The following is a 48038-nucleotide window of genomic DNA, read 5'->3' as shown; positions in this document are numbered from 1 at the left end:
ATCATATATACCGTTTAACGTTGAAATTTCATTTTGTACATGCGCTTATCCGCTATGCTGATAAGAAAGTCAACATTGTCACTGTCTTTAGGGTATTGCGCTAAGCCCATGCTTGTTGAAAGTGTTGAGACTTTATCGGAGTTTAATATTTGTGCATCAAAGACGGTATTTATCTGCTCACGTACGTTCTCTTCATTGAGATATTCACCTTCAAGGATAACCGCGAACTCATCTCCTCCCATGCGATAAACAGTAAAATCATTGAGTGCCATAGAATTAAGCCGCCTAGCGATTTCCCGCAGTACAGTGTCGCCAACTTGGTGTCCGTGTGTGTCGTTGACTTCTTTAAAACCATTTAAATCTAGAATCCAGAGAGAAAAGGGCCTTTTTTCTTGAGTAAATTTGTTTAGGGTTATGAATAGTGCATTGCGGTTCCCTAGGTTCGTCAAAGGGTCGCTTAGCGCCAATTTTCTATGAAAATGGGATTCACGATAAAAGAAATAAGTTAGAGAGATAATCGACAAAACGAACGTCGCAAACAACATATATTGTGCTTGCATTAAGCGCTGGGTTTGACCTTTTTGTGCTTCATAAGCTTTACTGCTTAGACGGAAGTTTTGATTAACGAAGTCTATTAAGCCTAAATATAGTGTTTGAGTTGAACGATAAAATGCAGCAGCAGCTTGGCTGTCACCTGTTCTAGCTTCTACTAGTTGTTTTTCTAGCTCTTTGAACTCTTCAAAAAGATTAATGAAGTAAAGGTGCATGTTGTTCCGAGAAAAGAACTTATTGGCTTTCGTGCTACTGGTCAATAAGTCAAAGCGACTCCACGCTAACTCGTATTGAAGCTCTGCACCATCAATATTCAATACGTTTTCATCTAACCGTCTGGCCTCGCCGACAAGTTCTGATAGTTCTTTGGAGAGTTGGAATAAAAACCAAGTCGCTTGTTTTTGTTCGTTATTAAAATTTTGTGAGAGTGAACGTGTTTGCTGTAAAAGCACGACATTCGCGAGGAGCAAAGAAACGGCAAACACCACCAGCAGCATTTTGCTGGTGGTAGAATATTGCAATATTCTTTGTTTCTTAGAATAGGGTTCTGATAACTTCATTCTTATTATTTTTCTTTTATTTCATTTACTTGCCATACCATTTGCGCATGATATTTATTGTAGTTTAGCTCTGGATAGAGATTGATTGGATATATCACCCAGAAAGGGCCTTTATTCCTGACTTTTATGTAATTCTGATCTTGTTGATAAGCCAGTATTGGTTGATATCGAAGAATATCTTGTCGGGACAATGTCGAGTGATAGTCGTTTAAGCTGCTGATATCAACCTGCTCTGGTACCTTTCCGTAGACGTGTGTAAGAAGCGTGCTGAGTTTAACGCCTAAAAACTCTGACGAAGCAGGAAGCCAAGGCAATGTCATCGTGTAGCTAGTGGTAGGTAAAGCTTGGATCTCTTCCAGTTCCAGTATGACACTAGGCTGCTGGCTACTACTAAATACGATCGTATTTGCAGACAAGAATGGCGCAACAAAAAACAGACCTAGCGCGACTATCTTTTTCATCATATGCCCTTTTGAGTTTTATTCTTTTTTCTTAGCTAGGACAAAGGTGCTAGCGGTAATTTATTTATAATTATAGAGCCAACCGGATGAGATTTTATAATACGTTATGTTTCAAAAATAACTGTCGGTTTACGTCACGTCAAGGTTATTAAGTTGCTTCTTAATTAAAAGCTCAGAGTATTGGGATGATGGTAGAGTTTCGTAATGATTTCGCGGTATTTAATTGGTTTTTAGTGCAACTTTGTGTCATTTTTAATAAAGATACTGTGTCGGAAATGAGAATTTAATAAGGCGAGAAATGGATGTCGAATTTGCTCTTAAGTTACATTATTTTACATATTTAAATCATAGATATTCAGATATGTATTTGTTAGTACGTAAAGAAAATAAAGTCACCTAGTTTTGGTGACTTTATTTTTTATTTCATGAGCTTACTTAAATTAACTATGCAAACAAATATTTTGCATGGAAGTTGAGGTGCTCTTCAATAAAGCTTGAGATGAAGTAATAGCTATGGTCATAGCCAGGTTGCATTCTCAAGGTTAGGTTTGAATCGTGTATTTTTGCCGCAGCAATCAGCGCTTCCGGTCTAAGCTGCTCATTTAAGAAGCCATCAGCATCACCTTGATCAACCAAAATTGGTAATGGTGATTGTTGTTGTTTTAGAAGTTCACTTGCATCGTATTGCTTCCAGCTTTCAAGCTCCTTGCCTAAGTAAGCAGTAAAGGCTTTTTGTCCCCAAGGGCATTGCATTGGGTTACTGATTGGACTGAACGCTGAAATAGAACGGTACTGTTCTGAATTTTTCAGACCAATGGTGAGCGCTCCGTGGCCGCCCATACTGTGACCGGAAATTGACTTCACGTCAGAGACTGGGAAGTTACTTTCGATGATCGCAGGCAACTCCTCAGTCACATAGTCGTACATACAGTAATGCAGTGACCAAGGTGCTTGCGTCGCATTAAGGTAAAAGCCAGCTCCTTTTCCTAGGTCATAGCTTTCGTCGTCAGCGATACCTTCGCCTCTCGGACTTGTGTCTGGTGCAATGATCGCAATGCCAAGCTCGGCCGCCATACGAAATGCGCCCGCTTTCTGCATAAAGTTCTCATCGGTACACGTTAAACCAGAGAGCCAGTATAGCGCGGGTACGGGATTTGATTTCGTTGCGTTAGGTGGCAAGAATATCGCGAAGCGCATGGTGCAGTTTAGGGCATTGGATTCGTGTGTATATTGCTTGTGCCAACCGCCAAACACTTTGGCTTGGCTTACATTTTCAATGGTCATGAATAAACTCTCTAATTAGCAGAAGGAATTCAGGCTCCCCAAAAGGAGAGCCTGAGGCAGCATTATTGATCCATATGGATAACTGTTCGGATGCTCTTACCTTCATGCATCAGATCAAACGCTTTGTTGACGTCTGCTAATCCCATTGTGTGGGTAATGAACTCCTGTAAGCCGAATTCACCAGCCATGTAACGGTTTACGATTTCTGGAAGCTCAGAGCGACCTTTAACGCCACCGAAAGCGCTGCCACGCCATACACGACCAGTTACCAGTTGGAATGGACGAGTTGAGATCTCTTGACCTGCACCAGCAACACCAATGATGACTGACTCACCCCAACCTTTGTGACAGCACTCAAGTGCTTGGCGCATCACGTTTACGTTACCGATACATTCGAATGAGTAGTCAACACCACCGTCTGTCATTTCAACAATCACTTCTTGAATTGGCTTGTCGAATTTTTGTGGGTTGATGCAATCAGTTGCACCAAGTTGTTTCGCTAGGTCGAATTTGCTTTCGTTGATGTCTACACCGATGATGCGGCTGGCACCAGCCATGCGAGCACCGATGATTGCAGAAAGACCGATACCGCCTAGACCAAAGATTGCCACTGTGTCGCCTTTTTCAACTTTAGCTGTGTTTAATACCGCACCCATACCAGTGGTTACGCCACAACCTAGAAGACAAACTTCTTCAAGTGGTGCTTCTTTGTTTACTTTCGCTAGTGAGATTTCTGGAAGAACCGTGTACTCAGAGAAAGTAGAACAACCCATGTAGTGGAAGATAGTTTCGCCGTTGATAGAGAATCGGCTTGTGCCATCTGGCATTAGGCCTTTACCTTGCGTTTCACGAACGGCCTGACATAGGTTCGTTTTGCCAGATTTACAGAACTTACACTCACCACATTCAGCAGTGTAAAGTGGGATAACGTGGTCGCCAACTTCAACGCTTGTTACGCCTTCGCCAACCATTTCAACGATGCCGCCACCTTCGTGACCAAGGATTGAAGGGAAGATACCTTCTGGATCGTCACCTGATAGTGTGAATGCGTCAGTGTGACAAACACCAGTTGCTACGATGCGTACTAGCACTTCGCCGGCTTTTGGAAGTTGTACATCAACTTCTTCCATTTTAAGCGGCTCACCTGCAGCCCAAGCGACCATTGCTTTTGATTTTATGTGAGTTTGACCAGGTTTGATTTCAAGCGACATTGGATGTTTCCTTTATATTTTCAGTATATGGAGTGACGTAATAAGCGTAGTTAAGGTTTGCTTACCGCGCTGCGTCGTTTTGTTGGTGCTCATTTTAGGTGTTTCAGTAAAAATGATAATCCGTCCATTTTGAAAATGATTTTTACATATGCGTAATAATGATAAGGTGAGCATGTAAAAAGAGTGCTATGCCTCCTTAAAGCGGAAGGGAAATGGAAAAGGTGATTGACCTGAAGTTAGATAGAGGGGCTAAAGTAGAAAACAGTCAAACCATCAGCTAAGTAAGAGTCATTATGAATAAGACGGATCTGAGTGCCTATTTAACCAAGCTAGGCTTGCCTAGTGAATTGCCCGCCGATTTGGAGTCATTGCACAGAGTTCACGTGGCGCAGCATCGTTGCCTGCCGTTTGAGAATTTTGACATCGCATTGCAGCGAGGCGTTTCTGTTGAGATTGAAGATATTATTCAAAAAACCGTGTACCACTCTCGCGGTGGTTACTGCTTTGAATTAAATGGTTTAATGCTTGATGTGCTCAACACTCTTGGGTTTGAAGCGCGAAGTTTGCTAGGGCGTGTACATGTGTCTGGTACACCAACAGGTCGTAGTCATCAAATCACGTTAGTGACGTTAGAGGAACAAACATGGATTGTCGATGTGGGTTTTGGCTCCAATACCCCTCGAGCGCCATTGCCATTTATCCTTGACCAAGTGATTCAGACGGATTTACAAACCTTCCGTTTTGTCAAAGATGCTCAGTTTGGTTATTTCCTCCAAGTGCTTTCAACCGATGGAACGGACGTGTGGAACAATCTATACAGCTTTGACCTAGAGTTCGTGTGTGCTGGTGACATTGCATGTAGCAACTTCTTTACCTCGACTTCGCCTAATTCGCGTTTTACTAGCGCAAGAGTCGCTGCTAGAGCGACAGAAAGTGGGTTGGTGACGCTGCTTAACTACACACTCAGATGCACCAATCATGAAGAGCTAACAGAAATAGAGCTAGAGCCAGGTCAAACCTACCTGGATGCGTTGAAAGAATATTTTGGCATTGAGCTTGATGCGCAATACGACGATCTTCGTCCGTTACCTGACGCGTAAAGTTTTCCAGTTTTCAAAGCGTAGCGCGACGAGAACAATGTAATCACTATTTGTCTAGAAGAGGTCGACAGGAATACAGCATGGCGAATTGGGAAGGAGTCAGCGAGTTTGTTGCCGTAGCGGAAACTAACAGCTTTACAGCTGCCGCGGCTAAACTGAAAACGTCAGTGGCACAAATCAGTCGCCGCGTATCGGCACTTGAAGAGCGTCTTGCGGTCAAGTTACTGCATCGCACGACGCGAAAAGTTTCTCTGTCTGAAGCTGGACAGCTTTATTATCAGCAGTGCAAACATTTGGTCGAAGGGCTAGAACTGGCCGAGCTTGCCGTAACGCAAATGCAGACCGAACCGCGAGGTTTGCTGCGTGTGACAGCGCCTGTGACCTATGGGGAAATGAACCTCGCGCCGCTCTTGCATCAGTTTTTGGAGAAGTACCCGCGTGTGGACCTCGATTTAGTTCTGACCAATCAAAAACTGGATTTGATAGAGCAAGGGGTAGACGTGGCGATTCGTCTTGGCCGCCTGCAAGATTCCAGCATGATCGCAAAGCGTCTTTCGTCGCGTCAAAATTACGTGTGTGCTAGCCCTATGTATTTGGAGCGATTTGGCGAGCCTCACACATTATCCGAACTGGCTCGACATCAGTGCCTAGTTGGTTCGGTCGATTATTGGCATTTTAAGGAAAATAAACGCGATAAGTCTTTGCGCGTATCGGGGAGAATTAAATGCAATAGTGGTTTTGCGCTAATGGGCGCCGCCAAACGTGGTTTGGGTTTAGTGCAGTTGCCGGACTATTACGTTCAAGAAGCTCTAGATAACGGTGAGCTAGTCGAGGTACTGACCGATTACCGAGACGACCGTGAAGGCATTTGGGCACTGTATCCACAAAGCCGAAATTTATCGCCCAAAGTGAGGTTGTTGATCGACTTTTTAGCGCAGGAACTAGCGGATTAGAGTTTTCATGAACTTTAATACAACTGAAGTTGCTAAAACACCCGGTGATGCCGGGCGTTTTTATTAGGATGAGAGCTGGAATCGAAAAGACATGAATCACTATTGGTTGGATTCCGCGTCTTCACGTTTAATCACTTTGTGCCCATCTTCAGACACGCCTTGCTTCCAATAGCTGCTGATGTAGATATTCTCGCGATCGACTTCTTTTTCGTTGCGGAAATATTGGCGCAGCGCACGCATTGAATCGAACTCACACGCACACCATACCGAAGCGTTACCATCTAACCACTCGAGTTCGCGAACGCTATCAGCCAAGGTTTGCTGTTCGGTTAGCCAAATCAACTCCATACCGGCTGGCGTGTTTAGGGGTTGAATGTCGGCTGGAGACATCACGCTGATCACAGCGTAGCCTTTGGCCTCTTCTGGCAGCGTACGAATTTTCGCAGAAAGTGCTGGAAGTGCTGTCATATCGGCAGCCATGAAGAACCAATCCGCCTCAGTATTTAAGTTGGAGATGCTACCTGGCCCAACAATGCTGATCGTGTCGCCTTTTTGCGCGGCCATTGCCCAACGCGCTGCAAATCCGCATTGCAGATTTTGCGTTACGTGTCGGACGAAATCCACTTCGATTGAACTGGTTTCTGGATGAAAGCGTCGAATAGTGTAGGTGCGCATGATTGGTCGGTCGTCTTCTGACAGGATGCTCAGATCCGCGCCGCCCATATCGTTAAACAGTAATTTGATGTAACTGCCTTCGCAGTCACGAGGAAAGTGGCTCAGCGCCTCACCTTGCAAGGTAATGCGCTGCATGTTTGGAGTGATGGTTTCTGTGTCTGTGACAACAAGCGTTTTAGGTTGAGGCTTCTTTTTCATTGTTACTTTACTCGATAATTATTCTCTTTCTCATTTAAAGATTATCAAGTTCCCTAACAAGAGGGTAGCGTCTTTAAACAAATTTACACTGTGAATTAACGCCAAAGCCTCAAGAAAAATATTACCTCTATCCTTTCTCTAACCACGTAAAGTGAGTCGTTTTTTAACCATAAATGGACTTATATCATTGGAATCGTAGACAAAAGCAACAGCGCAGCCATACTGTAGTTGAACCCCTTAACGCGTTTATCGGTGGTCAACCAACGCTGCAATTGCATACCTGCCGCCGTCCAAAATGTCACCGATGGCAAGTTAGCTAAACAGAAGATACCGGCAATAAAAGTCAGTTCGAGCCAAGAACCGCCACTGGTGTATACCGTAATGGCCGTCAACGCCATCGACCAACCTTTTGGGTTCACCCATTGGAATGCAACAGCCCCTAAAAAAGACATCGGGCGAAAATCGTGTTTTGCTTCTGTTTTGTCGCTGGTGGCGATTTTGTACGTCAAGTACAGCAAATAACTCAAGCTCAATACTTTTAAAATCGAGTGGGTTAGCGGGTAGGCATGGAACAGGCTCATCAAGCCAATACCCACCAAAATTAGCATGGCACCAAAGCCGAAGGTAATGCCCAACATGTGTGGGATAGTGCGTTTAAAGCCGACATTTGCCCCTGAGGTCATCAACATAATGTTATTGGGACCCGGCGTAAAAGTGGAGACAAAAGCGAACAACGCCAAAGCGCCCAGTTGATGATATTCCATAGATTGTTCCTTGAATCAGTTCTCGATAAGTTGAGAACAACTATAAGTAGAACTGAGGTCAATATTGTGCTTTTATTTGATGATTAGAAACTAAATAAGCAATGAAACATCATCATGGATAGATTTGACGAAAGAATATTGCAAGTGCTCAAACGAGACGGAAGAATCTCCAATGTGGAGCTGTCGGAACGCGTTGGTTTATCTCCGTCTGCAACCTTACGCCGAGTGCAAGATTTAGAGCGTAAAGGCGTTATCAAAGGCTACCGAGCAGTACTGGATAATCAGCAACTTGGCGTGGGTTTTGTTGCTTATGTGTCGATTGGTTTGGCCTCGCACTCTAAGCAGGCGCAGTTGGGTTTCGAAGAGCATGTGCGTTTTGTAAACGAGGTGGTGGAATGTCACAACATCACTGGCGCGAACGAATATTTGCTGCGTGTGGAAACGCAAGATCTCGCCGCTTATAAAGCGTTTCACGCTGATGTGTTGGGTGAGTGCGAACACGTCAAGTCGATCACAACCATGGTGGTGATGGACACACCAAAAGACGAGCGCTAGCCAAACGAGAGTGACAGTTTTTGTGGCACACGAATTTGAAGTGACTCGAAAGAGTCAGTCGAGTATGAGAATGGTTCACAACAAATGCTGGAAAGCAGATGGCACTCTTACAATTTCCATATTTATTCTCACCTTCTAAATAATCCCATCCTGCTAGTTTTGCTTAAACCGCTTGTGTTTCAGAGCGGCGAGTCAGCAAAATTAAGGATGAACGATGAAATCACATGTAACACTTCCTCTTTTGAGCTTAAGCGCTGTTGCCGCATTGAGCTCATTTAACGTCAACGCCCACGGCTGGGTAGAATTTCCAAGTGCGCGTCAAAATACGTGTTATTTAGACGGTGGCTTTTGGACCAACGAGATCCCTAACCAAGCGTGTAAAGCGGCTTTTGATGAATCTGGCGCGTATCCGTTTGTGCAGCGTAGCGAAATTGCAGCAAACGTACCAAATTACCGAGATATGGAGCATGTGAAAGCCGTGGTTCGCGACGGTGAGCTATGTTCTGCTGGCGATACAGCTAAGAAAGGCTTGAACATTCCTTCTCCAAACTGGCAGCGCACCAATGTTACGCCAGATGCAAATAACCAGATTGAATTGGTGTTTTACGGCAAAGCGCCGCACAACCCATCGTACTGGGAATTCTATCTCACCAAGCCAACTTATGATGATTCAAAACCTCTTACTTGGAGTGATTTAGAGCTGATCGACACCGCAGGTGATGTGTATGTTGATGCGGAAAAACGCTACCGTATTCAGGTGACTTTCCCTGCTGATCGTTCGGGCGATGCGGTACTTTACACTCGTTGGCAGCGTATTGATGTCGCTGGGGAAGGTTTCTACAACTGTAGTGACATTACGTTAAACGGAACAGGCACGACGCCACCGACTGACCCTGTTGATCCAACCGAACCGGGCAATAATCTGACATCTCTAGGCTACTTTGTTCAGCAAGGTTTCGGACCAGTAGAAGCGGGTGACACCATCCGTTTCCGTACGTTTAATGCGACAGGCAATGAAATTGTCGATATTTCACTACCAATCAGTGCGAACAATACGGCGACTTGGGCGGCAGAAATAGCAGATCAATTTAACGCGCAGCAAACGGGCGATTGGTATGTGGGCATTTGGCATCAAGAGATGAGCCACTACATGTTCGATAGTAACAACGTGAATGCGAACCAAGTATTAGCGCCAAGTGCAGACTTCAGTTATGCGTTGTCACTGATCAAAGCGGATGTAACGCCACCAGTTGAACCAACCAACTTGTGGGACAAGACGGCCGTATACAACCAAGGTGATGTGGTGACGCACAACGGCAAAGAATGGACTGCCCAGTGGTGGACGTCTGGTGAGGAACCAGGCACAACAGGCCAATGGGGTGTATGGCGTTAAGCCATTTATTCGGGCCCTGAACAATAAAACCCTTCTCATGTGAGAAGGGTTTGTTTTTTAGCCTAAAACGACCACTTTGGTCGAGTGGTTGTCTTGAAAATCAGAGCACATATCGTTATTCGCTTGCTCTCCACTCGCTCCAGTTGAGCATCGCGTAGTCTGCCAGTTTGAGCATCGGAATGTCTTCGTGTGTATCACCGTAGGCATAAACAGACGCAAATTCGTCGAGCGAAAACGTGGCCCTAACGCGCGAGACTTTTCTTTCTAAACTGCAATCACCTTGTTGGTAAAAGCCACTCAGTTTTGGCTGTTCTGAGATCAGTTCACTGCACAACAAGTGGTAACCGTTCGCTTCACACCAAGGCTTGAGATACGCATTGAGTGATGCCGACACTACCACAATGGTATCGCCTCTGTGTTGATGCCACGCCAACCTTTCCATCGCTTCTGGCCTCAAGTACAGCGGGATCACTTCATGGGCAAACTGAGCGCCAATCGCTTCAATTTGCTGCGTTTCTTTCCCTGAAAATGCAATAAAACTGCTGAGTGGACGCATAACACGAGCGGGTAACACTCCGAGTTTGTACAGCGCATAAAATGGCATGATAGCGACCTTTCCTACTCGTTTGCGCAGGCCATAAGCAGAATAGTGGAGGAAAAGGCTAAACATATCCTCTCGGGTGATGGTGCCATCAAAATCAAACAGTGCCAGTGACGGCTTAGTAGTATCGAGCAAATTCAGCGCCTATTTTTTGGTTTAAGATCGTTTTGTATTTATTGATAAAACACCGCCAACCAGATGGTTTCTTGCGTTGGGTCAGTCCAGCTCACTTTGTGTTTGGTATGAGCGGGAATCGTAACGTGCTCGCCTGCCTCAAGTCGTTGCACGACACCTGATTCAAAAGTCAGCTCACCTGCTCCTTTAAGAACCAAGACCCATTCATGTTCTTCTTGATCGTACCAGCCACTTTCGGGAGAGGTTTGCCCCGTTGAGAGAATGCGTTCTATACGCAGGTTTTTGTGGGTCAGCAGGTCTTCGAACACTTCCTCGTCGAGGTTATTCGGTAAGTCTTTAAACAGGTTCATGGCCTTTCCTTAGAGAATGATCAGTCCAAAAGGCGCAAGCAATTGCTCTTGTTGCCAATCACAAATTTTAACACCAAACAGAGAAACGCGGCGAACATCCAGCCCGTCTAGTTCGACATGAGTCAGATCACACTGCTCAACGTTAAAGGTTCCCCATTGTTCTGGCGAGAATTCGCAGCGAGATAAATCCGAGCCTTTGAGAGTTGCCCCTGCGAGGTTCGCACCGTTCCAACGGTTTTCAAAGAGGTCACATTTTTCTAGTAACACTCGCTCGAAGTTACAGTAGGTGAGGTTGCAGCCAGTAATAAAAGCAGAACAGAAAAACATGGTGTTACTGACGCGATTAGCAAAGTTCGCACCTTGGAAGTTTGCCCCTTTGAGATCGCACTTACGTAGCTCCAAGCCCATACAATTTGCGCCGTTAAACAGGCTCATCGCCAACATGCAGTTCGTAAAGCTAGCGTCTTTTAAGTTCGCGAAGCGAAAACTACACCCTTCTAGCGCTTTGGATTCGATAAAGCGACAGTCGATGAACTTAGCATCGCGCAGATCGGCATGGTCGAAACAGCACATATAAAAGTGGCAGTTTTTAAAGGTAGCATTCTGAAAATCGTGATGAGAAAAGTTTTCTCGTTCAAAAATGAGATCGGTTTTTAACATGTCTTCTCCTTAGTTGCGAGCAGACTAGCACTCCAAGTGACTGATTTTCCAGAAAAATAACTTCTTGTATTTCAGTGTTTTACAAACCCCTCAAATCGCGATTTTAAGGGGTCAAACGAGCTTTTTAAGTGGGTTGTTTTTTGAAAATAGAAGACGTAGAGGACGAAAAAAGTTTTTGCTGGCTACGAGCCTTAACGAGAGGATTCGCATTTATGGGTATGCATGGCAACTCACACGCACAGTTTGCATTACAGAATTGTATCCTATTTGCATAATTTGTTGATCAATATGGCGTTTCTCCATACAAAAAACCTATATTTTTCACAAATTGATTTCCATCAAAATAGTAGGGTTTCTATGTGCTAGATTGCGCACAGCTCAAAAAGATATAGATACCCGTGTGCTTCAAGGCGCTGAGTTTACTTGAAATCTCAGATCAGTTAGCAGGCACCCCTTTGGGTACGACATAACGAAGCCCTACGAAAGGAAATAAAAATGAAAAAAACAATCTGCAGTCTAGCAGTGGTTGCTGCACTCGTGTCACCAAGTGTTTTCGCTCATAAACAAGGTGACTTCGTTCTTCGTGTTGGTGCGGCGTCTGTCGTTCCAAATGACAGCAGTGATAAGATTCTTGGTTCTCAAGAAGAGTTAGAAGTTGACTCAAATACGCAGCTTGGTTTGACGTTTGGCTACATGTTTACAGACAACATCAGTTTAGAGCTTCTAGCAGCAACACCATTCAGCCACGATATTTCAACAGACTTGTTAGGTCTTGGTGATATCGCGGACACCAAACACCTTCCACCAACGCTTATGGTGCAGTACTACTTTGGCGAGCCACAAAGTAAGTTCCGTCCATACGTGGGTGCAGGTCTCAACTACACCATGTTCTTTGATGAGGGCTTCAATAGCACGGGTAAAGGCGCTGGTCTTTCAGATCTTAAGTTGGATGATTCATTCGGTCTAGCAGCGAATATTGGTGTGGACTACATGATCAACGATCAATGGTTCCTCAACGCTGCTGCGTGGTACGCAAACATTGAAACAGAAGCAACTTACAAAGCAGGTGGAGAGAAGCAAAAAACCGACGTCAAAATTAACCCTTGGGTATTTATGATCAGCGGCGGTTACAAGTTCTAAGAAAAACCAGTAGTTACACGCACATTACTATTATTGGCATGACTTTGGGGGCGGTTACGGGGACTGCCCCTCTTTTTTATCCTCGTTTTGATTGCACATCATTTACTCAACTTAGCAACATGCAAAATTGGATCTTTACCTTGCAGATCATTTTATTGTCCGAAGATCGAAAAGTCCTACACTGATCACATAATTGAACAAGTGGACAATATAAATGAGCGACGACATCGCGAAGCATTCTTCCGCCAGATCTAAGCTGGTAAAAACTCTTTTCTTCACTCTCTGTGTTATTGCATTTAGTGCGATGTATTGGTCTTGGCAGTATTCTGACAGTCATCCAAGCACGGAAGATGCCTACGTTAGGGCAAAAATTTTGTCGGTAGCGCCTCAGGTAAAAGGCCAAGTGGTTTCCGCGGATGTCAAAGACTTCCAATCTGTTAACAAAGGTGACCTACTGCTGAAGATAGATTCACGCCCATATTTGTTGGCAGTGAAGCAAGCAAAAGCGGCATACCAATTGGCGGTCCAGCAACATGACGTTGCCGATAAGCAGGTAACTGAAGCTGTTGCGGGCTTAGATGCGGCGCGCTCTAACCTGATAGAAGCGCAAGTGGAGTACAAACGTACGGATTCCTTGGTGAAACGCAAACTGGCGTCGAACCAAGATTTAGATACGGCAAAAAACAAACTAGCCAATGCCCAAGCGAGCCTGGAGCAAGCGCGCGCGACGGTAGAAAAAGCCATTGCGAACCGTGGTGAAGAAGGCGCAGAGGCTGCGGTTGTTCAACAAGCGGGAGCACAGTTAGCGCAAGCAGAGCTGAACTTGAGCTACACCGACATTACGTCACCAGTGGATGGCATTGCCGGTGAGATCAATACGCACGTAGGCTCGGTCGTTAGCGTGGGTCAAACGTTGTTCCCTGTGATTTTAAAAGACAGCTATTGGGTACGCGCGAACTTTAAAGAAACCGATCTTACTCATATTAAACCTGGCATGCATGCGGATGTGGTGATTGATATGTACCCAGACGTGGTGTGGAAAGCAACGGTAGAACAACTATCGCCTGCGAGTGGTACATCGTTCTCCTTGATGCCACCAGAAAACGCAACGGGTAACTGGGTTAAAATCAAACAGCGTTTCCCTGTACGTTTGGCATTAGAAGTACCGGCCGATGCGCCGCAACTTCGCGTGGGTGCGAGCTCAGAAGTCACCATTGATTTGCAAAGTAGCGTGCAATGAGCCATCAAATTACGGCAGACAAACGGGGGATTGCCACCGTCGCCGTGATGCTTTCTGCCATCATGGTGTTAATCGATATGACCGTTGCGAACGTGTCGCTATCGCACATGATGGGCGCGTTGGGCGCAACGGCAGACCAAATTACGTGGGTGTTGACGGGTTACAGCATGGCGGAAGCGATCTTCATTCCGATGACCAGTTTCTGGGTGTCGCGTTTTGGTGAACGCAAAGTCATGTTGGTTGCTGTGATCGGTTTTGTGATTGCCAGTGCGCTTTGTGGGCAAGCACAGTCTCTTGAAGAGATGGTGCTATTTCGCATTATCCAAGGCGCTTTCGGCGCGTCGGTGATTCCATTGGCGCAGTCGACGTTAGTGCAGATTTATCCGTATGAGCAAAAAGGCAAAGCGATGGCGATTTTCTCCATCGGCATTTTGCTTGGTCCTATTTTGGGCCCAGTTGTGGGTGGTGTGATCACCGACAACATTAACTGGCGCTGGATTTTTTACATCAACTTGCCATTCGGTTTGATCTGTACCTCTTTGATTTATCGCTATATCCATATCGACAGCAAATCCAAACCTAACTTTGACTGGTGGATCATCGGTTACATGGCGTTAGGTGTGGGCGCGTTGCAGTTTGTGTTGGATAAAGGGAATGAAGACGACTGGCTCGACTCACGTATGATTCAGACGGCGATATTGCTCGCAGTCATGGGATTGGTGATGTGGATATATCGCAGTTGGAAAACCAAAAGTCCAATAGCGCCATTGTGGCTACTGAAAGACCGAAACCTTATGGTCTCGTCATTGATGATTGCCGTGGTGTCGATGGCGATGTTTGGTCTGACGACTCAACAACCAATGCTGTTGGAAAGCTTGCTGGATTATCCGGTCTCAACCACTGGCTTATTAATGGCACCTCGTGGGTTGGCGTCAGCGGCGATGTTGATTTTGGTGATTAAGCTCAATCCGCAATTCGATCCCAGAATCAAAATAGTCTTTGGCTTGAGCTGCATCGGGATTGGTAGCTATTTGATGACGCAGTACTCACTGCAGATCGATACATTTTGGATTGTGATGCCGAGTATGATTCAGGGGATGGGGCTTGGTTTAACTTTCTCGACGCTATCCACCTTGGCGTATTTAACGATTCCGAAAGAGCAATCTGTTGCGGCGGCGAGTATTTACAATCTGTTCCGTACCATTGGTAGTTCGTTTGGTATCTCTATCGCAACCACGTTCCAATATCGTGATAGTCAGCAGCAATGGCATGCGCTGGGAGAGGGTATTAATCCTTATAATCCTAACTTGCATGACTGGGCGGCCAATCAGGGGCTTTCTATTACCGACCCGGTTGCGTTAGACCAATACCAACAGATGTTGCAGCAGCAATCGCAAATGGTCGCGTTTGTGCACACCTTCCAGCTTGTGGGAGTGATGTTCGTGATCATGATGCCGATGCTGGTTTTCATTCGGTCGCGTGAATAACATGAAGTTCCGGTGAATAGTGTAAGAGAACGCCTCTCAAGTTGTGTCAGCTTGAGAGGCGTTTTTTATTGGACAGTGCCAGTGAAAGAAGGACGTTTACTCAAATGTCACTTCGTCAAAATGCGGATTGGTTTTGAGCGCGCGCATTGCGACTAATTGTTCAGTCGGGAAGGCGGTGTGCTCACCATCCATATCTAAAAACAAGCACTCTTGTCGCTGCATGTCGTAGCCTGTGTCGAACGCGTTGCCCTGATGAGTTTCACCATTTTTTAGTGTGATCTCGATAGGGAGCTTAAACATACAGGCGATTTCAATAAAATCGTATTGGCTGCAAGTCACCATAGCTTTCTCCTTTCAAACCGACGCAGTATTCAGAAGGTTTGAGAACCGCTTCCTTAATATAGAAAACGTTTGATTGAAACTGAATCTTCATCTTACACCTCATTTTGGTCACGAAATAGACATACACGCACGTTTTAATAAACCTACTGTTGAGCGTTCGCAAGCGAGACAAAACTACGATATGTCTGAAACGATACTTAAGCGCACATACCTAACGAGTGAACAAAAGACACAAAAGCCAAGTTCACTGATTTCCCCTCAAACCTACCATGCGCAGTTGGCGCACCGTGTTCACCACTCGCCTCAATTTGAAAACGGCCGCGTTAAAAACGAGATGCCAAATATCCCTAGCCCGCAATCATTCTGGCAGGTGTGTTGGAGCTATCTTGGTGGTAGAACGCCATTGAGTCCTAACGAACATCTGCCACATTTCCCAATTCAACCTACGCAGTTTGCGCAGAGAAGTGAATCGATGCGCGTTACTTGGCTGGGCCATTCCACCATGCTGGTGGAGGTCGATGGCATTCGAATTCTGACTGATCCGGTATTTGATTACGCTTCTCCGTTCATCGCAAAAGCGTGGTTTGAACGCAATATTCCCAATACCCATGCCAGAGATTGTTTGCCGATTCCTGAAATGATCGTGATTTCGCACGATCATTACGACCACTTAGAAGCATCGACCATACGTTTCTACGCTGATAAATCCGTGACGTTTTATGTGCCCTTAGGGGTTGGCAAGCATCTGATAAAGTGGGGCGTTTGCGCAGACAACATCGTGGAATTCGATTGGTGGGATAGCGTGCACTATGCCGGAATCGAACTGATTTGTACGCCCGCTAACCATAATTCTGGTCGTACTTATTTCGATAAAAACTCGACCTTGTGGGCTTCTTGGGTCATCAAAGGTAAAGAAGAGACGCTCTATTTTAGTGGCGATTCAGCTTACGATTCGCACTTTTCCGAGATCGCAAAGCGATGTGGGTCAATCGACATTGCTTGTTTGGAAGTGGCTGCCGATGTGAAAGGCCAAGGTTATCCGGTCGAAAACTGGGGGCACATGCAGGCTCACCATACCGTGCAAGCGTTTCGCGATTTAAATGCGAAAAAACTGCTGCCAGTACATTGGGCTACATACGAGCTGTTTACTCACCGCTGGGACGAACCGATTTTAGATTTGCTTGCCCATTGTCAAAAAGAACATATAACGCTGCTGACGCCAATGCCGGGGGAGAGTTTTTACGTTCATAAAAAACAGATAAATAAACAATGGTGGCGAGAAAAAGAAACAGGTGAGCCAGCTAGAATTTTGACTTAATAATATGTTCTTACTTCAATAATTATTTTAGAAGTTAACCTTGTTATTTTCAGAATATAACAAGGTTTTTACTCGCTTACTCATCAATCACTTGAGGTTTTAACTCGACGACATTTCCTTCCGGATCATGAATATAGAGTGAGCGACCGAATCCTTGTGCTCCGTAGCGTTTCGCAAACTCTTCGGTTTCAATGCCGTTCGAACGCAGATATTCCAGTAATTCATCCTCGGAAAAAGGCGCCAATTGCAGGCAAAAATGGTCAATATTACGACCATTTTGAACTGGTGGCTTACCGCCGAGTTGGCCTAATTCGCTGTCTACCGTCACCACATCAATCAATGCGTTACCTGCCCTAAGTTGAGTTAAACCAAGTTCCGTTACTTCGCGTTCGACAGGGCAGCCCAAAATGTCTCGATAGAAATGCAACATAGCATCGAGGTTACAGGTCCTTAAAACAACATGATCAAGCGCTTTGATGGCGATTGGATTTTTGGTGGGCATACTTCACTCCTTTTTGCATTGTGTTGAGGTAAGTATAAAGTGACCTTAAAAGTGGTGAGAGAAATGATCAAATTCCAGATGTTTTTTTGCTAGAGCGAGTGCAGAAACACTGCAACTCAAAGCAAACAAAAAAAGGCTAGCGTATTGCTAGCCTTTTGGAATATGGATGGGGCTATTACTCGTAATCAGAAGCGTAAGTTTCTTCGTAAGTGTGTGAGTAAAGCTCGAATAGGTTGCCGAATGGGTCTTCTAGGTAAACCATTTTCGCAGGCTTATTATCGTCTTCTGGGTGGTAACGCATGATGTCCATGCGAACTTTGCCACCTAGTGCTTCGGTGCGTTTGATAGCACCTTCAAAATCGTCTGTCTGCAAACAGAAATGGAAGATACCGATGCGAGAAAAATCCACTTCATGGCGCTCTTGACGCTCTTTCATTTCGAATAACTCAAGGCCGATGCCATCACTTGTCACAAGGTGCGCAATGTTGAAGCCTTTAAAGCCTTCCCCAAAGACCGCAATACACATTCTGCCAATTGCCGTTTCGCGTTCTTCAATCACTTTCGTGTTGCCCATAACGACTTTTAGACCTAGCGCTTGCGTGTAAAACTCAACCGCTTTGTCCATATCTCCGACCATAATACCGACATGATTCATTTTCATTTGTTTGCTCCCAACATGTGTGTTTGAACGTTGTCTTGTTTCGATGTGGGAGAGTATATGGCGTGATGTTGATTACATGAAATTATCATAAATTATAAAAATGATAATTTTATTTAATGCTATGCGTGTTGGGATTGAGTTAGTGAGCTAAGGCCTCAACAGCTTGCCTCACCGAGGTGAAATGAATCTTGATAATGCACCGTTGCGCGAGGCTGAATTCATGCGATTGGATTAATGACGTAACCTCTTCTACGGACAGCGTTCGTTCTTTTGGGTGTAAAAGAGTGGTGTTCGAACCATTGTTTTTCAATTCGAACGTGTTGCCATTTGAGTCAATAACGTAATCATCTTGCCCAAAAATGAGGGCTTCGCATTCAGAGTCTAAGTCGGACTGGGAATGCGTATAGATCAGCTCATCGTCGCCGTCTAGTTTTAGCAAGCATGGCCAACATATTGCGTGGTCTCTCATGGTTAACTCATTATTCATTGTTATTTAGAAACTTGACCCAGGTTGTTGCAAAAACGCTAACTCTTCGGGAGTGCTCTTTCTTCCCAATATCGCATTGCGATGAGGATAGCGCCCAAACTGGTCGATGATGGCTTTGTGTTTTAGCTCAAAATCGTAGTTATTTTCAAGCCCTGATGCGCGAAACAATTTTTCAGCTTGGACATGAATGAGGCGAGATTCGCTGTGCATAAACGGCATGTACAAAAAGCTTAGCTGCTCAGGCGCTAATTCTTTGTCGTAACCTAACCGAATTGCCTCTTGAGCCAATGCTAATGCGAGTGGGTCTTGTGCAAACGCTTTTGGGGTGTTGCGATACACATTACGTGAAAACTGGTCGAGGACGATGATTTCGGCCAATCGTCCTTGTGCGCTGTTACGCCAATTAAACAGTTCACAACGAGCGGCTTGTTCTAATACCGAGGCAAATCGCGATGCAATACACTTGTCCAGTTCTGGGTTGTTTTCAAACCAATTTTGGGGCGATAGCTCCTCGAACCAAAATTTGATGACTTCTTGGTACATGGATCTTCCTTCTTATTGCATTAGCTAAAGAATAAAAAGCCAGAAGGCGAGCTCCTGGCTTTCTGCGTGTTATCGACCGTAAGCCTCTACGATGTAACGTTCAAAATCGTCACACATTTGTTCGTCAGAGATGGCGTTGCTTGCCAGCTCTTTACTGCCGTCGACGACTTTAATCGCGGCGTTCAGTGAAGCGACTGATGCTCGCTCTCGCGTCGCAAGTGAGTCGATTTTCTTCTGCTGCACTTCCCATGCCTGTTCTGGCGACAGGTTACACACGTCTGCAAGGTATTTGGCATTGAAGCCTTCGCCAGTCAGGCTGACAATGGTTTCGTTGTGCGACAAGTGATTGCCTGCGTGCCAGTAGTGTTTTGCCAGCAGTGGGCCAATTTCTGGGTTATCCGTCAGGTAACCAAACTTCTCAAGGAAGTATGCACGGGTCTGATACACCGCCATGTGCGCGAGTAGATAACCTTGATACGCACAAGCCGCTTCGTCGGATAGCAAATGTGGAATCGCCATCAGTGGGCGAGGGCTGCATTCCAAACCAAGGATCTGTTTTTCACAATCGCGAGCGAGCTTAGTGATGCGCTCTGGCGTTAACTCGTCATCGCTCAATTGATACAACGCGCGCTCAAAATATGGCACAACCAAGATGCTACGTTCTTCATAAGCTTTGAATGGCTGACGGCTGTTGATCATTGCTTGAATAATCTCATCAGGCACAGAATTCCCTTCATCATCCAGTGCGTACTGTTTTAGCCAATCGGCATCGGTTAACAGGCTATCACAGAACATCGACTGAGTTTCTGCATAAGCCATTGACGTCGGCGCAAACTCCTGCGAGAAACAAGGCGCGTTCATTTTTACGTTCGCAAAGTGTGCTGCGTGGCCGCCTTCGTGGAACAGCGTGTTAATGCCATCGTAGCCGCTGCCCACTTGGTCTGGTTTGGCATTACTGGTGAAGTTCACCTGCGCTGCGACCCACTCGCCTTGATTATAGAAAGAAGGAATAGGGCCGTGGCAGAACCCATTCGGGTACTTACCTTTGCGATCTAGTAAATCCAGCGTTAGCGTCGCACCAGAGTAATCAATATTTAGGCGACCAAATGATTCTACCCAGCGTCTCAGAGATTTTGAGAACGGCACGTATGGGTCAAGGTCACGCATAACGTCACCCGCGAATGAGTAAACAAAGTTGTAGCCTGCTAGTGCGCTTGCGCCTTTCTCTTTCGCCAAGTTTTCTAAGCTGTTTAGATGCGCATCTCGCGTGCGTTGTTCGAAATCTTCCAAAATCTCGAATAGCTGTTCAGAGCTCATCTTTTCCGTTTTTTGCACGGAGTAATCAAAGAAAGTCGCATAACCGAGTGAGCGAGCGAACTGGTTGCGCAGTTTGATCAGTTCAATAAAGCCGTTTTGCAGTAGCCATTGTTCAAGGTTCAGCAACGCTTGATGAGCCGATTGGCGAACTTCTTCATGATTGCTGGTGCGAATGGTTGAGCTTAATACTGGAAGTGAACCTTCTACTTGCTCGCCGTTCTCATCGGTAAATGTTTGTACGTGGTTCTGTTTTTTCTCGAAGAGCTCAGCTTCAAAGGCAATGAGCTGATTTTTCAACGCTTGTGCTTTTTCGCCCTCGATAGCGTGAGATTCAAACATCGCCAGCCAACCAGATAGACCCGTAATGGTTTGTTGTTTCTCTTGTGGGTCGGTAATTGAGTCCGCGGCTTCAATCTGTTGTTTGATGTCAGTAATTTGCTCGGCGTTGCTTAAAAAGCTTGTCCATGCCGTTTGTGCTTGCGTCGAGCCATCATGGTCATCGCTGATCCCCATGTAAGTTTCCCAAAAGAAATCTTCTTTGGTGCGGTGAATCGCAAGGTAACGTTGATTGAGGTCGTTGAGGTAATCCGTTGCGGTCATTTTGATCCTTCAAATGGTTTCGTTATGTAGACAGTTGATTATTGCACGCTTGGTCGCGAGAAAGGAACGCTAATCTCATTTGTCGATTTTGCATCGCGTAAAGGTGATTTTACTATTTGTTTACATTTGGGTGAGTTAATAGGAGTTATGAGCTTGCAGTGTTAAGACTGGTATGGAGTTTACAGTTTATTAAGTAATTAATCTGCGGTGCGCTATCGATGATCCTTATCAGGTGTAATAAGATTTCCATATCGTGGCGATACAGTTGGAAACGATATGATAAATAAGACAAAAGTTACGTTATTGGCGGTAGGTACGATTTTAGTTGGATGTTCCACAGTCGCGCCACCAAGAAATGATGCGGTTGAAAGCATTCAACAAAAGTGTTCTGTGATTTTAAGCAATGATGTTGCGGGCGATCAGCGCTGGCAGACGTACAACGGCTTGCTTGTAGAATATGCCGTGCATGGCGTTAAGAGTCAGGCGCAACTGGAACATTTTGAAGCGTTTGTGCAGAGAGTGCAAGATGATGAGTCTGGACAGTTAGTTACTGAGTTGATTGAGGTCACCGACTGGGGATGCTCAAACGGCAATTATCTAGAAGAGATGAGCTTGTTTATTCAAGAAGTTCAAAAGTAAAAAACCGAGCGTTAAGTCGCTCGGTTTTTCTGTTTGTGGAACGCTTTTGTGCGCTGGCTCGTCAGGACGTTTACTCCTCTGGATACTCGCCCATACCTTGCGTTTTACCTTCCGCTTTCCAATGCTCTCCAGGAGCAAATGCTTCATCGCATAAATCTACGGTGTAGCCCATTTCTGTGATTTCCTTCAAAGTGAGGTTATCAGCAATATTTGCAACTTCCCCCGATTTATTCCGTAACTCCATGTTGATCTCTCCTCTGTAGGTAGACGAGTGGCATCAATGCACAGTGAAGAATGCATTGGTAACCTTTGTTCTAAGTATATAACCCGTTGCTAAAAATGAAGGTTTAATCCACTTTTTAAATATGGGCAATTGGATAATGCTTTGAGCTGCTTCCGTTATTTAGAACCGCAGCATCGCGATAGTTTGCCATTTGTGATTTATTGAGTGATTAAACGGTCAATTTGGAAACTCGAAATGGTGATTCTCGACCACGCTTTAGCACAACAAATTGTTGATCGAACCATGTCCATCATTGGTCACAATGTGAATGTGATGAACTCGGCAGGCATCATCATTGGCAGTGGCGACCCTAAACGTGTTGGGCAAGTGCATGATGGCGCGGTACTGGCGCTGAATCATGGCGATTCGCTAGAGCTTAATGAGCAGCAATGTTTGACGTTGCAGGGTGTCAAACCCGGTATCAATATGTTGTTGAAATTACATGGCGACGTGGTCGGTATTGTTGGCGTCACAGGAGAGCCGGAGAAAATCCGAGATTTTGCAAAACTGGTTAAAATGACCGCTGAACTAACAATCGAGCAAGCTGCGCTGGTGGAAAAATTTCAGTGGGACAGACGTCATCGTGAAGAGTTTATTCTGGCTTGGATCAATGGCAAATTGACCGATGAAGAGCTGAAAGATTGGGCGATGCGTCTTTCTATCGATGTTACTCAACCACGGGTGGCAACGGTGATTGAAGTCTCGACGCCGTCGGCCTCGAAAAGCATGAAGAGTGTGCGCAATATTGTTGAGCTGCTTGAATACCCAGAGCGTAACAACCTAGTTGCGATTGTCTCAGTGAATGAAATTGTGGTGTTGAAACCGTGTCATTCCGCCAAGCAGTGGGATAGCCAAGTTGAAAGTGAGCGCATTGATAAGTTGATGTCGCGTTTAAGCGATCACGATTCGCATACGTTTCACATTGCGCTAGGGCAGCTGTTTAATGAGCCTAAAGATGTCGCGTTGTCATACCAAAGCGCGAAGCAGGTATTAGCCATTGGCAAGCAGTTCTACCCAGAGAAACGTAAGTACCTGTTCGATGAACTTCGTTTGCCTGTTTTGTTAGCGCCGTTGGCGGATATTTGGCAAGGTGAACAAATTATTGATGGTGTGAAACGGTTGAAAGAGAAAGACAAATCTGAGCAATTATTGAAAACCCTAGATGCACTGTTTGAATGCAATGGCAATGTAACAGAATGCTCTAAAATGCTGTTTATTCACCGGAACACTCTGCGCTATCGGTTAGAGAAAATCACCGAGATAACAGGGCTACCAACTACCAATTTTGTGGGGTTAGCGGAGCTTTATATTGCGACTCGGCTCTCAAAAATGTCGTGATATTGTGCATCTGCACAATACGCGTCATTTTTTGACCACATCATTTGTCACTCCGCCTAAAGGAATTCTAAAGCAAACGATTAATAATTCATGCGTCCCTACATGTTGAGTGAGCCAACACGGACTCGCTCAGCAAAATAAGAATAAATGGAGTTATCATGAACCTTATATTAATCCTGCTCGGGGTGATCGCATTTATTGTGCTCACGACCACCAAATTCAAATTACATCCCTTTTTAGCGCTGATCATCGCGGCGTTCCTTGCGGCATTTGCTTACGGCTTACCGGCAGATAGCATTGCCAAAACCATTGCTTCTGGCTTTGGCGGCATCCTTGGTTACATTGGTTTGGTTATCGTTTTAGGTACTATCATTGGTGTTATTTTGGAAAAAAGTGGTGCGGCGATCACCATGGCCGATACGGTCATCAAAGTGTTGGGTGAGCGTTTCCCAACATTGACCATGAGTATCATAGGTTACATCGTTTCTGTTCCGGTATTTTGTGATTCAGGCTTTGTCATTCTGAACTCGCTCAAAGAATCACTCGCGAAGCGTTTAAAAACCTCAAGCGTTGCGATGAGTGTGGCGTTGGCAACTGGCCTATACGCAACGCACACGTTTGTGCCGCCAACTCCTGGCCCGATTGCCGCTGCGGGTAACTTAGGCCTGGAATCTAACCTTGGTTTAGTGATTGGTGTGGGTGTGTTTGTTGCAGCGGTTGCGGCGTTAGCGGGGATGTTGTGGGCGAACCGATTCCAACATGTTGAACCAGATGGCATTGAAGCCGTAGAAGAAATTCAGCAAGACTGGCAAGCACTCAAAGCGTCTTACGGCAAATTGCCAACGGCGAGCCAAGCATTCGCTCCTATTTTTGTTCCTATCTTATTGATCTGTTTTGGCTCTATCGCGAAATTCCCAAGCCTACCGCTGGGCGAAGGTTTTGTGTTTGATGTTCTGACTTTCTTAGGACAGCCACTAACGGCATTGGTGATTGGCCTGTTCCTTTCTGTTCGCCTACTCAAGTCAGACAACAAGATTGAAGAATTTGGCGAGCGAATCAGCCAAGGTATTACGGCTGCTGCGCCTATTCTTTTGATTACCGGTGCGGGTGGTGCATTTGGCGCGGTATTAAAAGCAACGCCGCTAGGTGAATACTTAGGTACGACGCTATCGGCGCTGGGCGTGGGTATTTTCATGCCATTTATCGTTGCGGCTGCGCTAAAGTCGGCGCAAGGTTCATCAACGGTTGCATTGGTGACCACATCGGCTTTGGTTGCGCCTATGCTTACGCAATTGGGGCTCGATTCAGAAATGGGCCGCGTATTAACGGTGATGGCGATCGGTGCTGGTGCGATGACGGTTTCTCATGCAAACGACAGTTTCTTCTGGGTAGTCTCGCAGTTTAGCCGCATGTCGGTGGGCTTAGCGTACCGCGCGCAAACCATGGCTACGCTCGTTCAAGGTGTCACGGCAATGGCATTGGTGTACATTTTGAGCCTCGTTCTCTTATAAGTCTCTGGAAATACGTATGAAAGTGGTAATTGCACCTGATTCATTTAAAGAAAGCTTAACCGCCAAACAAGTGAGCGAGGCGATAAAAACGGGTCTTGCTCGCGTATGGCATGATGCTGAGTTTGTTACGGTTCCGGTCGCAGACGGTGGCGAAGGCACGGTTCAATCTTTGATAGATGCAACTCAAGGCGAACAAGTCTTCACAACAGTGACTGCGCCATTAGGGAATGATGTTGAAGCGTTTTATGGCATCCTCGGCGACGGCGAAACTGCGGTTATTGAAATGGCGGAGGCCAGTGGGCTACACCTTGTGCCGAGTGACGCTCGCGACCCAAAACTGACCAGTAGCATTGGTACCGGACAGCTGATCAAACACGCGCTAGACAGAGGCATTCAACGTTTAATCATTGGTTTGGGCGGCAGCGCTACCAATGATGGTGGCGTGGGCATGTTGACCGCGTTGGGGGTGGCGTTTCTTGATGAATCTGGTCATGCAATTACCCCAAATGGAGGCGGGTTAGCGGCGCTTGCGTCCATCGATATTTCTGGTCTTGACCCTCGTTTAGCAACTTGCGAAGTGTTGGTAGCGTGCGATGTTGATAACCCACTCTGTGGTGACAAAGGCGCGTCGGCTATCTTTGGCCCGCAAAAGGGAGCGACCGTATCAGACGTTACTCTGCTCGATAACGCATTGCGCAAGTTTGGCGAGTTGACGGAACAAGCGACGGGTAAGCATGTACTGACTCGTGAAGGGGCGGGTGCTGCTGGTGGTATGGGCGCGGCCTTGCTCGGGTACACGCCAGCACGTTTGCAACCGGGAATTGAGATTGTGCTTGAAACGGTCAAACTTGCTCAGCATGTTGCGGATGCGGATATCGTATTTACAGGCGAGGGTCGAATCGATCATCAAACCGCACATGGCAAAACGCCGATGGGCGTTGCTCAGGTGGCTAAGCAGTGTAATTTACCAGTCATTGCATTAGCAGGCTGTGTGGGCGACAACTATCAGGCGGTTTATGAGTGCGGCATTGATGCGGTGTTTGCTTGTGTACCAAGGGCGATGAGCTTACCTGAGGCCATGAAAGAGGCCGACGTCAACGTTGCTAATTTAGCCGAAAACGTCGCGAGAATGTGGCAAATTAAGTCGCACTGAAGGCGATGACGATATGAAAAACTCCACCTTTGCGTGGAGTTTTTTGTTGTTACCTGTTTACGTGTGTCGGCATAAGTTCATTTAGTAAGAGCGAGTTAACAGGCATGCTTTGCTATCAATTTTGCCAGTGTTTGCATCGCGTGACTCCAATCGGTTTCATGACCAAAGTTTGCCACGCTGAGGCGCACGCAATGTCGATATTGCCCTTGAGTGCCAAATACGGTGCCGGGAAGTAGGCTGATTCTGTGCTTATTGCATGCTTGATACAACGCATAGCTGTCCGTGTCTTCGGGCAGTCGCAACCAAAGTAAGAACGAGCCTTGTACGGCGTTGATCTGGTATCGATTTTTTAGAGGTTCGTATTCATCCAAGTATTGATGAAGCATCTGTATAAATCGTCGCATGTTGTTTTGATAAACCCGACCCATTCGCGCAGTATGCGTTCGATACTTGCCTGACGTTAGAAACGTTGCCACGGCGGATTGCATCAGGTTCAAACTGCCCATGTTCTCACACAGTAGATATTGTTCAATTTGGTCTCGATATCGCCCCGCCAACATCCAACCAATTCTCAAACGCGAATCGAGCGTTTTGGATAACGAATTCACGTAAATTACGCGTTGCTTGTCATCGAGCAATCTCAAGCTTGGCAACGGCTTATCATAACTTAACCCGCCAAACACATCGTCTTCGATAATAGGAATATTGCCGGACGCCAATAGTAATTGTTGACGCTTTTCTAGCGGCATCATAGCACCAGTAGGGTTGGTGAAGTTTGGCGTTACGATGATCGCTTTTATGTCCCATGTCGCCATTGCTTTTGCTAAGGCTTCGGGGCACATACCGTCGCGTGGGCAACTCGGAATTTCCACCACTTTGAGGCCGAGTGATTCTAGCATCAATAAGTTGCCAAAATAGCAAGGGGACTCCACCGCGACGATATCGCCTTTTTGTGTCGTTGCGCGCAGCGCTAGGCTAATGGCTTGTTGCGCGCCGTGCGTCACCATGATCTCATCCAACTTGGCTGGCGTGCCCAAATCTTGTGTGATTTTCGCTAGTTGTTTGATTAAGAGGTGATCACCGGGTGGTAATTGGTAATGGCTCGGTACATGCGTTTGCTGGCGGCTGTGGCGGCCGATCTCGGCGTACAAGCTTTTGATCGCGGGGGAGTCAATGTTTGGGTGGGCAGAACCGGTAGGCAAACGCTCTTGGTATTCAGGATAAGTAAGGATTTCTTTGCAGATCGAGAGCAAATCCACGCGAGTCGGATCCGGAATTGAGCGAGAGGTCGGCAAGGCGACTTTAACTCGATAACCCGATTTGGGAACCGAGTAAACCAAGTTTTGTGCTTCCAGCTCTTGATACGCACGAATCACGGTATTTTTACTGACGTTTAATTCTTGGCTCAACGAGCGAATGGAGGGCAGTCGATCATCCGCCTGATAAACGCCACCATTGATGGCTTGTTTGAGGTGTTTTTCCACCACGAGGTACTTATTCCCTTCACCGCTTTCCAATAAATCTGTACCCATAAAAACACTTCCATCTGTCACTTTTTGAAAACACTGTACCTAATTACATTAGCAGTATCTCAAAACATAAAACAAGCGTGAGTGAGGCGATCATGTTAATCCGAGCCATCCCTTTTGTATTTGTCATCCTTTGGGCTTCTGGATTCGTTGGTGCGCGTTTTGGTTTGCAATATGCCGAGCCAGCGACACTACTTTCTATCCGTATGGCATTCAATGTCTTATTGTTTCTGGTTCTTGTGGCGGTATTGCGTAGAAGGTTGCCGACAGGAAAAGATTTTTGGCACAGCTGTGTGGTTGGGGCGTTAATCCACGGTTTCTATCTGGGCGGTACTTATTTCGCTATCGCTTTGGGTATGCCAGCGGGGTTGAGTTCGTTGCTGGTGGGCATTCAGCCGATTTTAACCGCGGCTTTGCTGGTGGCGTTTGTTCGTGAGGAATTTAAACCCTCGCAATGGCTGGGTTTGGCTCTTGGTTTTGTCGGTATCGCTATGGTGTTGATGGGCAAAATGGAGTGGCAATCCGAGCAGCACAAAGTGTTGGCCATTGGTTTGTGTTTATTGGCTTTGGTTGGTATCACGCTAGGGACGCTGTATCAGAAAAAACATTGCCAACAAGTGGATATGGTGGGTGGTGCGACGGTGCAATATTTGGCCGCGCTCGTCATGTTTCTGCCCGTTGCGATGCAGTTTGAAACCATGCAAGTGCAGTGGGAACTGGAGTTTATTTTGACTGTGTTGTGGTTGGTCGTCGTGCTCTCTTGTGTAGCTATTCTACTGCTGCTGTACATGGTTAAGAACGGTGCTGCATCGAGCGTAGCTTCTGTATTCTACCTGGTGCCGCCAACGACGGCGATTCAGGCTTGGCTCGCGTTTGGAGAGTCATTTGATTGGATGGGGATTTCTGGTTTCGTACTGGCAGCTACGGCGGTGTATTTGGTGGTTAAAAAGCCGGATCTGACGATAAAGAAATCGATTCAAACAGAATATACCTAAATTGGGTAGGGACATTTGCGTATCAGTGGGTACAATCTGCTTCATCTTAATCCGTGGAGCAGAATGATGAAGGTAAAGCCAGATCGAATGACCGCCATGCGTAGCATCATCGAGCAAGTAAAAGCGGAACTACCAATTTATGAACCAGAAACGTTTGTATGTGGACCAGAAGGGCAGTGCATTGGCTGTCCGAAGAAATTGTTGGAAATGGTCGATTCAGAAGTCACTTATTGGGAGTCAGCCATGGAGCGCGGCATTGTTCCGCAGTTCGATGAGATTCGTCGTTTTGGCAAAATGTGCACGAATGTTCGTCGTGGTCTGGTGCGAAATAATGTGCCTTTACTCAGTAACTAGAGAGTAAAAACCGTCTAATATCTGACACATAGCGTCGTTTTGTTACACTGCTCTTTGGCTGCTGTTCTCAAGTTTGAGTGGTGTTTGTCTCTTCTTACCCCTTAAGCCTTTAATCGTAAGAAATTGGCGATATATTGGCTCGGTCTCACATGGATGTGGGGCTATTGTCTTGGGCTAGTTGAGATAAGAAACGTGAAATCAAAGGGATTTACGCTGATGGAAATCACCATAGTGCTTACCACTTTGGCTTTCATCGCATTAGCTGCTTTACCAGTACTACTCGATATTCATCGCCAAGCATACGCTGCGATGCTGCACAGTTCTCAGTCTTCTTTGGGTACGGCTCTCAAATTCTTTCATGCTCAATCAGTGATTGATAACGCTTACGGCCAAGAGCACGTTCACTACATTGACCGACATGTCAAAACACGCAAAGGCATGCCAGAAGCGAGTGCCGATAGTATTCGAGCTTTGTTAGAAATCGATCTACCAGCCAGAGGTTATTCGAAAATTGACGTGCCGTGCAAAGGCAGTGATTTTTGCATCATCGGTCAGCAGCACCCAAACAGTGCTCATTTTGTCGCTATTCCTGATTATCAGTTCTTAGATAAATCGGGTGTTGATCGCGTGGTGTACATTTGGCCGCAAGGTTACACACTGGCAGAAGAAGCATGCTATTTCTACTACGTGAATCAAGCCTCTAACGATTCAATTGTTCGAGGGTATGTGACGCAAGGGTGTTAATCCCGAATAAGTGTTGCGAACAACGGTTATCGTGAGTCTACAAATCGGGGTTTTTCGAAGGGCTTTGCGCTTTATACAATACCATTTTTTGACTCATCAAGACTTTACCATTTGGCAAGGTCACTTCCCCAAGTTCCCCCTGATGTTCAAATCCAAACCGTTCATATAAAGCAATCGCTGGTGTGTTGGTTGTGTATACGTAGAGTGCGATTTGGTCGTAACCAAATTCCCAACCACGTGCGATCGCGACTGCCAATAGTTTCCGCCCCAATCCTTTGCCTCGGTAGTTTTTGTCGATGTGAATACCAAGAATACCGACGCGAAGGCGTTGCCCTCTTTCGTAACCGCACATCTCAGCTGGGTAGATTTCAACACTACCGATAAGTTTTTGGCGGTCAAACGCGACAAACTGAGGGATGGACTCGTTTTCCACACGTTGCAGGATTCTGCGAAGCGTTGCGTTATCGGGTGCAGGAGAAATCAAAAATTCCCCTTCGGAGTACACTCGATTCCACAGCGCGGTGAAGCGCGCGATATCGCTCACCTTGATGGATCTGATTTGCATTCATCTTCCTTGATTAGTGCAGGTTAGTAACGGTTAGGGGATAAGCTCAGATAAACAACGAATTTGGTTAGGAATGGCTTCGGCTGGTGCATCAGCGCCCGTTGGGTTAAACCAAATTGTGTTTACGCCCGCTTTCATCGCAGGGTAAATATCTTTGTGAGGTAAATCGCCAACCATGGTTATTCCACTCACGTTAACCCCTAACTGTTTTGCGATGGCGAGATAAAACTCAGGTTGGTGTTTAGCGATACCGAGGTTGGCAAAACAAAAATAGCCATTTAAGTATTGGTCTAAGTCGACGCGAACAAATGCACGCTGAACCTCTTCCATGTTGGAATCAGATGCACTGGTCGCAATGTAGATGGGATGATTTTGGGAAAGTATTGCCAGTGTTTTTCTGGCTTGAGGAACTGCTTCTACGTGTTCCCAATCGCACATTTTTCCTTGTGCGTGAGGGAAATCTACCATCAAGGTGTTCCCCCAATCGAAAAGATAAATCATGTTCGAATCTCCTTATCCGCACATCATATCGTCTTTTTCTAAAATCAGGGGGGTAAATTGCATCGATAAATGCGATTTAGGTGGGTTTAGCCGTGAAAAGCGCTTAATTGTCGTTATCGTTACAAATGTTTCAGCATAATGCGTGAGTTAGTTTTAAAACCTTGATTATCGTAAAAGCGCTGTGCTGGCTGATTGAATTCCATCACTTCCAATCGAACTTGTGTGGCATTGGCATCGCGCGCCCATTGCTCACAGGCTTGGAGCAGTTGGCGGCCGATTCCTTGCTGCTTTTGCGCTTCATCGACAACAATTGTTCCCACGCGACAAATTGGGTCTTTGATCAGAAAACTGACGGTGTCGTTTTGGGTGATCATCGCGGTTAAGAAGCCGAGAATTTGCTGTTCGCGTTCGGCAATCAAAAAGAGTCGCTCTTTGTTCTCTAGTGCTTGTGCAAGAAATTCACGGTCAGCTTCTGAAGGCGCAACAAAGGCTTCTGGCGCATTCGCAAAATGCAGTGAATTAATTTGAAAATTAAGCTGAAAAATTTCGTCTAAATCATCGGGAATCGCTTGTCGGATATGGACTTGCATTCTATCTGCCCCCTGCAATATCGATAAATGATCCTGTGATGTAAGAGGCTTCGTCACTTAATAGCCAAGCGATCGCATTTGCCACTTCTTCTACCGTGCCACCGCGTTTAAGAGGAATTTGAGGGCTGAGTCTATCTACTCGGTTTGGTTCTCCGCCGTCGGCATGCATATCAGTGTAGATGAAACCAGGTCGAACGCCATTGACGCGAATATTGCGCTCTGCCAACTCTAGCGAGAGCCCTTTAGTTAAGGTATCCATCGCGCCTTTTGATGTGGCGTAATCGACATACTCAAATGGCGCGCCTGAGCGCGACGCTCCAGAGGAGACATTCACAATTGCACCGCCTGCACTGAATCGCTTCGCCGCTTCTCGACAGCAGAGAAAACAGCTATTCACATTGGTGTTCATTACTTTCTGAAAGCGTTCCAAGCTGATTTCTGACAAAGGCGATTGAGTAAATAGGATGCCAACGTTGTTGACCAAGTGCGTCACTGCACCAAATTCACGTTCTGTTTCATCAAACAAGGAGAGCACTTGCTTCTCATCGGCTACGTCTGCGGCGATGGCAATCGCTTTGCCACCGTTTGCTTGTATTTCTGCCACAACTTGGTCGGCGGCCTCTTGCTGAGTGCGGTAATTAACGCAAACGCGATAGCCTTGCCCGGCCAGCTTTTTCGCCGCTGCGGCTCCAATGCCTCGGCTTGCGCCGGTAATGATGACTACTTTATTCAAAATACGTCCTTATTTTTGTAGTGAGTAGATTTTATCGGCGTAGGGTTTGCCACCAATTTGGTATGCGTCTGGAATGACCTCAATGAGTTCGAAACCACATTTTATCAGGACACGTTCTGACGCAATATTGCCTTCAGTGACCGTCGCGGAAAAGTGGTTGATGTTATGTGTCGAGGTTGCCCAATATAGAAGCGCTTGAAGAGTTTCTGTTCCAAACTGTTGGCCATGAAATTCCGGCAAAAGTAAGTAACCTACCTCTGCCTTACCGTTTTCAATAGCAAAGCCAGTGATGCCGATGGGTTGTTCAGATTGCTTATCGAGTATTACAAGGCAAAGCCAATGCTGGCTATTTGGGGTCCATGGTAATAATCGCGAAGCAAATTTTTCTCTTATTTCTGTTTCGCTGGGACGATCGAAACAGAGCGCAATAACCTCTTGTTCGGAGAGTAATCGTTGAAAGAGTTCCCAGTCACTGGCTTTGATGGGTCTTAATTGGCTTCTGTGCGTCTCGATGTAAACTGACATGCGTGTCCTTACTGCATCAATGTGGAGATTCAGTCTCTCATCCTTTTATCTGTTTAATCAAATAGTTGCATTCATAAAAGTGATTTATGTGGTGAATAGTTGGTTGGGTAATGGATTATTGCCATATATTCATCTTTGAGATGTAAATAACAAAATTTCATACTTGAGGCATACAGAGCAACACGGAAATGATGTGGATCAAGAGAGGACTACCCATAAAGTAGTAATTTGCGACCTATAATTACATTTTATTTGGAAGTGTTGCTAATTATGTCAATAAAAAAACGATATGTTGCACTGCTGGTTGCTGCCGGCATTGGTGTGGGCTGGTTAACTTTGGGGGGGAGTGCGGCAGTAATGCATTACACCTCAGATACTGAATTTTGTCTCTCGTGCCACTCTATGGAAACCCCTTACAAAGAGTACCAAGGCTCAGTGCACTTCAGTAATGCGAAAGGCATTCGCGCGGAATGTTCTGACTGTCATATTCCTCAAGAACCAATGGATTACCTGATCACCAAAATTCGCGCGTCGAAAGACATCTACCATGAATTTGTGACAGGTAAGATCGACACGCCAGAGAAATATGAAGCACATCGTAAAGATATGGCTGAAACGGTATGGGCTCAGTTCCGTGAAAATGATTCAGCGACGTGTCGTTCGTGTCATGATTTCGATGCAATGGAAGAGTTTGAGCAATCACGTGATGCGGCGAAGATGCACGCTTACGCGAAAGCAAACGATCAAACGTGTATCGATTGTCATAAAGGTGTGGCGCACTTTGCACCAGAAGCAGAGCTAGACAGCAAGGCATTTGAAACGTTGATGAGCTTCACCACAAAAACATCACCTAATGCCAAGGTTGTTTACCCTGTGACTGAAATCGCAATGGGTGAGATGGGTAAAATTAACCCAACGACGAAGTTGGAAGTAATCAGCTCTGAAGGCGACAACCGCACTGTTAAGTTGAACGCATTCCAAATGAAAGGCGCAGAGCAAGTGCTTTACATGGGAGAAGGTCAACGTGCCATCGTAGCAACGCTAACAGAGCAAGGCCAACAAGCGCTTGAAACTGGTGAATTTGAGGCAGATGTTTACGGCAACGAATGGCGCGCGGTTTCTCTAACTGGCGCTATTGATTCTCCAGTTGTTGACACGCTTGAACCAGTATGGTCATACGCAGAAGAGTTGGACAACGTTTACTGTGCAACTTGTCACGCGAAAATTCCTTCAAATCACTTCACAGTGAATGCATGGGGACCGGTAGCGAAAAGTATGGGTGATCGAACTGATATTTCAGCCGAGAACCTAGAAATTCTAACCAAGTTCTTCCAGCACCACGCGAAAGATGTGGTTGGTCACTAACGATAAATAGAAGGATAAGATTATGACTAATATGACCCGTCGCGGATTTCTAAAAGGCACTGGTATGGCGGCTGGTGCAATGGCATTCACTTCATTTGCACCTATGTCTGTTGCGTCTTCAAACCAGCGTGGCAAGGGCATTTTGACAGCGGGCCGCATGGGCCCAATGTTATGTGAAGTGAAAGATGGTAAGTTGGCTTCGACTACTAATGCTCTTCCACAAACTGTACCAAATAGTCTACAAACTACTGGGCCTGACCAAGTGCATACCAAGGCGCGTGTGAAGTACCCAATGGTACGTAAAGGCTACTTGGCAAACCCATCGTCGCCAGAAGGTGTGCGCGGTAGTGATGAGTTTGTGCGTGTGTCTTGGGATGAGGCTTACAAGCTGATCCACGAACAGCACATGCGAATTCGCAAAGAATACGGCCCGGCTTCTGTGTTTGCAGGCTCTTACGGCTGGCGTTCAAGTGGCGTGCTGCACAAAGCACAAACCTTGCTGCAACGTTACATGAGCATGGCGGGCGGCTATTCAGGCCACTTGGGTGACTACTCAACGGGTGCTGCGCAGGTCATCATGCCGCACGTTGTGGGCTCTATCGAAGTGTACGAGCAACAAACTACGTACCCAGTGGTATTAGAGCACAGCGATGTGGTTGTGCTTTGGGGCTTAAACCCGATCAACACTCTAAAAATCGCGTGGAGCTCAACAGACTGTGCTGGTCTTGAGTTCTTCCATCAATTGAAAAAATCAGGCAAGACGGTCATTGCGATTGACCCTATTCGTTCTGAAACCATCGAGTTCTTTGGTGAGAATGCGGAGTGGATTGCTCCTCACCCAATGACCGACGTGGCAATGATGATGGGCATCGCACACACCTTAGTGAAACAAGGTAAGCACGATAAAGCCTTCCTCGATAAATACACCGCAGGTTACGACAAGTTTGAAGCGTACCTGATGGGCGAAGAAGACGGCGTAGAAAAATCAGCAGAATGGGCATCACAAATCTGTGGCGTACCTGCGAAGCAACTTGAGCTACTGGCTGACATCTTCAGTAAAAACCGCACCATGCTGATGGCGGGTTGGGGCATGCAGCGCCAACAATACGGTGAGCAGCGTCACTGGATGCTGGTTACACTGGCAACGATGTTGGGTCAAATCGGTTTACCGGGCGGTGGTTTTGGTTTCTCTTACCACTACTCAAACGGTGGTAACCCTGCTCGTGATGCTGGCGTACTTCCTGCGATTTCGGCATCGCTGGGTGGCGGCTCTTCTGCGGGGAACGACTGGGCGGTGTCTGGCGCGGTGCAAAGCTTCCCTGTAGCGCGTATTGTCGAGGCGTTGGAAAACCCAGGTCAATCCTACCATCATAACGGTCATGAACTGACGTTCCCGGACATCAAGATGATTTGGTGGGCCGGTGGTGCGAACTTTACTCACCACCAAGATACCAACCGCTTGATTAAAGCATGGCAAAAGCCTGAACTGATCGTGATTTCAGAGCCTTACTGGACGGCGGCTGCAAAGCACGCGGACATTGTTCTGCCAATCACCACATCGTTCGAGCGTAACGACTTAACGATGACGGGTGACTACAGTAACCAACACTTGGTGCCAATGAAGCAAGTGGTTGAGCCGCAAGGTGAAGCGCGTAATGACTTCGATGTATTCGCGGACATGGCAGAGATGCTAGCTCCGGGTGGCCGTGACGTATACACTGAAGGTAAAACCGAAATGGAATGGCTGTACGGCTTCTACAAGGCGGCGCAACAAGGTGGCCGTGGCTCTCGCGTAGCAATGCCGAACTTCAGCAAGTTCTGGGAAGATAACCAACTGATCGAGATGAAGTGGAACGAGAAGAACGCACAGTTTGTTCGTTACGCAGATTTCCGTGAAGACCCGATCATGAATCCACTCGGTACACCAAGTGGTAAGATCGAAATCTTCTCGAAAACCATTGAAGGTTATCAGTTGGAAGACTGTCCTCCACACCCAACGTGGATGGCACCAACCGAGTACACTGGCAATGCAAAAGACGGCGAGTTGCAGCTAATGACCGCGCACGCAGCGCATCGTCTACACAGCCAGTTTAACTACGCGAAGATTCGCGAAGAGTACGCAATTGCAAACCGTGAACCTATTTGGATTCACCCTGAAGATGCGAAAGCGCGTGGTATTAAAACGGGCGATTTAGTTCGTGCGTTTAACAACCGTGGCCAAGTATTGGTAGGTGCAGAAGTGACTGACCGAATCAAGCAAGGTTCAGTGTGTATTCATGAAGGCGGCTGGCCGGATCTGGATCCGAAAACCGGCATTTGTAAGAACGGCGGTTGTAACGTGTTAACGTTGGATATTCCGACCTCTCGACTTGCAAACGGCTGTGCGGCGAACTCGGCGCTGGTTCGTATTGAAAAATACACTGGCCCAGAATTAGAACTAACAGCGTTTGAACCACCAAGAAATGGTTAGAAAAAAGTAGCGTTTTAAAGCAAGAAGCCAGCGAATCGCTGGCTTCTTTTTTATCTAGTAATCGTTCAAATTAGCGCGAAGCGAGAGAAACAAATGGCATCTGTTTCTTAATTTGAAATGTCGGGAGTAAAGTAAATACAATCGCGACAAACAAGACTGAGCCTATTAAATCTTCAGGGCGATGCATCCCCAGCCATAAGCGGCTATATGCGACGCTCATTCCCCACATCCATAATGACAGTGCAGAGATATAGCACTTGTTCTGTAAGAACAACCCGCCAAAGAAAGCCAAACAAATCGAAACGAAAATCGTATGGCCGGATGGGAAAGAATAGTCTTTCTCGCCTTGCCAATGGCGCGTTCGCCAATCACTGACGTGTTCAGAAATCTGGTTAATTACGTTGGCTTGCTGCTTTGTATCCAACTGATAAAACGCGTCTGGGTGCTCAATCAATTGTTCTGCTGCGAGCAATTCCGTGTAGGGACGCGGGCTTTCTGTCATCAGTTTTAGCCCCGTTTTGCTGGCAAAACCAATCACCAGTAACAACCCTAACATTGAGAGTTTTTGTATCCACTCAATGCGACTTGGTTTAAAGCGAAATAAAGAAAGCAGTAGCAGTGTTAACGTAATTAAAAAGCCTTTGCTACCAGCAGAATCTGTGAGCAAAGTAAAAGTAATACCCAGACTTTCCGGCACCTGTGAAGTGAGATTGTGATAAGAGCCAAACAGCGACATTGGGATGATGCCAAGAACAAACAAGGCGAGCATCATCAATCCATATTTTTTGGTTTTCATTGAGAGCGTTTTGTTTTTATTGAGGGTTATTCAACCACGTGAAAATAAGGGGCTTATCTTACGTTATCTGGCGTGAAAAACTTATCAACGCTCTGTCAATTCGAGCGTGAAAGTGACATTGCAGCTCTTCGTTGTGAAAGGAGAGGTTGTTGAAAGTACTGAAAGGCAAACGCGCTCATCCATAAGCGCTTTGTTCAGGCGTGAGCAAGGTTAGCTCATCAACCCTAATAAATATTCCGATGCGGCTTTTGGATCTTCTGCGTGGCAAATCGCTGAAACCAAAGCTAAGCCATGAACACCAGTGGCGCTGAGTTGCGGAATGTTACTTTCGTTAATGCCGCCAATGGCAACAATCGGCAGTGAAGTCGTCTCTAACGCCATCTTCAAGCCATCAATACCCCAGAACTTCTTGGTGTTGGTTTTGGTCGGCGTCGCGAAGATTGCGCTCAAGCCGATGTAATCAATCGGAAGAGAGTCCGCTTCTGCAAGCTGCTCTTCATTTTCGATGGATAAGCCGAGGATTTTGTTTGGTCCAATCAACTCACGAGCGATAGTTGCGGGCATGTCTGATTGCCCGAGGTGAACCCCATCGGCATCAACTGCCAGTGCAACATCAACGCGGTCATTGATGATCAAAGGCACATTGGTATCTTTAAGGATGTCTTTCACGGCTTGAGCACGTTCGATAAACGCACGCACATCGCCGTGTTTTTCGCGGACTTGTACCATGGTCACGCCACCTTCCACGGCTTTTCTCACAACACGCTTTAGTGTGGCTAAATCTTGTTGGTCATCGGTGACCAAATATAAACGATAGGCGTTCATTTTGTTTCCTTTGGGCCTCTCATCTACAGGGAGTGAGAGGCCGGTATTTGTTAGAGAAAGCTTAACTCACTTGGAGTTTTAGGCGTTTTGCCAGTGTTTCTTCATCCAGTTGGTAAAGCTCATCCAACAGGTTCATTTGCAGACTGCCTGGCCCTCGCGCTTGCTCAGCCGCAATTTCACCCACAACGCCCAGTACCGCCGCGGCAGCAAGTCCGGAGTGATCACCAACAGCAGCGAAAGCACCCGTCAGTGCCGTGAGCGTACAGCCCATTCCTGTTACGTATGGCATCATCTCGTGACCATTGTTCAGTTGCACGGTTTGCCCTTTCGTGACGATGTAATCAGTCTCGCCAGAAATCACCACACTTGCACCATACTCTGAAACTAAGAAGTTCGCTGCGCCAAGTGCTGCGTCGCTGCTGTCTAACGCATCGACGCCTTTGCTTTGTGCTTGCTCGCCAGCGAGTGCAATGATTTCTGAAGCGTTACCTCGGATGATGAGTTTGTCTGCAAGGCGTGCGATTTCACGTGATGTCTCGGTACGTAGTGAGCTTGCTCCGCAACCGACAGGATCGAGCACAACGATTTTACCATTGGCATTGGCTTGCTCTACGGCATAGCTCATACGCGGTGTCCAAATGCTGTCTAGGGTACCGATGTTGATAACCAGTGCGCCAGCGAACGACATCATCTCTGCCATTTCCTGCTTGGAGTGCGCCATGATTGGAGAAGCACCAATAGCCAATAGGGCGTTTGCCGTGTTGTTCATCACCACGTAGTTAGTGATGTTGACGACTAATGGCTTTTGTTGGCGTACTGCGGTTAATGCTTGGGTGATTTGTTCAATTAACATGAGACTCTCCGATTAACCTTGCTGAGCGTTCAGACCTTGTTGCCAGAATGCCACTTCCATACGCGTTGCGGTTTTGAATACCTGAATCAGGTTTTGACCACGCTGGCTATTGATATCGATTTCCGCCAATAACTGGTTAAAGTGTTCTGCACCTTTTGCGACACCAGATTGGAATTCCTCACCACCGTAGAGGTTGATCCAACTTGCGTATGGATTGCCTTCGATTACCGTGTTCTCACTTTCAATCAGCATCTTACCGATTACGGCATAACCGATAGAACATGGTGCCAGTGCCGCGTATAGATCAACAAGATCGCCCGTCATTCCTGCATCCAACACGTAGCGGGTGTAAGCCACAGTGCCGAAATCTTCTGGCTCGTTTTCTAGGTCGGATTCCGTCAGTCCCCATTGCTCACAGTAAGTCACGTGATGGGCAATTTCAGAATCGAGCAATGCATGTACGCTTGGTAGGGCGCGGCGCATGTCATCCAAAGTACGCGCTTTGTAGATCGCTAATGCGTAAGCTCGCGCGTACTGTTTTAGGAAAAGAAAATCCTGCTTTAGGTAATGCAGAAAACAAGGCTGAGCCAGAGTGCCTTGCGCTAATTGCTGCACGAAAGCATGCTCAGTGTATTCTTGCCAATCTTGGCGGCAAGCGTCGATCAAATCTTGGTATTTCATTATGGGTATCTCGTTATCAAAAGACCCTAGGCTTAGATCCTAAGGTCAGTAGAATTAGTCAAAGTTCGGTACGTAATCTTTCGCTTTTGGCAGTGTTTCGATGATTTTTTGTGAATACATGAACTGCGCGTAATCATCGTAGCGCTTCAGATCTACAGCAGATGGACGAAGAGCGAAACGAGTTAGCGTGTCGTTCCAAGCGCGTTGGTTAAGCTCGTTGTTGAGGGTGTCTGGTGAATAAGCCACGAACTCTTTCCACGACTCTTTTGGATGGTTAACGATGTAAGTGGTTGCTTGCTCTAGTGCTTTGTTGAATGCTTTGATGGCTTCTTTGTTGTAGGTTTTCGCATTAGCTACGAAAACTAACTCATCATACGCTGGCACGCCGTGTTCTTCAGGGAAGAAGGCTTTAGCTTTATAACCTTCTAATGCCAGTTGGTTGGTTTCGAAGTTACGTAGACCGCCCCAAATCGCATCCACCTTGCCAGACGCAAGAGACGAAGACAGCGCCCAACCTACGTTGATGATTTGTACGTCAGAAAACTTCACGTTCTCTTGCGCAAGCATAGTGCCGATTGTCGCTTCTTCGTTGCCTGCGATCGCAATACCGATCTTCTTGCCTTTCAAGTCGCCAAGCTTTTCATTCTTACCGTTATCTAGCACCATCAGCGTGTTGAGTGGCGTAGCAATCAACGTCGCAGAGCGGATTAGTGGTAAACCAGCCGCGACATCGATAGTTAGGCTTGGTTGGTAAGAAATCGCCATGTCGACTTTACCCGCAGCGACCAACTTAGGTGGTGTGCTTGGATCTGCAGGCTCTTGAATATTGACCTTCAAACCTTGCTCTTTGAAGTAACCACGCTCTTTGGCAATCACGATAGGACCATGATTTGGATTGACGAACCAATCCAACATCAGTGTCATCTCTTTTTCTGCTGCAAGCACATTGGTTGATACCACTGAAGCGAGTAGAGCAGCAGCGCTCATAAGTTTGTTTTTATTCACGGGGTTCTTCCTTTTCTTTCCCAATTTTCTTTGGTTATTTTCTGTAATTACTTGCTTTCCCAAGGGATGGCTTTTTTCAATAATTTATCGGTGATGAAGTAGAGTGAGATAGACAGCACGGCGAGGATAAACAGCGCCGCAAACATCTCGTCAATGATCATGCGAGCGTTAGCTTGGAGCATCAGATAACCCAAGCCTTCACTTGAACCTACCCACTCACCGACCACTGCTCCAATTGGCGCAATAACGACGGCAACACGAATACCTGAAGCTAACGTTGGTAGCGCGGCTGGCAATTGAATATGACGAAGTAGCTGCCATTTAGACGCGCCCATGGTCTTGGCAAGATCGAGGTAACCTGTTGGTGTATTGCGTAAGCCGTCGTAGCAACATGTCGTGACGGGGAAAAAGATGATGATTGCCGCCATAACAACTTTTGAAGCAATGCCGTAACCCAACCAAAGCATGAGCACTGGCGCGATGGCGAACACAGGGATCGCTTGGCTAGCAATCAGAATGGGCAGTAACCAACGCTTCAGCGGTTCGAACATCAGCATTTGCAATGCGAACAGCAAACCCATTGATAATCCAAGCGCCAAACCAAGTAAAATCTCTTGCGCGGTAACCCAAGTATGTTTGAGCAAGACATCGTAACGAGTGACCAATCTATCCAGCACTTCAATTGGTGAAGGTAAGATGAAGCTTGGCATGTCGAATACCACAACAACCAACTGCCACAATCCCAAGATCACCGCTGTGCTAATGACCAAGCGCAGAGCCGGATGGGTCACGCGTTCTTTTTTACTAATGCGTGCCGAAACGGAGTTGTACTGAGTCATATCACTCATAGTCTTTCTCCAGTTGATCCAAAATCGCTTGTTGTAACGCCGCGCACTCTCCATCGAGAACTCGGGGCGGCTTGGAGTCTGGAACGACCAAGTGCTGAGCTTGCGCAGGTGTGCCTTGCAACACATAGAGTTGGTGAGCTAATCGCACCGCTTCTTGTGGGTCGTGGGTAATCAGAACAACCGTCTTATCTTTCAGCAATTCGGCAGACAAGGTTTGCAACTTATGACGAGTAACCGCGTCCAGTGCAGAGAAAGGCTCATCCATCAGAACTAGAGGCTTGTCTTGCATCAGAGTGCGAGCAAGGGCAACACGTTGTCTCATGCCGCCAGAGAGCTGAGCTGGCTTAGCATCCGCGTAATCGGCGAGTCCCACTTGGCTTAGTAAAGTCAGTGCACGTTGTCTATTTTGCTCTGGTGCTTGCACTTGAGAAAATCGAGAACTGAGGCAGACGTTGTCTAACACATTCAACCACGGTAGCAATAAATCCTGCTGAGCCATGTAAGCGATACGGTCATGCAGTGCAGCGCCATCCGTTGTGATGAGTTCGCCATGCCAGTCAACTTGGTCATCCAGTAGGCCAGCTAAGTAACGCAATATTGTGGTTTTCCCGCAGCCACTGCGACCAAGTAACACTGTCCATTGATTAGCAGGAATAGTCATACTCAACCCTGCTAGCGTTGGTGTTTGGCTGTCTTTGTATCGCAGACTAGCATCGGAAAGCTGAATGCCAATCGCGTTAGCGAACATAAGTATGACCCGCAAAAAAGTGGTTCACAGGGCCATGGCCTTTACCTACATCCAATTCATCAGCGTGTGCGATAGCTTGGCTGATGTACTGCTTACCCAGGTGCACCGCTTTGTGTAGGTTGTTGCCTTGGCCAAGATAAGACGCAATGGCGGAAGAAAGTGTACAGCCTGTGCCATGAGTGTTTTTGGTTGGAAATCGCTTGGCGCTAATTAACTCGGCACTGTCTTGCATGATAAGCAGATCGTTGCTGTTTTCATTTTCTTCAAGGTGACCGCCTTTGAGCAGAATAGCTTTGGCGCCAAGCGCACGAAGGTCGGTAATCATATCGTTCATTTCAGATTCTGATTGAGGCATTGGCTTACCCGTCAATGCTGCGCCTTCGGGTAGGTTAGGGGTAATGATGTCTGCGAGCGGAATCAATTCTTCTTTTAAAGTGCTGATTGCCGACTGTTCCAGTAATAGATCGCCGCTGGTGGCCACCATCACAGGGTCAATCACGAGGTGTTTTGGCTGGTATTGTTTAATTTTGTCTGCAACGACTTTGATGATGTTGGAATCTGCCAGCATGCCCACTTTGACTGCAACGATGTTGAGGTCGGTAAATACTGCATCAAGTTGGCTCTCTACATGGTCGAGAGGAATGGGGAAAATCGCAGAAACGCCTTGGGTATTTTGCGAAGTAATCGCCGTGATTACCGAGCAAGCAAAACTGCCGGTTGCGGACATCGCTTTGATGTCGGCTTGAATACCTGCACCGCCACCACTGTCTGAGCCCGCGATGGTCAATACGATAGGGGTAGGCAAGGCTGGCGTGTGATGTGAATGAGGTTGTGATTGCTGCGTCATGGTCGCTCCTACTACAAGACGTATAGGAACTGACTTTGACCGTTGCAGATAGATCGATTTTTCGATCGCTATCGCTTACCTAAGAGGGGCGACGAAAGGCAAAGTGTGCATAGTTCCCTACGTCAGTGCTAACTGAATCAGGTTCAACGGGTCTCGAATTTCGATCTCAGCCAACACTTGTCGTGTGGCCCCCCGACTATTTCGTTCGGATGATAGCAGGACCATTGCGGAAGGGATACGTTTTTTGAGCGTAATTATAATGAGTATTCAATTATGCGAGGTGAGTGATAAAGTAAGCACCTAAATGGTTTGCTGGGTGGAATTTACTAGTGCAACGCTCTGGTGAATGAGCAGAACCTGGAATATTTAATAAATAATCGTGGTCTCGTTAAGCAAGGATTAGCACAAAACAAGGTTAAAAAACTGTTAAAATTTAACGTGTTGCCAATTTAACTTTGTTGAACTTTTTCACAGTTAATTAGGATGGCTAAGACGATCATCGAGCAAGGAGACTTCATGCTTAATTCTGTAACAGCGAAGTCAGTGATCGATCATGCGCTCTTTTTGGGGGCTGATTTCGCTGAACTATTCGTTGAACATCACCAAACCAACACTGTCCAGATCGCATCTGGTGAAGTGGATAAGGTTAACTCGGGTATCGATTTTGGTATCGGTATTCGTCTTTTTTTCGGTCATAAGGTGCTTTACGGTTACACCAACAGCACAGATGAAGCCGAACTAAAGCGCGTAACCTCGCTGCTTGCTGCAAAAGACAAGCGTGAGCAAATCGCGTCAGCGGGTTCTTTGAATTTGAACCGCTACCCAATCCAACATGGTTGCCGCATGCCACTAAGTAAGGATGCTAACCTAGATTCAAAAATCGCGTTTCTATTGAAAGTTGACCAAGCCGCACGTGCTGAGAGTGAGCATATCAGCCAGTTTATTGGCAGCGTGCTTCAGCGTGAACAACAAGTGTCTATCTTCAACTCAGAAGGTCTACACGTTGACGATACTCGTCATTACATCCGAGTTGCTGGTAATACCGTCGCTCAAAAAGGTAATGAGCAGTCTTCTGGTATGGAAGGTCCTGGCGCTCTTGCTGGTTGGGAATTCAGTGAACAGCTTGATGCCAAAGAGCTAGGTCAAACTATCGCGCAACAAGCGTTGGTAAAACTTGGCGCGGATGCTTGTCCATCGGGTGAAATGCCAGTGGTAATTGGTAACGGCTTTGGCGGCGTAATCTTCCACGAAGCGTGTGGTCACTTGCTAGAAACCACTTCAGTTGCGAAGAAAGCTTCAGTATTCCACGACAAGATGGGCGAAATGGTTGCTCACACCGCGGTGAACGCAGTCGATGATGGCACCATGACCAACGAATGGGGCTCGATTCACGTTGATGATGAAGGTATGAAGACTCAGCGCACTCAGTTGATCAAAGACGGTAAGCTAACCAGCTTTATGGTCGATAAAATGGGTGGCATGAAGACAGGTTACGAACCTACGGGGTCTGGTCGTCGTCAAAACTACAAGTTTGCACCAACCTCGCGTATGCGTAACACCTTTATCGAAGAAGGCGAGCATTCACTTGATGACATGCTGGCAGGCATCGAGCGTGGTATCTATGCGAAGAAGATGGGTGGTGGTTCGGTTCAACCGGGTACGGGTGAGTTTAACTTTGCTGTTCGTGAAGCTTACCTCATTGAAAATGGCAAAATCACCAAACCTCTGAAAACAGCAACGCTGATCAGCACGGGTCCAAAAGTGTTGAAAGAAATCAGCATGGTCGGCAGAGACATGGCGCTTGCGCCGGGCATGTGTGGTTCAGTAAGTGGTTCAGTACCAACAACAGTCGGTCAGCCAACGCTGAAAGTCGATAACATTCTGGTAGGAGGCGGTAACTAATGAGCCAAGAACAACAACTTCTCAATGCGGTTGATTACGTCCTATCAGAAGCAAAACGCCAAGGTGCAGAAGCGGACGTCATTGTAAACCGCAACAGTAGCTTTTCTTTGAAAGCGTACCAAGGAAAGCTGGATGAGTACAAAGTAAGCTCAAGCCAAGTTCTGGGTGTTCGTGTTGTGAAAGATGCGCGCGTTGCGACAAGCTACTCTGAGTCGTTAGAACAACCAAGCTTAGATTTGATGCTGACTAATGCACTGCAAAGCGCTCGTTTTTCCAAGCAAGATGAACATCAGACCATTAGTTGTGTGAACAGCCAAATCACGACTGACGTGGCTGAGATTGCTCAAGAAGACACAACTTCGGTTGATGAAAAAATTGAACTGTCTCTCGCACTTGAGCAAGGCGTAGTGGCTCTGCCTCACGCTTCTAGCGCACCTTACAATGGTTATAGCGATGGCGAAACACAACTGATCATTGCCAATACTCAAGGCACATTGTGTCAACACTTCGAGCGCTCGTTCACTTGTTACGCGTATACCTTGTTTGAAAAAGACGGCAAACAGTCAATGGCGGGTAGAATGTCACTTGGTCGCCGTTTTGATGAGTTGAATCCAGCTTACTGTATAGAAGGTGGCTACAACCTTGCTCGTGATCTTCTGGAAGGCGCTCCGGTTGCGACAGGTAACTACCCTGCTATTTTCCACATCAATGCGCTAGCAAGTTTATTCGGTGCTTTCGGCAGTGCTTTCTCTGGCGTAAGCGCGATGAAAGGCATTACGCCACTGGGTGACAAGCTTGGTCAACGTGTTGCGAGTGATTTAATTACCTTTACTGATACGGCTTACATGCCAAATGGTATGGCAATCGCGAGTTTTGATAGTGAAGGCTTCGCTACTCAAGATAATGTCATGATTGCTAATGGTGAGTTGAAAACCTTGCTACACAACAGCCAGACCGCAAGTTACTTGGGCGCAGTCTCGACAGCAAGTGCCGCTCGCGGTGCAAAATCGAGCCTAGACGTATCAGCGAATCACAAAGTTATTGCGACGGGTAACAGCAGTGCGTCAGAAGTAAAAGTGGGTGAGTACCTAGAGTTAGTCGAACTTCAAGGTGTCCATTCTGGTGCGGATGCAGTGAGTGGTGATTTCTCATTTGGCGCGAGTGGTTTCTTGTGCCGTGATGGTAAGCGCATTCAACCAGTTCGTGGGATCACGGTAGCGGGTAACTTCTACAATATGCTGCAAGAAGTTGAGGCAGTAGGTGATACTCAGCTAATTAACGATAGCCGAACTTTCTTCTCGCCAGACGTTCGTTTTGCTCGTTTGAGCATTGGTGGTAAGTAAACTTAGCATTACTATAGAAACAAAAAGAGGACTCAATAGAGTCCTCTTTCATTATCTAGCAACGTGTGCGCGAATAACTAGAATTCGCGTATGTCCAACTCATTGTGGATCAATACTACACACTGAGAAGCGAAAAGCATCTTAGGACCTAAGCTGATCTTCTCTGTGCCAAGGCGCTTTAAGCTGTTAAAAGACTTTTTCGGCATCGGTATATGGTCAGTTAGCAAGAAACATGGATTTTCACCAATTTCTGCATCACGAACAAATTCGCCTTTCTTATCCAGCATATATAGTTGGTGATCTTCTGCCAGTTCTTGTACTAGGCGTTCAAAGCTCACTGTACGAACGGTAATACCAGGTTCGACTTCACGAAGTTGCTCTTTACCCATACCAACCGAAGCATCCAAAGCGCGAGCCACTGCTGCAATCAAGGTTGACTCATGGAAGCCGCCAATGTTGGTGATGTCGTTGGAGCGAATAGTAATGGTGCGTGAGAAATCTTTTGTGCTTTCTAAAACCAAGTGAACAACCACATCTTCACGGTGTGATTGAGCAACGAACATCGTGTTCATCATGGTATGAGCAAGAATCTCTGTATGCGCTTCATTACCAACACCTTCTAACAGTGCTTTGCTGGTGGTTGGCGCCGCGCGAGCTCGTAAAACAAAAGAGCGCATGAATTTAGCCTCTATATAGGAAGAGTGAATGCGCGGAAGTATATACCCAAGCAGGGAAGGGATGCGAGTTTAATAGCAAATGTGAACTTACTTACAAAGCTTCGATTGTGGAGCTGGGTGTGCTGGCTAGAATAGGAGGCAACCCTGTTAGGAGTGGTATATGGAAATCAAACAGATAAATAAAGACATTTATAAAAAGAAAGTAAACCTTGTGATTGGCGGTTTTGTTGCGTTGCTCGCCATCTCCTCTCTTGCCTTTAGTACCTTGTTGATTGTTTTGTTTGGCAACACTGAAGTCGTACCAGAACAATCAACGGGCAATTTCCATTGGAATTTGATTGGTGTCGTTCTCGCAGTTGCAACTTCCCTCTCTTTATTGAATCAAATTAAAACTCGACCATACATGGAAGAAGTGCTGTACGTTTGGAAACTCAAGCAGCTGCACAACAAGATCTTTCGTAAACTAAAAAGCATTAAAGTAGCCGCGAACAATGGCGATGTAAAAGCGCTGACGATCCTTAAGTTCTACTATACGACTCAAAGTCAGGTGTTTGAGCTAGACAACAACACACTGACGATGAGCAGTGTAAATAAAGAATTGGAGGCTATCGAGCAAATCGAAGCGGCGCAATCAATGAGTCTCGATATCACAGGCTTTGAAGAGTCTTGGCTAGACACATATTGATTGCCTATTTGCTACTTGAAGTTAACAACTGAGTGCTAAAAATAAGCGTTTGAGTGAGATTTAATCATCCGACGCTTTTTTTTGATTTTTTTTCTGAAAAGGGGTTGCCAAGAAAAATCATCTCCCTATAATGCGCCTCCGTTGTCAGGGCAAAGCGGAAACGCAAAAGCGGTTGGCAAGAAGGCGAAAGAAAACTTCTAAAAATTAATTTAAAAAAGTGTTTGACACTGAAAATTAATTCCTTAGAATACGCCTCCGCTTCGATAGCAAAGCTTACGAAGCAAGCTCTTTAACAATATAGACCTATCAATCTGTGTGGGCACTCGTTGATGATAATCCAATTAGATATTTCTTTCTTAACGGAAAGCGGTATCAAATTAGGTTTCAATGAAACGAAGTGACCATTGAATCGAAAGATTCAGCACAGTCAATTCAAACATTACT

51 protein-coding genes and 1 riboswitch are annotated in these 48038 nt (G+C 46.3%); of the genes, 20 read left to right on the top strand and 31 right to left on the bottom strand.

Going from position 1 to position 48038, the window contains the following annotated elements; translation table 11 throughout:
• Positions 1-14: 14 nt before the first annotated feature.
• From R7P35_RS21755 to R7P35_RS21740, 4 genes are all read right to left on the bottom strand, one after another.
• A complete protein-coding gene (locus tag R7P35_RS21755; RefSeq protein WP_054576500.1) occupies positions 15-1112 on the bottom strand; it encodes a GGDEF domain-containing protein in 1098 nt (365 codons plus the stop codon).
• Between the two features lie 5 nt (positions 1113-1117).
• Positions 1118-1573 carry an oxidoreductase gene (locus R7P35_RS21750; protein WP_193837827.1) on the bottom strand — a complete coding sequence of 152 codons (456 nt, stop codon included), beginning with the start codon at positions 1571-1573 and terminating at the stop codon, positions 1118-1120.
• A gap of 444 nt (positions 1574-2017) precedes the next feature.
• Positions 2018-2857, bottom strand: a complete 840-nt coding sequence (gene fghA / locus R7P35_RS21745) for an S-formylglutathione hydrolase (protein WP_005374382.1) — start codon at positions 2855-2857, stop codon at positions 2018-2020.
• Between the two features lie 62 nt (positions 2858-2919).
• Entirely contained in the window at positions 2920-4068 is a 1149-nt protein-coding gene (locus R7P35_RS21740; protein WP_017821027.1) for an S-(hydroxymethyl)glutathione dehydrogenase/class III alcohol dehydrogenase, read from the bottom strand.
• A 293-nt stretch (positions 4069-4361) separates the two neighbouring features.
• Here R7P35_RS21740 and R7P35_RS21735 point away from each other — a divergent pair, with 293 nt between their 5' ends.
• Together R7P35_RS21735 and R7P35_RS21730 are read left to right on the top strand one after the other, a co-directional pair.
• Positions 4362-5168, top strand: a complete 807-nt coding sequence (locus R7P35_RS21735; protein WP_005383272.1) for an arylamine N-acetyltransferase family protein — start codon at positions 4362-4364, stop codon at positions 5166-5168.
• Between the two features lie 80 nt (positions 5169-5248).
• On the top strand, positions 5249-6121 hold the full coding sequence (locus tag R7P35_RS21730) for a LysR family transcriptional regulator (RefSeq protein WP_017633836.1): 873 nt from the start codon (positions 5249-5251) through the stop codon (positions 6119-6121).
• 99 nt (positions 6122-6220) lie between these two features.
• Here the strand turns inward: R7P35_RS21730 and R7P35_RS21725 are convergent, their stop codons facing one another.
• Entirely contained in the window at positions 6221-6994 is a 774-nt protein-coding gene (locus R7P35_RS21725; protein WP_025768753.1) for a siderophore-interacting protein, read from the bottom strand.
• A 179-nt stretch (positions 6995-7173) separates the two neighbouring features.
• The gene (locus R7P35_RS21720; RefSeq protein ID WP_005482872.1) at positions 7174-7758 is read right to left on the bottom strand and encodes a LysE family translocator; all 585 of its coding nucleotides are present in this window, start codon (positions 7756-7758) and stop codon (positions 7174-7176) included.
• A 114-nt stretch (positions 7759-7872) separates the two neighbouring features.
• Here R7P35_RS21720 and R7P35_RS21715 point away from each other — a divergent pair, with 114 nt between their 5' ends.
• The gene (locus R7P35_RS21715) at positions 7873-8313 is read left to right on the top strand and encodes an Lrp/AsnC family transcriptional regulator (protein ID WP_005482841.1); all 441 of its coding nucleotides are present in this window, start codon (positions 7873-7875) and stop codon (positions 8311-8313) included.
• A 214-nt stretch (positions 8314-8527) separates the two neighbouring features.
• On the top strand, positions 8528-9706 hold the full coding sequence (locus tag R7P35_RS21710; RefSeq protein ID WP_017633838.1) for a lytic polysaccharide monooxygenase: 1179 nt from the start codon (positions 8528-8530) through the stop codon (positions 9704-9706).
• Between the two features lie 115 nt (positions 9707-9821).
• Here the strand turns inward: R7P35_RS21710 and R7P35_RS21705 are convergent, their stop codons facing one another.
• Genes R7P35_RS21705 through R7P35_RS21695 form a run of 3 tightly spaced genes read right to left on the bottom strand, consistent with a single transcriptional unit; the run spans position 9822 to position 11452 of the window.
• Positions 9822-10442: an HAD-IB family hydrolase gene (locus tag R7P35_RS21705; protein ID WP_025768754.1), complete on the bottom strand. Its 621-nt coding sequence runs from the start codon at positions 10440-10442 to the stop codon at positions 9822-9824.
• A 38-nt stretch (positions 10443-10480) separates the two neighbouring features.
• On the bottom strand, positions 10481-10792 hold the full coding sequence (locus tag R7P35_RS21700; protein WP_213904678.1) for a cupin domain-containing protein: 312 nt from the start codon (positions 10790-10792) through the stop codon (positions 10481-10483).
• Positions 10793-10801: 9 nt separating this feature from the next.
• Positions 10802-11452 carry a Qnr family pentapeptide repeat protein gene (locus tag R7P35_RS21695; RefSeq protein WP_005374358.1) on the bottom strand — a complete coding sequence of 217 codons (651 nt, stop codon included), beginning with the start codon at positions 11450-11452 and terminating at the stop codon, positions 10802-10804.
• Positions 11453-11947: 495 nt separating this feature from the next.
• Here R7P35_RS21695 and ompW point away from each other — a divergent pair, with 495 nt between their 5' ends.
• The 3 genes from ompW to R7P35_RS21680 all read left to right on the top strand — a co-directional run bounded on the left by ompW (position 11948) and on the right by R7P35_RS21680 (position 15319).
• A complete protein-coding gene (gene ompW / locus R7P35_RS21690; protein WP_005374357.1) occupies positions 11948-12592 on the top strand; it encodes an outer membrane protein OmpW in 645 nt (214 codons plus the stop codon).
• Between the two features lie 214 nt (positions 12593-12806).
• On the top strand, positions 12807-13832 hold the full coding sequence (locus R7P35_RS21685) for an HlyD family secretion protein (protein WP_005374355.1): 1026 nt from the start codon (positions 12807-12809) through the stop codon (positions 13830-13832).
• Positions 13829-15319: an MDR family MFS transporter gene (locus R7P35_RS21680; RefSeq protein ID WP_213904679.1), complete on the top strand. Its 1491-nt coding sequence runs from the start codon at positions 13829-13831 to the stop codon at positions 15317-15319. The genes R7P35_RS21685 and R7P35_RS21680 overlap by 4 nt, the downstream gene beginning before the upstream one ends.
• Before the next feature lie 96 nt (positions 15320-15415).
• Here the strand turns inward: R7P35_RS21680 and R7P35_RS21675 are convergent, their stop codons facing one another.
• The gene (locus R7P35_RS21675) at positions 15416-15661 is read right to left on the bottom strand and encodes a Rho-binding antiterminator (RefSeq protein WP_005374351.1); all 246 of its coding nucleotides are present in this window, start codon (positions 15659-15661) and stop codon (positions 15416-15418) included.
• Positions 15662-15842: 181 nt separating this feature from the next.
• On the opposite strand from R7P35_RS21675, the gene R7P35_RS21670 reads away from it, so the two are divergent.
• Entirely contained in the window at positions 15843-16979 is a 1137-nt protein-coding gene (locus R7P35_RS21670; RefSeq protein WP_213904702.1) for an MBL fold metallo-hydrolase, read from the top strand.
• Between the two features lie 76 nt (positions 16980-17055).
• Here R7P35_RS21670 and R7P35_RS21665 read toward each other — a convergent pair whose 3' ends face one another.
• The 5 genes from R7P35_RS21665 to R7P35_RS21645 form a co-directional block, all read right to left on the bottom strand.
• Positions 17056-17481 carry a VOC family protein gene (locus R7P35_RS21665; protein WP_017821017.1) on the bottom strand — a complete coding sequence of 142 codons (426 nt, stop codon included), beginning with the start codon at positions 17479-17481 and terminating at the stop codon, positions 17056-17058.
• Positions 17482-17656: 175 nt separating this feature from the next.
• Positions 17657-18142: a VOC family protein gene (locus tag R7P35_RS21660; RefSeq protein WP_005374344.1), complete on the bottom strand. Its 486-nt coding sequence runs from the start codon at positions 18140-18142 to the stop codon at positions 17657-17659.
• Between the two features lie 139 nt (positions 18143-18281).
• Complete coding sequence (locus R7P35_RS21655) at positions 18282-18611, bottom strand: DUF4144 domain-containing protein (protein WP_213904681.1); 330 nt, start codon at positions 18609-18611, stop codon at positions 18282-18284.
• Between the two features lie 24 nt (positions 18612-18635).
• The gene (locus R7P35_RS21650; RefSeq protein ID WP_017821016.1) at positions 18636-19172 is read right to left on the bottom strand and encodes a DUF924 family protein; all 537 of its coding nucleotides are present in this window, start codon (positions 19170-19172) and stop codon (positions 18636-18638) included.
• Positions 19173-19241: 69 nt separating this feature from the next.
• On the bottom strand, positions 19242-21089 hold the full coding sequence (locus R7P35_RS21645) for a M3 family metallopeptidase (protein ID WP_213904682.1): 1848 nt from the start codon (positions 21087-21089) through the stop codon (positions 19242-19244).
• 276 nt (positions 21090-21365) lie between these two features.
• On the opposite strand from R7P35_RS21645, the gene R7P35_RS21640 reads away from it, so the two are divergent.
• On the top strand, positions 21366-21728 hold the full coding sequence (locus R7P35_RS21640; RefSeq protein ID WP_054575251.1) for a hypothetical protein: 363 nt from the start codon (positions 21366-21368) through the stop codon (positions 21726-21728).
• A 70-nt stretch (positions 21729-21798) separates the two neighbouring features.
• Here R7P35_RS21640 and R7P35_RS21635 read toward each other — a convergent pair whose 3' ends face one another.
• Positions 21799-21972 carry a hypothetical protein gene (locus R7P35_RS21635; protein WP_005374332.1) on the bottom strand — a complete coding sequence of 58 codons (174 nt, stop codon included), beginning with the start codon at positions 21970-21972 and terminating at the stop codon, positions 21799-21801.
• 234 nt (positions 21973-22206) lie between these two features.
• Between R7P35_RS21635 and R7P35_RS21630 the strand changes: the two genes are divergently transcribed.
• From R7P35_RS21630 to R7P35_RS21620, 3 genes are all read left to right on the top strand, one after another.
• Positions 22207-23349 carry a sugar diacid recognition domain-containing protein gene (locus R7P35_RS21630; protein WP_213904683.1) on the top strand — a complete coding sequence of 381 codons (1143 nt, stop codon included), beginning with the start codon at positions 22207-22209 and terminating at the stop codon, positions 23347-23349.
• A gap of 158 nt (positions 23350-23507) precedes the next feature.
• Positions 23508-24860 carry a GntP family permease gene (locus R7P35_RS21625; RefSeq protein WP_005391886.1) on the top strand — a complete coding sequence of 451 codons (1353 nt, stop codon included), beginning with the start codon at positions 23508-23510 and terminating at the stop codon, positions 24858-24860.
• 16 nt (positions 24861-24876) lie between these two features.
• Positions 24877-26013: a glycerate kinase gene (locus R7P35_RS21620; RefSeq protein WP_042522351.1), complete on the top strand. Its 1137-nt coding sequence runs from the start codon at positions 24877-24879 to the stop codon at positions 26011-26013.
• 95 nt (positions 26014-26108) lie between these two features.
• On the opposite strand, the gene R7P35_RS21615 is transcribed toward R7P35_RS21620, so the two are convergent.
• On the bottom strand, positions 26109-27545 hold the full coding sequence (locus R7P35_RS21615) for a PLP-dependent aminotransferase family protein (RefSeq protein ID WP_017634360.1): 1437 nt from the start codon (positions 27543-27545) through the stop codon (positions 26109-26111).
• A 92-nt stretch (positions 27546-27637) separates the two neighbouring features.
• Here R7P35_RS21615 and R7P35_RS21610 point away from each other — a divergent pair, with 92 nt between their 5' ends.
• The 3 genes from R7P35_RS21610 to R7P35_RS21600 all read left to right on the top strand — a co-directional run bounded on the left by R7P35_RS21610 (position 27638) and on the right by R7P35_RS21600 (position 29635).
• Positions 27638-28537, top strand: a complete 900-nt coding sequence (locus R7P35_RS21610) for a DMT family transporter (protein ID WP_017634359.1) — start codon at positions 27638-27640, stop codon at positions 28535-28537.
• A 66-nt stretch (positions 28538-28603) separates the two neighbouring features.
• Positions 28604-28891 carry a hypothetical protein gene (locus R7P35_RS21605; RefSeq protein WP_005374318.1) on the top strand — a complete coding sequence of 96 codons (288 nt, stop codon included), beginning with the start codon at positions 28604-28606 and terminating at the stop codon, positions 28889-28891.
• A gap of 153 nt (positions 28892-29044) precedes the next feature.
• Entirely contained in the window at positions 29045-29635 is a 591-nt protein-coding gene (locus R7P35_RS21600; RefSeq protein ID WP_225474250.1) for a type II secretion system protein, read from the top strand.
• A 37-nt stretch (positions 29636-29672) separates the two neighbouring features.
• On the opposite strand, the gene R7P35_RS21595 is transcribed toward R7P35_RS21600, so the two are convergent.
• The 5 genes from R7P35_RS21595 to R7P35_RS21575 form a co-directional block, all read right to left on the bottom strand.
• On the bottom strand, positions 29673-30200 hold the full coding sequence (locus R7P35_RS21595) for a GNAT family N-acetyltransferase (protein WP_005374314.1): 528 nt from the start codon (positions 30198-30200) through the stop codon (positions 29673-29675).
• 33 nt (positions 30201-30233) lie between these two features.
• Positions 30234-30701, bottom strand: a complete 468-nt coding sequence (locus R7P35_RS21590; RefSeq protein WP_042522353.1) for an HAD family hydrolase — start codon at positions 30699-30701, stop codon at positions 30234-30236.
• A gap of 119 nt (positions 30702-30820) precedes the next feature.
• Positions 30821-31291, bottom strand: a complete 471-nt coding sequence (locus R7P35_RS21585) for a GNAT family N-acetyltransferase (RefSeq protein WP_169628499.1) — start codon at positions 31289-31291, stop codon at positions 30821-30823.
• 1 nt (position 31292) lies between these two features.
• Positions 31293-32024 (bottom strand): glucose 1-dehydrogenase, encoded by a 732-nt coding sequence (locus R7P35_RS21580; protein WP_042522357.1) that lies wholly within the window; start codon positions 32022-32024, stop codon positions 31293-31295.
• Positions 32025-32033: 9 nt separating this feature from the next.
• Positions 32034-32549, bottom strand: coding sequence for a GNAT family N-acetyltransferase (locus tag R7P35_RS21575; RefSeq protein ID WP_025768771.1), 516 nt, complete (start codon positions 32547-32549; stop codon positions 32034-32036).
• Between the two features lie 270 nt (positions 32550-32819).
• Between R7P35_RS21575 and R7P35_RS21570 the strand changes: the two genes are divergently transcribed.
• Both R7P35_RS21570 and R7P35_RS21565 read left to right on the top strand, forming a co-directional pair.
• The gene (locus tag R7P35_RS21570; RefSeq protein ID WP_005374302.1) at positions 32820-33914 is read left to right on the top strand and encodes a NapC/NirT family cytochrome c; all 1095 of its coding nucleotides are present in this window, start codon (positions 32820-32822) and stop codon (positions 33912-33914) included.
• Positions 33915-33936: 22 nt separating this feature from the next.
• The gene (locus R7P35_RS21565) at positions 33937-36384 is read left to right on the top strand and encodes a trimethylamine-N-oxide reductase 2 (protein ID WP_042522361.1); all 2448 of its coding nucleotides are present in this window, start codon (positions 33937-33939) and stop codon (positions 36382-36384) included.
• Positions 36385-36454: 70 nt separating this feature from the next.
• Here the strand turns inward: R7P35_RS21565 and R7P35_RS21560 are convergent, their stop codons facing one another.
• The 8 genes from R7P35_RS21560 to thiD form a co-directional block, all read right to left on the bottom strand.
• The gene (locus R7P35_RS21560) at positions 36455-37180 is read right to left on the bottom strand and encodes a phosphatase PAP2 family protein (protein ID WP_005374297.1); all 726 of its coding nucleotides are present in this window, start codon (positions 37178-37180) and stop codon (positions 36455-36457) included.
• 210 nt (positions 37181-37390) lie between these two features.
• Complete coding sequence (thiE, locus tag R7P35_RS21555; RefSeq protein ID WP_005374296.1) at positions 37391-38005, bottom strand: thiamine phosphate synthase; 615 nt, start codon at positions 38003-38005, stop codon at positions 37391-37393.
• Between the two features lie 61 nt (positions 38006-38066).
• Complete coding sequence (thiM, locus tag R7P35_RS21550; RefSeq protein WP_042522363.1) at positions 38067-38858, bottom strand: hydroxyethylthiazole kinase; 792 nt, start codon at positions 38856-38858, stop codon at positions 38067-38069.
• 12 nt (positions 38859-38870) lie between these two features.
• Positions 38871-39539 carry a thiaminase II gene (tenA, locus tag R7P35_RS21545; protein ID WP_025768777.1) on the bottom strand — a complete coding sequence of 223 codons (669 nt, stop codon included), beginning with the start codon at positions 39537-39539 and terminating at the stop codon, positions 38871-38873.
• A 54-nt stretch (positions 39540-39593) separates the two neighbouring features.
• Positions 39594-40544 carry an ABC transporter substrate-binding protein gene (locus R7P35_RS21540; protein ID WP_025768778.1) on the bottom strand — a complete coding sequence of 317 codons (951 nt, stop codon included), beginning with the start codon at positions 40542-40544 and terminating at the stop codon, positions 39594-39596.
• Positions 40545-40591: 47 nt separating this feature from the next.
• Positions 40592-41392 carry an ABC transporter permease gene (locus R7P35_RS21535; protein WP_009706843.1) on the bottom strand — a complete coding sequence of 267 codons (801 nt, stop codon included), beginning with the start codon at positions 41390-41392 and terminating at the stop codon, positions 40592-40594.
• On the bottom strand, positions 41385-42140 hold the full coding sequence (locus R7P35_RS21530) for an ABC transporter ATP-binding protein (RefSeq protein ID WP_033907185.1): 756 nt from the start codon (positions 42138-42140) through the stop codon (positions 41385-41387). The genes R7P35_RS21535 and R7P35_RS21530 overlap by 8 nt, the downstream gene beginning before the upstream one ends.
• Positions 42130-42987, bottom strand: a complete 858-nt coding sequence (gene thiD / locus R7P35_RS21525; protein ID WP_005383329.1) for a bifunctional hydroxymethylpyrimidine kinase/phosphomethylpyrimidine kinase — start codon at positions 42985-42987, stop codon at positions 42130-42132. Before thiD ends, R7P35_RS21530 begins: the two co-directional genes overlap by 11 nt.
• A gap of 97 nt (positions 42988-43084) precedes the next feature.
• Positions 43085-43192, bottom strand: a riboswitch (TPP riboswitch).
• A gap of 311 nt (positions 43193-43503) precedes the next feature.
• On the opposite strand from thiD, the gene R7P35_RS21520 reads away from it, so the two are divergent.
• Positions 43504-44889: a TldD/PmbA family protein gene (locus R7P35_RS21520; RefSeq protein WP_025768780.1), complete on the top strand. Its 1386-nt coding sequence runs from the start codon at positions 43504-43506 to the stop codon at positions 44887-44889.
• Positions 44889-46232, top strand: coding sequence for a TldD/PmbA family protein (locus tag R7P35_RS21515; RefSeq protein ID WP_258458251.1), 1344 nt, complete (start codon positions 44889-44891; stop codon positions 46230-46232). Before R7P35_RS21520 ends, R7P35_RS21515 begins: the two co-directional genes overlap by 1 nt.
• 77 nt (positions 46233-46309) lie before the next feature.
• Here the strand turns inward: R7P35_RS21515 and trmY are convergent, their stop codons facing one another.
• Positions 46310-46909 carry a tRNA (pseudouridine(54)-N(1))-methyltransferase TrmY gene (gene trmY / locus R7P35_RS21510; RefSeq protein ID WP_017634347.1) on the bottom strand — a complete coding sequence of 200 codons (600 nt, stop codon included), beginning with the start codon at positions 46907-46909 and terminating at the stop codon, positions 46310-46312.
• A gap of 160 nt (positions 46910-47069) precedes the next feature.
• Between trmY and R7P35_RS21505 the strand changes: the two genes are divergently transcribed.
• Entirely contained in the window at positions 47070-47594 is a 525-nt protein-coding gene (locus R7P35_RS21505) for a DUF3087 domain-containing protein (RefSeq protein WP_025768782.1), read from the top strand.
• The last annotated feature ends 444 nt before the right edge of the window (positions 47595-48038 follow it).

The organism is Vibrio sp. Vb0304, assembly GCF_033338995.1.
GTDB lineage: Bacteria > Pseudomonadota > Gammaproteobacteria > Enterobacterales > Vibrionaceae > Vibrio > Vibrio alginolyticus.
This window is presented reverse-complemented; position numbering and strand designations above follow the sequence as displayed.

Bases quoted from the DNA above. Each gene is read 5' to 3' on its own strand.
- R7P35_RS21755 (WP_054576500.1), bottom strand. From the start codon at position 1,112: ATGAAGTTATCAGAACCCTATTCTAAGAAACAAAGAATATTGCAATAT.
- R7P35_RS21750 (WP_193837827.1), bottom strand. From the start codon at position 1,573: ATGAAAAAGATAGTCGCGCTAGGTCTGTTTTTTGTTGCGCCATTCTTG.
- fghA (WP_005374382.1), bottom strand. From the start codon at position 2,857: ATGACCATTGAAAATGTAAGCCAAGCCAAAGTGTTTGGCGGTTGGCAC.
- R7P35_RS21740 (WP_017821027.1), bottom strand. From the start codon at position 4,068: ATGTCGCTTGAAATCAAACCTGGTCAAACTCACATAAAATCAAAAGCA.
- R7P35_RS21735 (WP_005383272.1), top strand. From the start codon at position 4,362: ATGAATAAGACGGATCTGAGTGCCTATTTAACCAAGCTAGGCTTGCCT.
- R7P35_RS21730 (WP_017633836.1), top strand. From the start codon at position 5,249: ATGGCGAATTGGGAAGGAGTCAGCGAGTTTGTTGCCGTAGCGGAAACT.
- R7P35_RS21725 (WP_025768753.1), bottom strand. From the start codon at position 6,994: ATGAAAAAGAAGCCTCAACCTAAAACGCTTGTTGTCACAGACACAGAA.
- R7P35_RS21720 (WP_005482872.1), bottom strand. From the start codon at position 7,758: ATGGAATATCATCAACTGGGCGCTTTGGCGTTGTTCGCTTTTGTCTCC.
- R7P35_RS21715 (WP_005482841.1), top strand. From the start codon at position 7,873: ATGGATAGATTTGACGAAAGAATATTGCAAGTGCTCAAACGAGACGGA.
- R7P35_RS21710 (WP_017633838.1), top strand. From the start codon at position 8,528: ATGAAATCACATGTAACACTTCCTCTTTTGAGCTTAAGCGCTGTTGCC.
- R7P35_RS21700 (WP_213904678.1), bottom strand. From the start codon at position 10,792: ATGAACCTGTTTAAAGACTTACCGAATAACCTCGACGAGGAAGTGTTC.
- R7P35_RS21695 (WP_005374358.1), bottom strand. From the start codon at position 11,452: ATGTTAAAAACCGATCTCATTTTTGAACGAGAAAACTTTTCTCATCAC.
- ompW (WP_005374357.1), top strand. From the start codon at position 11,948: ATGAAAAAAACAATCTGCAGTCTAGCAGTGGTTGCTGCACTCGTGTCA.
- R7P35_RS21685 (WP_005374355.1), top strand. From the start codon at position 12,807: ATGAGCGACGACATCGCGAAGCATTCTTCCGCCAGATCTAAGCTGGTA.
- R7P35_RS21680 (WP_213904679.1), top strand. From the start codon at position 13,829: ATGAGCCATCAAATTACGGCAGACAAACGGGGGATTGCCACCGTCGCC.
- R7P35_RS21675 (WP_005374351.1), bottom strand. From the start codon at position 15,661: ATGGTGACTTGCAGCCAATACGATTTTATTGAAATCGCCTGTATGTTT.
- R7P35_RS21670 (WP_213904702.1), top strand. From the start codon at position 15,843: ATGTCTGAAACGATACTTAAGCGCACATACCTAACGAGTGAACAAAAG.
- R7P35_RS21665 (WP_017821017.1), bottom strand. From the start codon at position 17,481: ATGCCCACCAAAAATCCAATCGCCATCAAAGCGCTTGATCATGTTGTT.
- R7P35_RS21660 (WP_005374344.1), bottom strand. From the start codon at position 18,142: ATGAAAATGAATCATGTCGGTATTATGGTCGGAGATATGGACAAAGCG.
- R7P35_RS21655 (WP_213904681.1), bottom strand. From the start codon at position 18,611: ATGAGAGACCACGCAATATGTTGGCCATGCTTGCTAAAACTAGACGGC.
- R7P35_RS21650 (WP_017821016.1), bottom strand. From the start codon at position 19,172: ATGTACCAAGAAGTCATCAAATTTTGGTTCGAGGAGCTATCGCCCCAA.
- R7P35_RS21645 (WP_213904682.1), bottom strand. From the start codon at position 21,089: ATGACCGCAACGGATTACCTCAACGACCTCAATCAACGTTACCTTGCG.
- R7P35_RS21640 (WP_054575251.1), top strand. From the start codon at position 21,366: ATGATAAATAAGACAAAAGTTACGTTATTGGCGGTAGGTACGATTTTA.
- R7P35_RS21635 (WP_005374332.1), bottom strand. From the start codon at position 21,972: ATGGAGTTACGGAATAAATCGGGGGAAGTTGCAAATATTGCTGATAAC.
- R7P35_RS21630 (WP_213904683.1), top strand. From the start codon at position 22,207: ATGGTGATTCTCGACCACGCTTTAGCACAACAAATTGTTGATCGAACC.
- R7P35_RS21625 (WP_005391886.1), top strand. From the start codon at position 23,508: ATGAACCTTATATTAATCCTGCTCGGGGTGATCGCATTTATTGTGCTC.
- R7P35_RS21620 (WP_042522351.1), top strand. From the start codon at position 24,877: ATGAAAGTGGTAATTGCACCTGATTCATTTAAAGAAAGCTTAACCGCC.
- R7P35_RS21615 (WP_017634360.1), bottom strand. From the start codon at position 27,545: ATGGGTACAGATTTATTGGAAAGCGGTGAAGGGAATAAGTACCTCGTG.
- R7P35_RS21610 (WP_017634359.1), top strand. From the start codon at position 27,638: ATGTTAATCCGAGCCATCCCTTTTGTATTTGTCATCCTTTGGGCTTCT.
- R7P35_RS21605 (WP_005374318.1), top strand. From the start codon at position 28,604: ATGAAGGTAAAGCCAGATCGAATGACCGCCATGCGTAGCATCATCGAG.
- R7P35_RS21600 (WP_225474250.1), top strand. From the start codon at position 29,045: ATGTGGGGCTATTGTCTTGGGCTAGTTGAGATAAGAAACGTGAAATCA.
- R7P35_RS21595 (WP_005374314.1), bottom strand. From the start codon at position 30,200: ATGCAAATCAGATCCATCAAGGTGAGCGATATCGCGCGCTTCACCGCG.
- R7P35_RS21590 (WP_042522353.1), bottom strand. From the start codon at position 30,701: ATGATTTATCTTTTCGATTGGGGGAACACCTTGATGGTAGATTTCCCT.
- R7P35_RS21585 (WP_169628499.1), bottom strand. From the start codon at position 31,291: ATGCAAGTCCATATCCGACAAGCGATTCCCGATGATTTAGACGAAATT.
- R7P35_RS21575 (WP_025768771.1), bottom strand. From the start codon at position 32,549: ATGTCAGTTTACATCGAGACGCACAGAAGCCAATTAAGACCCATCAAA.
- R7P35_RS21570 (WP_005374302.1), top strand. From the start codon at position 32,820: ATGTCAATAAAAAAACGATATGTTGCACTGCTGGTTGCTGCCGGCATT.
- R7P35_RS21565 (WP_042522361.1), top strand. From the start codon at position 33,937: ATGACTAATATGACCCGTCGCGGATTTCTAAAAGGCACTGGTATGGCG.
- R7P35_RS21560 (WP_005374297.1), bottom strand. From the start codon at position 37,180: ATGAAAACCAAAAAATATGGATTGATGATGCTCGCCTTGTTTGTTCTT.
- thiE (WP_005374296.1), bottom strand. From the start codon at position 38,005: ATGAACGCCTATCGTTTATATTTGGTCACCGATGACCAACAAGATTTA.
- thiM (WP_042522363.1), bottom strand. From the start codon at position 38,858: ATGTTAATTGAACAAATCACCCAAGCATTAACCGCAGTACGCCAACAA.
- tenA (WP_025768777.1), bottom strand. From the start codon at position 39,539: ATGAAATACCAAGATTTGATCGACGCTTGCCGCCAAGATTGGCAAGAA.
- R7P35_RS21535 (WP_009706843.1), bottom strand. From the start codon at position 41,392: ATGAGTGATATGACTCAGTACAACTCCGTTTCGGCACGCATTAGTAAA.
- R7P35_RS21530 (WP_033907185.1), bottom strand. From the start codon at position 42,140: ATGTTCGCTAACGCGATTGGCATTCAGCTTTCCGATGCTAGTCTGCGA.
- thiD (WP_005383329.1), bottom strand. From the start codon at position 42,987: ATGACGCAGCAATCACAACCTCATTCACATCACACGCCAGCCTTGCCT.
- R7P35_RS21520 (WP_025768780.1), top strand. From the start codon at position 43,504: ATGCTTAATTCTGTAACAGCGAAGTCAGTGATCGATCATGCGCTCTTT.
- R7P35_RS21515 (WP_258458251.1), top strand. From the start codon at position 44,889: ATGAGCCAAGAACAACAACTTCTCAATGCGGTTGATTACGTCCTATCA.
- trmY (WP_017634347.1), bottom strand. From the start codon at position 46,909: ATGCGCTCTTTTGTTTTACGAGCTCGCGCGGCGCCAACCACCAGCAAA.
- R7P35_RS21505 (WP_025768782.1), top strand. From the start codon at position 47,070: ATGGAAATCAAACAGATAAATAAAGACATTTATAAAAAGAAAGTAAAC.